Genomic DNA, 54,377 nt, shown 5'->3' on the forward strand with positions numbered 1-54,377 from the left:
CTGGAGATGGACATCGCCTGGGCCTTCGCCGCCCCCGAGCCGGTGGAGGCCCTGGTGGACGCCATCCTTATCGCCACCAACCGCAAGCCCGCCTTCGGCAACACCCTGCCCACCCTGCGCAAGCGGGTCATGCTGGGGATCGGCGGATAGCCTGCAAGGTAGCCAGAATCACCAAGGACGCGCCCAAAACCCCCGTGAAGCCCAGGCGCTCGCCCAGGAGAATCCAGGCGAAGAGGGTGGCCCAGACGGGCTCGAGGGTGTAAAGCACCGCCGCCTGGGGCGCGGGAACGTACTTCTGCCCCCAGGTCTGAAGCCAGGTGGTGAGGGCCGTGGCCACCGCCCCCAGGTAGAGCACCGCCCCCCAGGGAACCTCCCGGGAGAAGCCCCCTTCCCCAAGGGCCCAGGGCCAGGCCAGAAGGGCCGTCCCCACCACCTGGACCGCGGTGAGGGGCAGGGAGGGGAAGGCCTTGGCGTGGACCTCGAGGCGGACGATGTAAAGGGCGTAGGTCACCGCCGTGGCCAGGGTCCAAAGGTCCCCCGCGTTGAGGGGAGGCTGCTTGGGGTCATAGGAGAGAAGCCCCACCCCCAGGAAGGCCAAGAGGGCGGCCCTTCCCGCCCGCCCCACCCTCCTCCCCCCCAAGGAGAGGAGGAGGGGCACCAGGACCACGTTCAAGGCGGTGATGAAGGCGCTCCGACTGGCGGAGGTGTACTGGAGGCCGATGGCCTGGCTGGCGTAGCCCAGAAGCAGCCAAAAGGCCAGCTCCATCCCCGGCCCAAAGGCCCCCCTGGGCAGGCGCAGGAGCCAGGGAAGGAAGAAAAGGCTCGCCACCAGGAAGCGCAGGAAGACCAAGGTACTGGCGGGCATGGCCTCCACCGCCCCCTTCACCACCACGAAGGTGGTACCCCAGAGGAGGGTTAGGAGGTTGAGGGCGAAAAGGCCCAGGGCGTAACCGCGCATGGCCTAAAGTGTAAGGCATGGAGCCCGCGCCCGAAGCCATCCGGACGGCCATCCAGGAGAAGCTCCTCGCCCGCCTGGCCCACCCCGATCCCGTTTATCAGGAACTTCTCCAAGACTATCCCCGCCGAGGCGGCAAGATGCTCCGGGGCCTCCTCACCGTTTACAGCGCCCTGGCCCACGGAGCCTCCCTGGGGGCGGCCCTCGAGGCCGCAACCGCCATGGAGCTCTTCCAGAACTGGGTCCTGGTCCACGACGACATAGAGGACGGCTCGGAGGAACGCCGGGGCCGCCCCGCCCTCCACCGCCTCCACCCCATGCCCCTGGCCCTGAACGCGGGAGACGCCCTGCACGCCGAGATGTGGGGCCTCCTCACAGAAGGCCTTGCCCGGGGGCTTTACGGGCCGGAGGTGCTCTTGGAGTTCCACGAGGTGGTGCGCCGTACCGCCTACGGCCAGCACCTGGACCTCCTCTGGACCCTCACGGGGAGGCTGGACCTCCGCCCCGAGGACTACTTCCACATGGTGGCCCACAAGGCCGCCTACTACACCGCCGTGGCCCCCTTGCGCCTTGGGGCCCTCCTCGCCGGGCAGGAGCCCCCTGGGGCCTACGCGGAAGGGGGCTTGAGGCTAGGCACGGCCTTCCAAATCGTGGACGACCTCCTCAACCTGGAGGGGGACGAGGCCTACGGCAAAGAACGGGCCGGGGACCTGTACGAGGGCAAGCGCACCCTGATCCTCCTCCGTTTCCTGGAAGAAGCCTCCCCCGAGGAAAGGGCCCGGGCGGAGGCCCTCCTCCGCCTCCCCCGGGAGGAAAAGCCCGAGGAGGAGGTGCGCTGGCTTTGGGAAAGGCTTCTGGCCTCTCAGGCCCTCTCCTGGAGCAAGGCCACGGCCAAGAGGCTCAAGGAGGAGGGGTTCCAAGCCCTGCTTCCCGCCCTGGAGGGCCTTCCAGGGAAAGGGGCGGCGGGCCTTCTCCGGGAACTCCTCACCGCCCTGGTGGAGCGCCGGGCATAATGGGGCCATGCAGGGAGTGCGCTTCAAGGTCATCACCGGGAACGACCCGGACATATTCCAGGAGAGGCTGAATCGCTTTGTGGAAAGCCTGCCGGAAAACACCGTCCTGGTGGAGGTAAGGTTCGCCGTTTCCGAGGGCCCCTCTCCCCTCTTCGCCGCCCTGGTCCACTACAAGGAAGTGGAGGAATGGCGGGAGTAGAGGCCTTCCGCTTCTTCCTGGCCCTCCGGGGCGAGGCCAAGCGGGAGGAGGTGCGGGCCCGGTTTCCCCGGCTCGTCCCTCTCCTCCAGGCCCTGGGGGAGGAGGTGGAGGCCCGGGGGGAGACCTTCTACCTCAAAAGCCCCCTCCGTCTCTCCTGGTTCGCCCCCCTGTTCAGGACCCAGTACGCTCCCCTCCTCCTCGAGGCCGAAAGGGCCTTGGCCCTGGAAAGGCTCCTGGAGGCCGCCTTCCGCTCCGCCGAGGCGGGAGAAGCGCCGGTGGAGGGGGAGGGGCTTCTTGGGGTAGCCCGCCTCTTCCAAAGGGGAAGCGAGGCCCTCCTTAAGGGGGATTACCGGGAGGCCCTCCACCGCTTTGGGGAAGGCCTGGGCCTCCTGGAAAAGGCGGGGCTCCCCTTCCCCGCCACCGCCCTGGCCCTCCTGGCCTGGGCCCAGGAGGGCTTCCGCCCCGGAGGTAAGGGCCGGGAAACCGCCCGCAAGGCCCTGGAGCGGGCCCGGACCTCCTTCGCCCGGGAAGCGGCGGAAAGGGTTCTCGCCCAGGCCACAAAGGAGAGGAGGCCCGGGCCCTAGAATGGGGGGCATGGGGGGGCTTAGGCGGGTCTATCTGGCCCGGCCCCGGGGTTTTTGCGCCGGGGTGGTGATGGCCATAGAGGCGGTGGAGCGCTGGGCGGAGGCCCTGAAGGAAAAGGGCGAGCTCGTGGTCTACCACGAGATCGTTCACAACCGCGTGGTGGTGGAGCGCCTTAAGGCCAAGGGGGTCCACTTCGTGGAGGACCTCGCCGAGGTGGAGAGGCTGAGGCAAGAGCGGCGCCTTGCGGACACGGTGGTTTTCTCCGCCCACGGCCACCCGCCCGCCGTCCGCAGGCAGGCGGCGGAGATGGGCCTCACCGTCCTGGACGCCACCTGCCCCCTGGTCACCAAGGTGCACACCGAGGCGAGGCGCTACGCGGAGGAGGGGTACTGGATCCTCCTCATCGGGGACTCCGCCGACCACCAGGAGATCAAGGGCACCTACGGGGAGGCCCCGGAGAGGACCCTCCTGGTGGCGGTGCACACCCACGTGGGCAAGGACCCCCGCCTGGCCGACCCCCGCACCGTGGAGGTGCCGGACCCCGAAAAGGTGGTGGTCCTCACCCAGACCACCCTAAGTGTGGACGACACCCTGGCCACCATAGAGATCCTCAAAAAACGCTTTCCCAAGCTGGTGGTCCCCGCTCGCAAGGACCTCTGCTACGCCACCCAGAACCGGCAGGAGGCGGTGAAGCGCATCGCCCCCAAGGTGGAGGCCTTCCTGGTCCTCACGAGCCCCCACTCCTCCAACGGGATGCGCCTTTTGGAGCTGGCCCAGAGCCTGGTGGGCCGGGCCTACCGGCTGGAGCGGCCCGAGGAGCTGGAGGAGGCCTGGCTCGAGGGCGTGGAAAGCCTGGGAATCACCTCCGCTGCCAGCACCCCCGAGGACCTGGTGCAGGGGGTGGTGGCCCACCTTAAGGCCCGCCACCCGGGCCTCGAGGTGGTGGAGGAGGGGGAGTGGGAGGCCATCAGCTTCCGCGAGCCCAAGCCCCTCTCCCCCGAGGAGGTCCTGCAGGGTGCTTGACCTGAGGCTTTCCGTGGCCCCCATGGTGGACCGCACCGACCGGCACTTCCGCTTCCTGGTGCGGCAGGTGAGCCTGGGGGTTAGGCTCTATACGGAGATGACCGTGGACCAGGCGGTGCTCCGGGGAAACCGGGAGCGCCTCCTCGCCTTCCGCCCAGAGGAGCACCCCGTCGCCCTCCAGCTTGCGGGCAAGGACCCCAGGAGCCTGGCGGAGGTGGCCAGGATCGGGGAGGCCTTTGGCTACGACGAGGTGAACCTCAACCTGGGCTGCCCCTCGGAGAAGGCCCAGGAAGGGGGGTACGGGGCCTGCCTTCTCCTGGACCTCGCGCGGGTACAGGAGATCCTCCGGGCCATGGTGGAAGCCGTCCGCGTCCCCGTGACGGTGAAGATGCGCCTGGGCCTGGAAGGAAAGGAAACCTACGGGGGGCTCGTCCGGGCCGTGGAGGCCATGGCGGAGGCCGGGGTGAGGGTCTTCGTCGTCCACGCCAGAAGCGCCCTCCTCGCCCTCTCCACGAAGGGAAACCGCGAGATCCCCCCCCTGCGCCACGACTGGGTCCACCGGCTTAAGGAGGACTTCCCCCACCTCGCCTTCGTCACCAACGGGGGAATAAGGAGCCTGGAGGAGGCCCTCTTCCACCTCTTGCGGGTGGACGGGGTCATGCTGGGGCGGGCGGTCTACCAGGACCCCTTCCTCCTGGAGGAGGCGGACCGGAGGGTCTTTGGCCTTTCCCATCGGCCAAGCCGCCTCGAGGCGGCCCGGAGGATGCGGGCCTACCTGGAGGAGGAGGCCCTAAAGGGCACGCCCCCATGGGCGGTCCTGAGGCACATGCTCCACCTCTTCCGGGGAAGGCCGGGAGGTAAAACCTGGCGTAGGCTCCTCTCGGAGGGGCGCTCCCTTCAGGCCCTGGATCGGGCCCTACGGCTTATGGAGAAGGAGGTAGGCCAGGAGGGCGAGGAGGAAAACCCACACCCAAAGGGGCACCCGGAAGGAGCGCTGGGGCTTGCCCGTGAGGGGGTCTAGGGAGGGGGGCGGGGCCATCTTCAGGCGGGTCGCCCGCTTCATGTGGGCCACCATCCTGTCCAGGTCCCCCTTCCGCTTGTAGAGGGCGGCCAGGTTCTCGTGGAGGAGGGGGTCCTCGGGGGCGAGCTGGAGGGCCTTTTGGTAGAGGGCGAGGGCCTCCTCCAGCTCCCCCCGCTCCAGGTGGAGGGTCCCCAGGTTGGTGAGGGCCCGGTGGTGGAGGGGGTCAAGCTCCAGGGCCCTCCGGAAGCGCTCCAGCGCCTCCTCCCGCCTGCCCTCCCGCACCGCCTTCACCCCCAGGACCACCTCCCTCTCGGCGGCGAAGAGGGGGTCGTCCAGGGCCTCGGGGTCCTCCTCCAGAAGGGCAAGCCCCCTTAAAAGCCGCTCCCGCTCCCCCTCGGGGAAACCCTCGGCGTAGGCCCGGGCCCCGGCGTAGTCCCTGCGCCGGAGAAGGGCGAGGAAGCGCGCAAGGGCCTCGTCCGGCACCACCCCTCCATCCTAAGGGGTCAGCCCAAGGCCTCCCGGTACACCTCCCGGTAGGCCCGGGCCGGCCCCTCCCAGGAGAAGTCCTTCTCCATGGCCCTAAGGCCCATCGCCTCCGCCCCCAGGCGGAGGAGGCGGAGCACGCCGTAAAGAAGCCCCTCGGGGTGGTAGGTCTCAAAAAGGACCCCGGTCCTCCCGTCCTCCACGGTGTCCTTGAGCCCCCCCACCGCCCGGGCCACGGGGGGGGTGCCGTAGCGGCTCGCGATCATCTGCACCAGGCCGCAGGGCTCAAAGCGGCTGGGCACCAGAAGGGCCTCCGCCCCGGCGTAGGCCAGGCGGGCCATGGCCTCGTCGTAGGCGGGGAGGAAGCGTATGCCTTCGGGGTTTTCCTCCCCCGCCCGGAGGAACGCCTCCTGAAGCCCCCCGTCCCCCACGCCTTGAACGTAGAGGCGAAAGCCCATCTCCAGGAGGCGGGGGAGGGCCTCGAGGACGAGGTCCAGGCCCTTCTGGGGGTCCAGGCGGCCCACGTAGGCGAGGACGGGGGGCCTAAGCCCCGTCCTCTCCCGGAAGGCCTCCTTGGCCCGGGCCTTGCCCGAGGGGTCCTCCCGGGTGTAGGGGGCGGGGAGGTAGGGGTCACGGGCAGGGTCATAAACCTCCATATCCAAGCCGTTCAGGATGCCCCTAAGCTTCCCGGCGTGCTTCCTTAAGACCCCGTCCAGGCCCATGCCGAACTCGGGGGTCTGGATCTCCTCGGCGTAGGAGGGGCTCACCGTGGTGACCCGGCGGGCGAAGACGATCCCCCCCTTCATCAGGTTCACCCGGCCGTAGAACTCCAGGGCCTCCATGTGAAAGAGGCCCCAGGGAAGCCCGGTCCAGGAAAAGAAAAGCCCCGGGTCCACGAGGCCCTGGTGGGCCAGGTTGTGGATGGTGTAGACCGTGGGGGCAAAGAGGGCGAGGGGGGCCGCCGTCCAGTCGTGGGCGTGGACCAGGTCGTACCCCCTGGCCACCTCCTTGGCCGCCAGGGCGAAGCGGAGGTAGCGCTCGGCATCGTCGGGGTAGCCGTAGACCCGCTCCCGCCCAAACCCCTCCACCCCGAGGAGGAGAAACCGCACCCCGCCCTCTATCCGCTCCCCCAAGGGGGCCCTTTCCTCCCGCCCCAGGAAGGCGAAGGCCACCTTCCCCACCCGCCTGGCCTCTAGCCCCCCGTGCCAGGGGAGGAGGACCTCGGCCTCCACCCCCAAAGGCTTCAGGGCCTTGGGAAGGGCCCCCACCACGTCGGCAAGCCCCCCCACCTTCACCAGGGGGTAGGCCTCGGGGGCCACGTGGAGCACGCGCATCACTCCCCCCCCTTCCAGACCCCCTGGGGAAGGGGCAGGGCCCCCTCGAGGCCGCCCAGGTAGAGGTAAGCCCAAGCCTCCAGGGGCCCTTCCTCGGTCTCCACCCGCACCCGCACCCGCCGGTACTCCTCCCCCTCCTCCTCCAGGGCGTCCAAAAGGGGAAGGGCCTCGGAGGCCAGGCAAAGCACCTCCCCATAGACCCTCCCCTCCCCCGGCACCATGGCGGGGTAGGCGTAGGGGCGGTGGGGGCCCCGGGGAAGGTGATAAAGGTGGAATCCCTCCACAAAGCCGGGAAGGACCCGGCGGAGGTAGGGGGCCACCAGGGGGTGGTTCCTCTCCCCCCGCTTCAAGGTCCCGTAGGCGAAGACCCGCTCCACTACTCCCCCAGGAAGCGGTATCCCAAGCCCACCACCGTCTCGATAAAGCGGGGGGCCAGGGGGTCGTCCCGGAGCTTCTTACGGAGGAGGCGGATGTAGGCGTCCACCACCCGCTCGCTTCCCTCAAAGTCCGGGCCCCAGACCCTTTCCACAAGCTCCTCCCGGGTGAAGACCCGGCCCGGGGCCTGGGCCAGGGCCAAAAGCAGGTTCATCTCCGTGGGGGAAAGCCTTAGGGGCTCCCCTTCCAGGTAGGCCCGCCGCCCCTCCAGGTCCAGCTCCAAGGGCCCGAAGCGCCGCCTCCCCTCCTTCCCGGACCGGCGCAAGAGGGCCTTGAGGCGGGCGAGGAGCTCCTTGAGGGAGAAGGGCTTGCCCAGGTAGTCGTCCGCCCCCTCCAAAAGCCCCTCCACCCGGCTGTCCTCGTCCGCCCGCCCCGTGAGGAGCAGGACGGGAAGGAGAGGGTCCAGGGAACGGAGCTCCTTCAAGACCTCTAACCCCTCCACATCCGGTAGGCCCCGGTCCAGGACCACCAGGTCCGGCTTCGCCCCCTCCCACACCCGGTCCAGCGCCTCCCTCCCCGAGCGGACCCAGTGGACCTGGAACCCCTCCTTTTCCAAAAAGCGCTTCACCAACTCGCCCACCTGGGGGTCGTCCTCCACCAAGAGAATCCTTCCCATAATGTTTCCCCGAATACTCACCGCCCCAGAACCAGCACCACCCCGGGATACTCCCCCTCCGGCAATCCCAGAAGCCGCGCCACCTCCTCGTCGTAAAAGGTTTCCGCGGGGTAGGCGGCCAGACCTTGGCCCACCGCGGCAAGCAAGGCGAGGGACGCGGCGTAGCCTGCCTCTAAAAGAGCATACCGGTACCCCCTAAGGCCGTACAAGGCCTCGCTCCTCTCCGGTACCAGGGTGAAGGCAAGGAGGGCCGCCACCCTTTCCAAGGCCAGGCCCATAAGGGCCTCGGACCACGGGGCCGCCTCGGCCCGGGGGGAGATCTGGAAGAGCTGGTGCTCCTTGGGAAAGTAGTGGTAGACCCCGGGGAACACCCCCTCCACCCGGAAGGCCACCAGGTAGGCCTCGAGGGGGTAGGCCTCCCCCGCCGAGGGAAATCCCCGGCGCCCCTCCCGCTCCGCCAGGGGATAAAGCACCTGGGAAAGATCCTTCAAGGTGAGGGCCGAGCCCACCTCGGGAAGAAGGGGCTTCAGATGGGCCATGGCGCGAAACAAGGGGGGACCCCCTTCCCCCCGGAAGGGGGGCAGGGCCTGGGTCTCCAGGGGGTTGGCGTAGACCTTGGCCTTAGGCCTCCGCTTTAGGGGGAGCTCGTCTCCCGGGCTCAAGCGGGTAAGGCGGTAAAAGAGCTTGCCGGGGTGCTTCTCCATGGCTAGAAGCGGTAGCCCTTGGGCACCACCACCACGCCCTCGGGGGTGACGGTGAAGCCCCGGGCGCGGTCCAGCTCCAGGTCGTAGCCGATCTCGGTGTGGGGGGGGATTTTCACGTTCTTGTCCACAATGGCGTTTCGGATGCGGCAGTAGCGCCCCACCTCCACGTCGTCAAAGAGCACGGAGCGCTCCACGAGGCTGTAGGAGTTCACCCGCACCCGGCGAAAGAGGACCGACTCCCGCACCGTCCCCCCGCTCACGATGACCCCGCCGGCGAGAAGGCTATTTAAGGCCCGCCCCACCCGCTCCCCGGTCTCGTGGACGAACTTGGCGGGAGGGCTGAAGAGGTTGGCGGTGCGGAGGGGCCACTCGGGGTTGAAGAGGTCAAACTCGGGGACCACCTTCACCAGATCCATGCTGGCCTCGTAGTAGGCGTCCAGGGTGCCCACGTCCCGCCAGTAGAGGTTGGGGCCCTCCTGGCCGGGGATGGGGTTGCGGTGGAAGTCGTAGGCGTAGACCCTGTACCCCTCCTTCAGGGCCCGGGGGATCACGTCCTTGCCGAAGTCGTGGGCGCTGGTCTCGTCCCGAGCGTCGGCCTCCAGGAGCTCAAAGAGGGCCTCCGTGCGGAAGATGTAGTTCCCCATGGAGGCCAGGGCCAGGTGGGGCCTCTGGGGGATGGGCTTGGGGACCTTGGGCTTTTCCTGGAACTCGGTGATGCGCCACTCCTCGTCCACCTGCAAGACACCGAAGCGGCCCGCTTCCTCCACGGGCACGGGGTAGGCGGCGATGGTGATGTCCGCCCGCTTTTCCCGGTGGTACTCCACCATGTGGCGCACGTTCATCTTGAAGATGTGATCCCCCCCAAAGACGGCCACCTCCTCGGGGGCATGGTTCTGCACCAGGTGCAGGTTTTGGTAGATGGCGTCGGCGGTGCCCCGGTACCAGACGGGCCCAAGCTCCTCGTACCGGTACATCTGGGCGGGTACCAGGAGGATGAAGTGGTCCTCCAAGAAGGCCCCGAAGCGCCAGTAGCGTTGGATGTGCTCGGTGAGGGACTGGGCCTTGTACTGGGTTAGGACGTAGATGGCGTAGATCCCCGAGTTCACAAAGTTGTTCAGGACGAAGTCAATGATGCGGTACTTGGCCCCGAAGGGCACGGCGGGCTTGGCCCGCTTGGCGGTGAGGGGATAAAGGCGGCTTCCCTGCCCCCCGGCGAGAATCATCCCCAAGACCTCCACCTTGACCATGGAATCCCCCTTTGCCGGTAGTTTACCCTAGGACCCCCGGGACAAAGGCCCGGGTATAGTGGGCGCGATGAGGGTTTCTGCCCTGCGCTGGTTCACCCCCCCCACGAGGCCCAAACCCGCCCCGCCCTTTTTCGGCCAGGAGCGGGCCCTGAAGGCCCTCGAGGCCGCCTTCCGCCAGGGCGGGCACGGCTATTTGGTGGGCCCAAGCGGCCTTGGCAAGCGCAAGCGCCTCCTCGCCTACCTCAAGGGGCGCGCCTTCCCCAAGGAGGAGCTGGTCTACCTCCCCCTGGGGGAGGAGGCCTTCCCCCTCCTCCTTCCCCAGGGGGAAGGCCGGGCCCTCCTGGAGGAGGTGGAGGCCCTGCTCTCCGAGTTCACCCCGGCCCTCTTCCGGGAAAAGGGCTTTCTCTATGCCAAAAGCCTGGTGGAGGCCCGCTACCAAAGGGAGGCCGAGGCCCTTCTGGAGGCCCTGGGCGAAGAGGCCAAGTCCCACGGCTTCGTCCTGGAGGAAGGGGAGGAAAGCCTCAAGCTCTCCGGCCAAGGCCCCCTGCCCCCGGAGCTTTCCGCCAGGCTGGAGGAGACGGTCCTGGCCTACGTGGAGGCCCGGCAGAAGGCCCAGGCGGAGGTGGCCGCCTTGAGGCGGAGCTTCGCCGAGCGCTTCCTCTCGCCCAAGGCGGAGGGGCTCAAGAAACGCTTCCCCGAGGCCAGGGCCTACGTGGACTGGGTGCTGGAAACCCTCCTGCGGGCCGCGGCCTTGGAGGAAGAGCCCCTGGCCTTTAGCCTCCTCCCCCACCTCCTGGTGGCGGGGGGCGACCGGGTGGTCTACGAGCCCAACCCCATCCCGGAAAGGCTTTTCGGCCACCTGGAGTACGAGGCCCGGGAAGGGGTCCTCACCACCCACCTGGGGCTTCTCCGCCCCGGGGCCTTGCACCGGGCCACGGGGGGGGTGTTGGTCCTCGAGGCGCACCGGGTCCTGGAGCTCGGAAGCTACCCCCTTCTCAAGCGGACCCTGGCCACCGGGGAGGTGGAGCCCCTCACCCCCAGGCCCGAGGTCAAAGGCCCCCGGCTCAAGCCCGCCCCCCTCAAGGCCCAGGTCTTCCTGGTGGGCCCCCCGGAGGTCATGGCCTTCCTGGAGGAGGACGAGGAGTTTCTGGAGCTTTTCCCTTTCCGAGTGGAGTTTAGCCCGGAAATCCCCTACACCGAGGAGAACCTGGCCTACCTGGGAGGGTTCCTGGAGGCCGAGGGCGTCCCCCTCACCCCCGAAGGCCTGGCCGCCCTGGCGGACGAGGCAAGGCGCCTGGCCGGCCACCGGGAGCGCTTAGACGCCCGGCTTTACCGCCTTCTGGACCTGGCGCGGGAAGCCCAGAGCCTCAAGGCCCCCGTGGACAAGGAGGCGGTGCGGGAGGCGGTGAGGTCTAGGGAGGAGCGCTTCGGCCTGGAAGAGGAGCTCTACCTGGAGGAAATCCGGGAAGGGGTGGTGGCCCTGGAAGTCCAGGGAGAGCGGGTGGGGGAGGTGAAGGGCCTGGTGGTGGTGGAGGGCCCCCTCCCCACGGGCCGCCCCGTGCGCATCACCGCCCAGGCGGGGCCGGGGCGGGAGGGGGTGCTCTCCATTGACCGGGAGGTGGGCCTGGGGGGCCAGGTCTTCCACAAGGCCGTCCTCACCCTGGCGGGGTACCTGCGGGGCACCTATGCGCAGCTCGGGGCCCTCTCCGCCACGGTGAGCCTGGTCTTTGAGCAGAGCTACGGGGGCCTCGAGGGGGACTCGGCGGGCCTCGCCGAGCTACTGGCGGTGCTTTCCGCCATCTCCGGCCTTCCCCTGAGGCAGGACCTGGCGGTGACCGGGGCCATAGACCAGACGGGAAGGGTCCTCGCCGTGGGCCGGGTGGCGGAAAAGGTGGAGGGTTTTTTCCGCGTCTGCCAGACCCTGGGCCTCACCGGAACCCAGGGGGTGGTCCTGCCCAAGGCCAACCTCCCCCACCTCACCCTACGGGAGGAGGTGGTGGAGGCGGTGGAGGAGGGCGTCTTCCACCTCTTCGCCGTGGAGGAGGTGGACGAGGCGGTGGAGCTCCTCTTTGGCCGCAAGGTCTACTGGGTGCACGAGCGGGTGCGGGAGGTATTGGAGCACTTCCAGAAGCTGGAGAACGGGGAGGAGAAGTAGACTGGGGGTGATGGCCAAGAAAAACACCCCCTCTAAACGGCAGCTGGAACTCCGCATAAGCGGCCAGCTTTTTGAGATCCCGCCCCTATGGGACGTCCTCCTCATTGGCCGCCACGCCCCCGTCGGCCCAGAGGCGGCGCGTCGCATGGCGGAAAGCCTGGCCCCCGGGCAGTTCACCCTCCTCAGGGTGGAAAAAGGACCGGTGGAAGCCCTCCTCGTGCGGAAAAGCCTTCTCCAGGCCCTAGAACTCACGATCCTCGAGGAGGTGCTCCTGGAAGAACTCGCTCCCCTCCTCTCCGAAGAGCAAGTGGTGCGGGCCCAGGTGGAAGTGGTGCTTCACACGGGGAGGGTTATCCGCTTAGACTAGATGTAAATGCTCCGGGTAGCGGAGGCCATGGCCCCGGATCCCTTTCGGGTCGGCCCATGGACGAGCGTGCGGGAAGCCGCCCGTCTTATGGCCCAGCGGCGGGTAGGCAGCCTCGTAGTGGTGGAAGACGGCCAGGTCCTGGGGGTGGTGACCAGCCGCGACCTCCGGGGGGCCCACCCCAACCGCCTGGTGGTGGATGTGCTTAAAGGCCCCCCGGTGGCCATCTCCCCGGAGGCAAGCCTCCTGGAGGCCAAGAGCCTGATGGAGGCCAAGGGTCTGGAGCGGCTTTTGGTCATGCGGAACGGAGTGCTTCTCGGGATCCTCACCCAAGGAGCCCTGGCCTTCGCCCTGGGCCAGCACTTTGACCCCCTCACCGGCCTCCCGCGGGCCGACCTTTTGCGCCACCACCTGGAAAGCCTCCTGGCCCAGGGGAAGGACCCCACCCTCCTCTTCGTGGACCTGGACGACTTTGGCCGCCTCAACAAGGAAAACGGCCACCCCTTTGGGGACCGGGTCCTAAAGGCCTTGGGCCGGCGGCTGAAGGCTTTCGCCCAAGACCTGGGCGGGGAGGCCTACCGCTACGGGGGGGACGAGTTCGCCTTGGTCTTTCCTCGGCCCCGACAGGCCCTCCTCCCCGCCCTTCCCAGCCTCCTCAGGCCCCTGGAGGTGGAGGGGAAAAGGGTGGACTTCTCCGTGGGCGTGGCCGGAGGGAGGCGACGGCAAGGACGGGTGCCGGCCAACCCCTCGGCCACGGCCGACGACCTTCTAAAGCTCGCCAGCCTGGCCTCCACCCACGCCAAGCGCCAAGGCTCAGGCTGGGCCCCGGCGGAGGCCCTTAAGGCGGAGGAAGGGGCTCCAGAAGGAGCGTCCTCCCCAAAGGAGCCCCAAAGCGCATGGGGAGGTAGTCGCCGCGCCGCCAGAGGGCGAGGAGGTCGGCGTAATGGGCCGAGAGGAAGTGGCCCGACTGGCCCATAGGGTGGACGAAAAGGGAGTTCTCCATGTCCGAAAGGTCCACGATCTGGCGGTAGCTGGGCCCGTGGCTCATGATGAGGGTCTTGGGGTCCAAGGGGCCCACGTTCACCGTGTAGCGGTCGCCGCCAAAGGCCACCTCCCGGTCGGAAAGGCGCTTTAGGGGGGTGTGGGTGAGGACGGCGTGGGGGAAGCGGGCCCGGTGGACCTCCCCCCAGGCCCTGGCCTTTAGGGCCTCCTTCCGGTCCAAGGCCCGTTCCAGGGCGAGGGCGGCGTAGTCCAGGCAGGACTCCTTGTATTCGGTCTCCGGCTGGTCGCAGTTCTTATCCCCCTCTTTTAGAGCCTTCAGGAGGTAGCGGGGCTCGTCCCAGTAGGCCTCCCCCACCTCCCTCTCGGGAAGCCGGGTGAGCTCGGCGTACCAGAGGGCGAAAACCAAGGCCTCCTGGGAAGTGGGGGCCATGGTCCCGTCCCAGGCGAGAAGCCTCTCCCTCCAGGCCCGGCTCCTCTCCGAAAGGGGTGTGAGGAGCTCCAAGACGGGGCGGAAGTCGCGGTAGAGGAGGCTTTTTTGGTCCTGCTGGATGGCCTTCATGTCCTCCAGGGAAAGCTTCTCCTTGGCGAGGAGGAGCTCTTCGATGCGCTCCGCCCGGTAGGGCTCGGCCCAGTCGTAGGTGAGGGCGTAGGGGAAGCCCTTGGGGGTCACCTTGTGGTTGGCGGTGACGATATAGCCCCTTGGGGGGTTAAAGGCCTGGGGCCACTCCTCGGGCCTCCGGTAACCCAGCCAGTCCCACTCCCCGTTTCCCGGCACCGGGACCATCCCCGTGTGCCCCTCCTTGCGGATGGGGAACTTCCCCGGGGCGATGTAGCCGATGTTGCCCTCCACGTCGGCGTAGACGAAGTTCTGGCTGGGGGCGGAGTAGGGCTCCAAGGCCTTTTGAAACTCGTCCCAGTTCCTGGCCCGGTTCACCCCCAGGAAGGCCATGAGGATGTGGTCTTCCGGGTCCAGGCTCACCCAGCGGAGGGCCATGGGGGTCTTGGGGGGGTCTTGCAGGGCGTCGGTGATGACGGGCCCGTAGACCGTCTCCCGCACCTTCAGCACCTCTTCCCTTCCCCCCTTGACCCGGATCACCTCCTCCCGCACCCCGTAGGGGACGACCCTCCCCTTGTAGCGGTAGCCCCTCCCTTCCACCTCCTCCAGGAGGTAGAGGTCCTGCACGTCCGCCCCCACGTTGGTCACCCCCCAGGCGATGCGGTCGTTGCGGCCGATGACGACGCCGGGGAGGCCGGGCAGGGTGGCCCCGATGGCCTTGAACCCCGGGGCCTCGAGGGCCATGAGGAACCAGAGGCTCGGGGCCTGGAGGGCGAGGTGGGGGTCGTTGGCGAGGAAAGGCTTGCCCGTGTCGGTCCGGCTTCCCGCCACCACCCAGTTGTTGCTGGCCTCGAGGAAGCGGGGCGGGGCCATCCGGAGGAGGGCGCTTGGGGCCTCCTCCCGCTTGAGGGGAAGCCTCAGGTCCTCCGCCCTAAGGACGGTGGGGGCGTCCTCGGGGTAGGGGGGCAGGAGCTCAAGAAGCCTTTCCGGGCTTATCCCCCGGACGAGGAGGCGGTGGCGCAAAAGCTCCTCCTCCCAGTTCCCCGAGAGGTCGTAACTCATCATCTTGGCCCAGACCAAAACGTCGGGGCCCGTCCAGGGCTCGGGGCGGAAGCCGAGGAGCCTGAACTCCGGCGGCAAGGGGGCCCCAGAGGCCAAGAAGGCGTTCACCCCGGCGGCGTAGGCGTCCACCGCTTCCTTCTCCTCGGGGTAGAGCCTCTCGTAAGCCGCCTTGGCCGCCCGGTAAAACCCCCAGGTGCGGAGGAACCGGTCCTGGGGAAGCGTGGCCTCCCCCAGGACCTCGCTCAAGCGCCCCTGGCCCACCCGGCGCTGGAACTCCATCTGCCAAAGCCTCTCTTGGGCGTGGACGAAGCCCTGGGCGAAGAAGAGGTCCTCAAGCGTCGCCGCCCGGATCCGCACCACCCCCCTTTCGTCCCGCACCACCTCCACCGGGGCGGAAAGCCCCTTCAGGGCGATGCGGCCCTCCCCTTGGGGCAGGGAGGACCTCAGGTAGAGGTACCCCGAAAGGGCCAGGAGAAGGACGAGGAGAAGCCCTAAGCCCAAAAGCCAGACCAGCCCCCGCAAGAAGCGCTTCATGGTTGGAAAGAAGCATACCATACCTCCCATGGACCTCCTGCGCGCCTCCCTAAGCGGGGTTTTCCTCGGACTCCTCTTCCACCGCCTGGGCCTTCCGGGCGGGGCCGTGGCGGGGGCCATGCTGGGCACAGGGCTTGTCCAGCTCCTCGCCTCCCCCGCCCCCATCCCCAAGGGCCTGGACCTCGCCGTGCAGCTCGCCGCCGGGGTCTTGGTGGGGCTTTCCTTCCGGAAGGAGCTCCTATCCCCCAAGCTCCTCCCCTATGCCCTCCTCAGCGGCCTCGCCTTCCTCGCCCTCGCCCTCCTCCTCGCCTTCCTCCTGGCCAAGCCTCTGGGCCGGCCCCCCCAGGCCCTCCTCCTCGCCCTGGCCCCCGGGGGGATCACGGGCATGGGGCCCCTGAGCCAGGCCGAGGGGGGAAGCCCCGCCCTGGTGGGCGTCTTCCACACGGTGCGCGTCCTCGCCCTCTTCCTCCTCGTCCCCTTCCTCGCCCGGCTTCTCAGGTAGAGTGAGGGCATGCGGCTGGAGTTCTTGGAAAACGGCCCCATCCGGGTGGAGGGCAGGCGCTTCGTGGTGCGCGTGGGGGAGAAGGAGGAGGTCCTGGAGCGGCCCCGGGTCTTCCTCTGCCGCTGCGGGGGCTCAGGGAACAGGCCCTTCTGCGACGGCACCCACAAGCGGATCGGCTTCCAGGCCCCGGGCGGGACCTTGGAGGCGGAAGGCGACTGACCCGCTGGTCAATCCCGGCCGGAAGGGGTAAACTCCGGGGGCTATGGGCGCGATGCGCTACCGCAAGCTCGGCAAGTGGGGCCTTAGGGTCTCCGAGATCTCCTTGGGCGCCTGGGTCACCTTCGGGGATGCGGTGAAGGACAAGGAAACGGTCCGGGAGATCGTTAAAATCGCCTACGAAGGGGGCGTGAACTTCTTTGACAACGCCGACGTCTACGCCAAGGGCCTGGCCGAGGAGATCATGGGGGAGGTCCTCAAGGAGTTCCCCCGGCACACCCTGGTCCTCTCCACCAAGGCCTACTGGCCCATGTCCGAGGACCCGAACGACCGGGGCCTGAGCCGCAAGCACCTCCTGGAGAGCCTCACGAAAAGCCTCAAGCGGCTCAAGACCGACTACGTGGACATTTTCTTCGCCCACCGCTACGACCCCGAGGTCCCCATGGAGGAGATCGTCTACGCCATGCACACCCTCGTGGAGAAGGGGTACGCCCTCTACTGGGGCACCTCGGAGTGGCCCGCCGCCCGCATCGCCGAGGCCGTGGCCTTCGCCAAGGAAAACGGCCTCCACCCCCCCATCGTGGAGCAGCCCCAGTACTCCATGCTCTACCGGGAGCGGGTGGAAGGGGAGATCCTCCCGGAGGCGGAGCGCTTCGGGATGGGCCTTGTGGTCTGGAGTCCCCTGGCCCAGGGGATGCTCACGGGCAAATACGACGAGGGCATTCCCGAGGGAAGCCGCTTCGCCCGCTACGACCAGTTCAGGGAGCGCTACCTCACCGAGGAAAACCGGAGGAAGGTGCTCAAGCTCAAGGCGGTGGCGGACGAGCTCGGCCTCACCCGCACCCAGCTGGCCCTGGCCTGGGTGCTGAGGCTTCCCGGGATCAGTAGCGCCATCACCGGGGCCACCCGCCCCGAGCAGATCCGGGAGAGCCTGGGAGCGGCGGGGGTGGACCTGCCGAAGGAGGCCCTGGAAAAGATAGAGGCCATCCTCAAGGGCGAAGCCTAAGGCGCAGGGGCCAGGCCCAGGTGGATGAGGTAACGGGCCTGGCCCTCTTCCTGGCGAACCGGGGAGAGGGCGGCGTAGCGGTGGTAGAGCCCAAGAAGCTCCCGCTGTAAGGCTTTGGCCTCCTCCCGGCGCAGGTAGAGCCCGGCGCTCCAGAGGTTCAAAAGGGGCGGGAAGTCCTCGGCCAGGATGTCGGGCTCTTCCTCGGCGCCGAACTCCAAAAGCCCCTCCGGGTTGAGGAAGACCCGCAAGACCGGCCCGTAGCCGGGGTCGTGGGTTTCCAAGGCCTTTTGCCACTCCTCTTGCCAGCTTTGGGCGGCCTCCAGGGTCCGCAATACCCTCTCCGGCACCAGCTCCCGGGGGATGCGGAAGTCGGTGTCCACCGCCCGGTAAAGCCGGGTGGGCCTGCCCCGGCGCCTCCTGACCCCCACGGGCTCCAGGAGACCCGCCTTCAGGAAAAGCCCCACCCGGTAGTGGGCCCTTTGCAGGCTGATACCCCGGGCCTGGGCCAGGTCCTTCACCGTGGCCGGGCCCTTCATGAAGGGCTTCAGGCAGACCGCCAGGTCCGGATCGGCGAGCAGACGGGCCGCCAAGGGGTGCTCCACCAGGTAGGCCATGGCTCTACTCTATATCCCCGCTTGCTCCTGGAGTAAAGGAGGGGCAAGAGTGGGAGGGTGCGGGGTTTTGCCGCCTTCCGCCTCCTCTGGCTGGGCCAGGCCCTGGCCCTTCTAGGCCGGGAGATGACCTGGTTCGCCCTCACCCTCTACGCCTACCAGAAGACGGGGCAGGCCACCACCCTTTCCCTCCTGGGCTTCTTCCACTTCCTCCCCCTGATCCTCCTCTCCCCACTGGCCGGGGCCTTGGTGGACCGCTACCCCAGGAAGTGGGCCATGCTGGCCGCGGACCTCGGCGGGGGGCTGGCCACGGGCTTCCTCCTTTTGCTCTACCTCCTGGGCCGCCTTGAGGTCGGGCCCCTCTACCTGGTCTCCGCCCTCACGGGGGCCCTCTCCAGCCTCCACTGGCCCGCCTTCTCCGCCGCCCTTTCGGCCATGCTGGAGAAGAGGGACTACGCCCGGGCGAGCGGCATGATGAGCCTGGCGGAGTCCCTGGCCGGGGTAGGGGCCCCCATCCTGGCCGCGGCCCTCTTGAAGCCCCTGGGCCTCGGGGGGATCTTCGCCCTGGACCTCCTGGGGGCAGGGGCCGCCGTCTTAAGCCTCCTCCTGGTGCCCATCCCCAACCCGAGGCTCGAGGCCCGGGAGAAGACCTCCTGGATAGGGGAAGCCCTCTTCGGGTTCCGCTTCATCCTGGAAAGGCCTCCCCTCCTCGGCCTCCAGCTCATGTTCTTCGGGATCAACCTCCTCACCACCATGGCCGCCACGGTCCTCCCGGCCATGGTCCTGGCCAAGACGGGGATGTCGGAAGCGGCCCTTGCCTTGGTGCGTTCCGCCGCGGGGCTTGGCGGGGTGGCGGGGGGGCTTCTCCTCTCCCTGTGGGGCGGACCCAGAAAACGGGTTCACGGGGTCTTCCTGGGCATGGCCCTCTCCAGCCTGGCCCTGGCCCTCATGGGGGCGGTGGAAGGGCCTTCCGCGTGGGCGGTCCTAGCTTTCCTGGAAAGCCTCTTTATCCCGGTGCTCAACGGGTCCAACCAGGCCATCTGGCAGGCCAAGGTGCCCCTTGCCGTGCAGGGCAAGGTCTTCGCCGCAAGGCGCATGATCGCCTGGTGCGCCAATCCCCTGGCCCTGCTCCTCGCGGGACCCCTGGCCGACCGGGTCTTCGGCCCCCGGTACGGGCAGGGGGAAGGCGTCGCCCTCATGCTCCTCCTCTTCGGGAGCCTGGGGGCGCTTTGGGGGCTTTCCGGCTACCTCCTCCCCCGGGTGCGGGAAGTGGAACGCCTCCTCCCCGACGCCAAGGAGGACCGGGCAGCCGCGCCGTGATCGGGCCCGGACGCAAGTGGCCCTCCAATGTGGCTCCCTTCCCTCCCAAGGAAAGAGGGGGCCTGTAGGCTTCCCCTATGGGCGAGCCTCTCCTCGCCCCGGCCCTCCGCCTCCTGGAGGAGGGGAAGGACGGGGAGGCCCTGGCCCTCCTCCAAAGCCCCCAAGAAGACCTCCCGGAGGCCGAGCGCCTGGCCCTCTTGGGCTTCGTGGAGGCCCGCAAGGGGAACCTTCGGGCCTACCGCGCCCTGGCCCTAAAGGCCGCCCGAAGGGCCCAGACCCCCCTCACCCTCTACCACCTGGGCCTCGCCCTCCCCCCAAGGGCGGGCGTCCTGGCCCTGGAGGAGGCCCTGCGCCGCTTCGAGGGGGACGCCCAGGGGGAGGCCCGGCTCCACCTGGCCCTGGCCATCGCCCTGGAGCGCCTGGGCCGGCCCGAGGCCCTGGCCCACGCCGCCCTCGCCCGCCTCAAGGACCCCTCCCCCTGGACCATCCTCCACCACCTGCGCCTGGAGCTCCTCTTCGGCGCCAAGCCCCTCCCCGAGGTCCTGGAGGAGGCGGAGCCCTTCCTGCCCCACCCCTTCCCCGGGGTGCGCCTCCTCGCGGGGCACACCCTGGCCCTTACTCACCTCCTCCGGGGAAGCCCGAGGCGGGCCCAAAACCTCCTCCGGGGCCTCCTCCCTCTCCTGGCCCCCCAAAACCTCGCGAGCTTCCTCGTCCTCGGGGCCTTGGCCCTGGACCCCCCCGAGGTCCGGCTCCTCCTGGAAGGGGCCCAGGCCTTCCTCCCCCGGGAGGGCTGGCCCTGGGGGTTTTACCTCCTGGCCCGGGGGCTTGGAGAGGGGGATGAGGCCCACCTCCTCGCCGCCCACGGCCTCTTGCGGGAGGACGGGGTCCCCTACGCCCTCCTCTCCGAGGCCCGCCTAAAGGCGCTCGGGGTGGAGGTGGAAGCCCCCCTGGCCCCGGGGCTTGCCCCCGGCCTCCGCCCGGAGGCTCGGGCCTTCTTCCTGGGCCCGGCCGAGGCGCCCCTCCTTCGCCTCCTCGGGGGAGGCCCCCTTCCCTCCCTGGGCCCCAGGGGCACCGAGGCCCTGGCCCTCCTCCTCGCCCGCGAGGCAGGCCTACCGGGGGAGGCCCTGGCGGAGGCCCTCTACGGGGAGCCCAACCTGGGGGCCCTGAAGGCCCTCCTCCACCGCCTGCGGGAAAAGGGCCTCCGGATCTCCTGCCCTCCTTACCGCCTGGAAACCCCTCCCCCCTCGGACCTTTCGGCCTTCCTCCGGGCCCTCTCCCGGGGAGACCTGGAGGAGGCCCTGGCCCTCTACCGGGGCCCCCTCCTTCCCTGGAGCCAGGCCCCCGGGGTGGAGGAACTCCGCCTGGAGCTGGAGGAGGCCCTGAAGCAGGCGGTGCTGGCCCAGGGCGAGGTGGAAAGCCTCTTCCTCCTGGCCGAGCGCCTGGGGGAGGACCTGGAGGTCTGGGAGGCCCTCCTGGAGAGGCTACCCCCGGAAGACCCCCGCCTTCCCATCGCCCGGGCCCGGGTGGCGAGGCTCCGCCGGGAGTACGGCGTGTGAGGCCGGGGGGACGCAGTTGGGGTCCCAGCAGGCCAAAGCGGGCCCGGAAGGCCGGACCAGGAGGAGAAGCCAGGCCAAGAGGAAAAGCCCAAGAACCTTGCCCCTCATGCCCCCAGGGTGCCACGAGGAGGGTTACGCGGGGGGCCTGAGGTTACGCGAGGTTACGCGGGAGGCCAGTTGTGGAACCCCTTCCACGTAACCGCGCGTAACCTCCCCCCTGCTACCTTGGGAACAACTCGGAGGAAGAGCTTCCTTCGGGTTATGAGGAAAGGAGGGATGTGGCATGAAAAGGCTGGTGATGCTCAGCGGAGGTGTAGATTCCAGCGTCCTCCTGTACAAGCTCAAGAAGCAGGACAGGCTGGAAGGCCTCGTGGCAGTTTACCTGGACCTGGGTACCCCTCCCGCCGAAAGGGAGTGGAGGGCGGCGGAAAAGGTGGCTTCCCGCCTTGGCGTCGCCGTTTACCGGAACCGCGTGCCTCACTTTGAACTTGGCGATCGTCTTTTTAGCCCACCGGAGCTGGCCTTCCCCGGGAGGGAGCAGATACGGGCCGGCTGGACAGACCCTTGTACGATGACCCCCATTACGGGATCCCTGGCGGCCAAAATGGGCCTGGAGGAAGTCTACCTGGGGGTCATCAAGGACGATTTCGCCTCTCACCCCAAGCTGGAGGCGTACCTTGCCCTCGTGAGGGAATTCTTGGAGTTTAACCAAGTTCAACTCAAGATGCCCTTGACGGGACTTACCAAGCAACAAGTGGTGGCCCTGGGCCACGAGCTCGGAGTACCCCTTGAGGAGACGTGGAGCTGCGTTGCCTCGGGGGAAGCCCCGTGTGGAGTATGCGCTCCTTGCATTGCCCGCGAAGAAGCCTTCGCTCTTGTAGACGCTAAAGCCCTAGTCCGGTGATCCACGACGAGATCAAGTCCGTCGTAGAAGCTCGCGGCTTAGCGGTGATCTTCCGGAGGGCAAAGGAGGAAGTGCGGGCCCTCAGGGGGGTCACGTTTAGCCTTGGCCCTGGAGAGGGCCTGGCCCTTCTTGGGGGAAACGGGGCCGGCAAGTCCACCCTGATCAAGGTTCTGGCCGGAATCCTCCTGCCCCAGGAAGGCGAAGTTCGGCTTTGGGGGCTGGACCCCTGGCGTTTCCGCACCCGGCTGGCCCAACGCTATGGGCTTGTCCTAGGTGGGCGGTCTCGTCTTTCCCCTCTGCTTTCCGTGGAGGAAAACCTCAAACTTTGGGGAGCGCTCTACGGGCTTTCCGGGGCACACGCCAAGCGCAGGATCCAGGAGGTGGCAGAGGCCCTGGACCTCACCCCTATCCTCGGGGTTGCCGCCTCCCGCCTTTCCCTGGGACAACGCAACCGTGCGGAACTAGCCCTGGCCCTCCTGCCCGAACCGGAACTCCTCCTTTTGGACGAGCCCTTTATCGGCCTAGACGCACTAGGGCGCAAATCCATTTTAAATCTTCTAGAGACCCTCAAAGCCCATCGGGGTGTCGCCCTCATCCTGGCATCCCACGAGCTCTCGGGAGTGGAAGGGGTCCTAGAGCGAGCCCTGCTCTTGCGGCGGGGAGAGGTAGCCTTCTTGGGAGATCTTACTGCCCTCCGAACGGGTCTGGACTTCCGCCGCATGAAGGTGCTCTTCCACGAGCCTTTCCAGGGAAATCCCCCTCCAGGAGCCACCGTTTCCGAAGGTGGGTACGTTCTGGAGGCCAAGGTTTCCCCGGAGGAAATTCCGGGCTTCCTGTCCCGGATGCTGGCCCTCAGGAGCGTGCGGGAAGTCTCCGTCCAGGAACCCAGCCTAGAGGAGGTGATGGAGGTTTGGCTCCGCACCTAGCCGTCCTGGGACTTCGCCTCAGGGAGGCCTGGAGAGGCTGGCCGGGGATGGCGCTGTATCTCGGCTACACCCTCGTCGTCTACGCGGTGCTCTTTTCCCTTTGGGGAAGCCTGGAAGCGCCACCCTGGGTCCTGGGGTACCTCTGGGCGGCAGAGGCCCTCTACATGGGGGTGCCCAGGTTTTGGAACCAGCTTCACCAGGAAGCCAGGATGGGAGAGTTAGCCCTACGCTTGGCCCTTCCCTATCCTTTTGTCCTCCTCAGCTTTCAGCGTTACCTAGCCACCGCCCTCCTGCAGGTCCCCTGGGTGGCGGCCGTGGGCGGCGGGGTCATCTGGGCTTTGGCCCTACCCGCCTCCTTAAGCCTTTGGAGCCTTCCCGCCCTGGCTCTGGGCCTCATCCTGAACTTCCTACTGGAGCTCAGCTTCGCCTTGCTGACCTTTAGGTCCACCTCCCCCATGGCCCTTGGGGTTCTCCTGGAGATGTTACGGCTCTTAGGGGGGGCCGTAGTGTTGCCCCTGGAATTTTGGCCGCAGGGCGGAACGCTCCTTCTACTCCAGCCCCTCGCCGCAACCTTTTACCTGCCGGCCCGGGTAGCCGCCGGAGGCGAACCGGTTTGGCTTCTGGTTAGCCTGGGTTGGACCCTCGTCTTCTTGGGTCTCCTGGCTCGCCTTTTCCCTCGAGCCCTGGCCACTTTGTCGGAAAGGGGGGAGGTGTAGATGGGGGCTTGGTCCCGATGGTTTAGAGCTTGGCCACTTTTGCTACGGAGCCGTTTTCTAGAAACATGGCAGGACCCCCCGGGCTTCTGGGCAAGCGTTTTGGCCAGGGTGATCAACAACAGCCTCTGGCTTTTTGTCTTTTACCTCTTCTTCCTGCGCTTCCCGGAGGTCCGGGGATTCCGCTTTGGGGACCTGGTGCTCACCTGGGCAATGGCCTTTGGTGCTTTGGGGCTTCTACAGGTGCTTTGGGGCGGGGTGTTGGGCCTGGCTCGTTTGGCAGAAACGGGAGAGCTGGAGGTCCACCTTCCGCTTCCCGTTCCTCTCTTGCCCTACCTCCTTTCCCTTCGCCTGCAGCCGACAGGCCTAGGCGACCTCCTTTGGTCCCTGAGCGTTCTGGCGTTACTCGGTGTGAACTGGTTCTACGCCCTATGTGCCTTGGTGGGCGCTTCGCTTGTGGCTCTGGGCTTCTTCCTCGCCCTGGCCTCCACGTCCCTTTGGGGCCTCAGGGTCCAAAACCTGCTCCCGGTGGCCTACGCTGGGCTTGTCCAGTTTGCCACCTGGCCGCCTAGTGTGTACAAACCCGCCATCAAGGTGCTCCTTCTCAGCCTGATCCCGGCTTTCTGGTTGGGACCGCTACCGGCAAGGGCCGCTGTTGAAGGTTCTGGCCTCGCCACGCTTTGGGGATTTGGTCTGGGATTCCTCACCCTGGGAAGCCTAACCTTTTGGCTAGGCCTGCGCCGCTACATCCCTCCGGGAGGGTAGGAATGTTCGTGGGGGAAAGAGTTCGTTTAGATCCGGTACAGCGGGCCCATCTACAAAAAATCATCGCGTGGATGTACGAGGAAGAGGTTATCGCACGCGCCTTCTTCGGTGACCCCTTACCCAGATCGCTAGAAGAGATGGAGACTTGGCTCCAGCAATTGCGAAGCAACCCCCACGCCAGGGTCCTTGCCGTGGTCTACCGCGAAACAGAGGAGATTATAGGCGAGGTCGCCCTTCAACCGATAGACTGGCGAAACCGCTCCACCTTCTTTGCCATCGTTCTAGGCAAAGAGTCTAGGCGAGGCGAAGGCTTGGGAACCGAGGCCGCGCGCTTGGCGCTTCGGTACGCCTTTGAGGGGCTTAATTTAAACCGGGTGGAAGCCAACGTGCTGAGTTCCAATCAAGCCTCTATCCGCCTGCTAAAGCGGGTCGGGTTTACGTGGGAGGGGAAGCGGAGGGCCGCCGTTTGGAAATCCGGACGATGGGAAGACATGGAAATCTACGGGATAACGGCGAGAGAATGGTACGAAAGCTAGGAAAGGGTAGTGTCCCGAATTTTGTGTACGCCCCCACCTAAGCCTGGGGGTATCTGAGATTGAAGATAGCACGGATCTCATCCTCTGCCTGCTGGAAGCCCCGGAGCTTTCTCGTCTGAAACTGCGCCTCGTATCGCTCGGCCACGAAGTAGATCAGCTTGAGTACGGCGTCGGGCGTGGGAAAGGTGTTGTCCCGGGTCTTGGTGGTCCGCTTAACCTCCTTGATCATTCGCTCAAGCAGGTTGGTGCTCTTGATCACCGGCTGCAGAGCCTTAGGGTAGTCGAAGAAGCGCAGCAAAGCCGCAGAGTGCTGAATCCAACTTGCCACCACCTGAGGGTACTTATCGGCCCAGCGACCCCTGAAGCTATTCAGCGCCTTTAAGGCTTCGTTCCGATCGGACGCCCGGACGATGGACGAGAGGTCCCGAAGCACCGCATCCTGATCCTTCCTGCGCACCCGCCGCAGGGTGGAACGCAGCTTGTGCACGGTGCAGAGCTGCCAGTGGGCTCTGGGGTAGACGCGCTTGATCGCAGTCTCGACTCCCGGCAGTTCATCGGTGATGAAAAGCAGCACCTCTTCGAGCCCTCGCTCCTTGAGCTCAAGGAGCAGGTCGCCCCAGCCCGTGCTTGACTCCGTGGGCAAAAGCCAAAATCCAAGAACTTCCCGGTAACCTTCCTCGGTGATGCCCAGGGCCAGGTAGGCGGCCTCGGTGGCTACACCTTCGTTTTCCTGGAACACCTTGACGAATAAAGCGTCCAGGTAGACGAAGGCGTAGCGCGGCTTAAGAGGGCGCTTCCTGAAAGCCTCCAGCCTGGGTAGCACTCCCTCTGCAATGCGACTGATGGTGCTGGCGCTGTAGGTCCCACCCAGCAGATACCCAAGGACCTCGCCCACCTTTCGCGTGGAGATGCCGGCGGCGTACATGGCCAGGGCAAAAGCCTCAAGGTCTTCCATCCGGCGTCGGTAGGGAGCGAACAGAGCGGTGTGGAAGCGGCCATCCCGCTCCCTGGGCACCCGCAGGCGCACCGGACCGTGTTTGGTGACCAAGCCACGCTCGTAGTACCCGTTCTTCTTTCCGCCCCACTCCGCTAGGAAAACCTCGCGTTCCAACTCCATCACCGTTTCCAGCGCTTGCTTGACGGCTTCCCTGACGACTTCATCCAGCCAGCTCCGGTCAATGCTAAAGTCGTGCATGGGGTACCTCCTGTCTCCCTCACAGGTACCCCCTTTCGCTTAGGCGGGCTTACACAAGATTCGCAACGCTACCTAGGAAAGTGGCTCTGAAGGGCCTAAATTAAGGGCCAACCACGAGGGAGTAACGTAGATGCAAGGAAGCGCAGGAGGTCAAGGTCGGCGGCCGGACGCGGCGGGTTTACGTGAGGCCTTTCGCCTGGAACCTGCACGCGCCCACCCACATGGAGTGGACCCCGGACGGCAGGCTCCTTGTGGTGGAGCGCACCACGGGCAAGGTGAAGGACATCACCAAGGGTGGGGACATGGAGGAGGCCAAGCCCTTCGCCTGGGGGCTCCAGGGGCCCTCCAGCATGTGCCCGTTGTCCGACGGTAGGGTGCTCATTTCCGAATTCTGGGGCAACCGCATACGAGAGATTTCCGCAGGAGGTGAGGCCGAAAAGGCCCCTGTCTTTTTGGATGGTCTAATTCGGCCCTACAGCCTAGCGGCTCTAGGGAAGGCGCACGTAAGAATTTTTGCCGTGGCTTCCAAGGAACCCACGGCCTTTCGTGATGTTGCAGGGGCTGTGTACGAAATTACAACCGGTATTCCAGAAATCTTCATTGATCAAATACCAACTCATCGCTCACCTGGTCTAGAGGGTCTAGCCCCCAGTTGGTCTTGGAAAAGCGAGGACTGGTCGGCGTATGCCAGCGGGTGTAGCAAAACTTCTTGGATAGACGATGGAGGGGGAGGTGGAGGCGGCGGAGGAAAGCTTCTAGCTATAGCTGCAAGCAGCTTAGGCAGGGTTTTGCTCTACCCTGTTAGCGAAGGAAAGAAGGACCTTCTTTCTGTAGCTCTTAATTACACGCTAGCCTTGGATGTTGGCGAAATGGGGGGCATCAAAACCCATCCCCAAAATGGTAAAGTTTACGTAACCAAACCCCGGGAAGGGGAAATTCTTGCTCTAGACAAGGAAACTCCAGAGGGCTACGCTTTCCATCCTCCCGTAGTCAAAGGCTTGCCAACCCCAACCTGCGTTAGGTTTACGCCAGACCTGGAAAGCCTCCTCGTCTGCTCACCCACGAACGGCGTAATCTGGGAAGTTCGCGGTGCCATTGTGTAGAAGCTTTACGCCTTTTTCCATCCTGCTTGCCGCGGAAGGCATGCGCCTTTTCGCGGCGGGCTTCTTTTACCTCCCTGTGTACCTCTTGGCCGCGGAGAAGGCCAGGACCCCCTTAGAAGCCACGCTTCCCCAGATCCTCCTCTACGCCCTGGGGTTCGCGAGCCTGTGGGTGGGTGCCCTTCTGGACCGATTAGACAGAAGACGGGTTTTGGCCCTTTCCACCCTCGGCCAGGCTGCCCTGGCCCTCGCCCTTCTACCCGCCCCAGGCTTGCCTCTTCCCTACCTCCTCGTCCTCCTCCTGGTCTTTGAGCTTCTAGACCGCTTCCGCGCCCTGGGCGCGGGGCTTTACCTGAGAAGCCTTGTGCCGAAGGAAAGCTACGAGCCCAGGTTAGGGCAGCTCTCCGCCTTGCACTTCGCTGCCGACAGCCTAGCCGATCCCCTCGCCGGAGCCGCCTATGGCAAAAGCGCCGCCCTGCCTCCGCTTCTCAGGGGGCCCTTGCTCCTCCTCTCCGGCCTCCTCTACGCCCGCCTGCCCCCGGCCCCTCCGCCTAGGCCAGAGGCCCCTTTTCGGTTGGGAGAAGCCTTTGCCGGACTTCGCTTTCTCCTCGGCCACCCCTTGCTCCGGCGGGTTTTTCTCGTCGCGCGCCTGCACGGTTTGGTCCACGGGCTCCTCTTTGGCCTCCTGCCCCTCTACGTTCTTAGGGCCCTGGAAGCCCCGCCCTGGGTCTATGGCCTCCTTTCAGGAGCCTGGGGTGTGGGTTCGGCCCTGGGAGCCCTCCTCCTGGGCAAGCTCCTACCCTTAGGGCGTGGCGCTCTGGCCACGGGAAGCCTGCTCCTCATGGGCGGGGTCTTGTGCGGCTTGGCGCTTTTCCCCCCTTGGCCCTTGGCGGTGGGTCTGGTGTTCCTCTTCGGGATAGGGCAGCAGTTCTGGAGCCTGTTGGTCACCGGCTTCACCTACCGGGAGTTGCCCGAGGAACTTGTGGGCCGGGGTATGGGAGGGGTGGCCTTCGTCTCAAGCCTGCTTGCTCCCCTGGGCCCCCTCCTGGGCGGGGCCCTGGCGGGGGTGGCCCTCCCCCTCCCCTTCCTCCTGGCCGGAGGGCTCCTCCTCGCCCTCGCCCCCTGGGTGGGAAGGGGGTGGCGGTGAGGGGCAAGCCTCCCTCGGCAGGGACCTCGCCAGCAAAGGCGGCTTTGTGGTGCCGGAATGGGGGCCGTGGTAAAGTGAAAAGGGATATGGTAAAGTCCAGGATAAGCAGTAAAGGGCAAATCACCCTCCCCAAGGCGGTCCGGGAGGCCCTTGGGCTCCGCCCGGGAGAAGAGGTGGTCTTTGAGCTCCGGGAAGGAGGGGCCTTCCTCCGCCCCCGGCGCCGCGTACCCCTGGAAGCCCTGCTCGGGCGCCTGAAGGGCAAGCGGGGGTTCCCCGGGGAAGAGGCGGAGAGGCGGGCGCGGGAGGAAGCGTGGGGGGAAGGGGCCTAAAGCCCTACTACCTGGACACCTCCCTGATGCTCCGCCTCCTGACCGGGGACCCGCCGGAGCTCGCCGCCCAAGCCCTGGAGGTGTTTCGCGGGGCCGAGGAGGGGCGCTACACCCTGGCCGTCCACCCCTTGGCGGTGGCCGAGGCCTTCTACACCCTGGTCTCCTTCTACGGGGTGGGGCGGGCCGAGGCCGCAGGGGCCCTCTTGGACCTGCTGGACCGGGAGGGGGTCCTTCTGGAAGACGAGGAGGACCTGCGCTCCGCCCTGGAGGAGGCCGGGAAGGGAGGGCTCAGCCTGGTGGACGCCTTCCTGGCCCACCGGGCCCGCAGGCAAGGGGCCGGGCTGGCCACTTTGGACCGCAAGCTGCGAAGGCGGGCCGGGGTAGAGCTGCTTCCCTAGGATTCGGCCTGTTCCTCGCCAGGGCCTACCCCCCGAAGACCCCCGCTTTCCCATCGCCCGGGCCCGAGTGGCGAGGCTCCGCCGGGAGTACGGCGTGTGAGGCCGGAGGGACGCAGTTGGGGTCCCAGCAGGCCAAAGCGGGCCCGGAAGGCCGGGCCAGGAGGAGAAGCCAGGCCAAGAGGAAAAGCCCAAGAACCTTGCCCCTCATGCCCCCAGGGTGCCACGAGGAAGGTTACGCGGGAGGCCTAAGGTTACGCGAGGTTACGCGGGGGGCCAGGCGTGGAACCCCTTCCACGTAACCTCGCGTAACCTCCCCCCTGCTCCCCTGGGGCTGACCCGTGAGGGGGTGAAGCGAATGACGGTTTACACGGTCACTCGGGTCCTTCGGCAAGCTGGGGAAGGAGGCGAACAACCCGCGCTTTTCCATGGTGGAAGGGACTTCCCGATCGCAGAGGGCATGACACTGGAGGTCGGCGATACCCTTAAGACGCGGGACGGCTTCCTGGAAGTTAGGGATAACTACGGCTTGGTTCTTCGCTTGGGCCTGTCCTCAGAGCTTGAGTACGTTTATGATCCTCAAGGAGGTGTCATTGCTCAGCCTGCTGAGCGGCCTACTCTGGTCTTCTTCGGCGAGGTCTTTAAGTTCCGGCACTATGTGCGGCCACTGGAAGTGGTGGCTTGCGGGAAATACCGCACCTCGTGCTGGTACTACCCGGCAAATGTGTACGCCCGCAACCTAACCCAGCCTATGCGGAACCGCTATGCTGTGGAGGACATGCTCCCGATCTCGGAAAAGGAGTGGGAATACCTAGCTTCTAACTACATCAACCCCACGCGTTGGATTTCTCGTCCGCAGGAGGTGGTTGGGGCTGAGTAAAAGATCCCTTTGGCGCCTGCTGCTCCCTGCGCTGCGGCACATCTTCCGCGCAAGCCCCAGGGATAGCGCCCTTTTGCTTGCGCTCCTGGTCCTGGGAGGGCTCGTTCCGGTGGCGGTGCTGGGCCTCACCCGTGCCTTGGTGGACCAGCTGGCGACCACACTGGGGGGTAGTCCCTTTACCCCAACCCTCCTTTGGCCGCTGGTGGGGTTAGCGCTGGCTTTTGGCCTGGACTTCCTCCTCACCCCTTGGGTGGCCTACCTGCAAGGTTCGGTGAACGAAAAGCTCACCGCTCGGGTTCACCTGCTCCTCATGGAGAAGGTGGCCGGTACGCCGGACCTGACCCCCTTTGAGGATCCCAGCTTTCACGATGAGCTTCAGGTGCTACGCGACCAGGCCCCTTACCAGCCCCTCAACCTGCTGGTTTTCCTGGGCAACGCTTTCCGGGAGGTCCTCGCCGCTCTCGGGGTTCTTCTCCTGCTATTTGGGCTGGCGCCTTTCTTCCCCTTACTCCTGCTTTTGGCCACCCTGCCCCAGGCCTGGCTCACCTTTCGGCTCCAGAAGGGGGTGTGGGAAGCCCTACTCTTCGGGGCCCCCGAGGCCCGGCGAATGCGCTACTTCGCCGAGGTGCTCCTGAGCCCCGAGGCTGCCAAAGAGGTGCGGTTATTCGGTCTTTTGCCCTTCTTCCGCAGACGCTACCTCGAGGCCTTCCGTAGCCTCTACCAAAGCCTGCGCCATGCTCGAGGCCGCCAGGCCCTAGGGACCAGCCTGCTGGTGCTACTGAGCGCCCTTTTCACGGCTCTTGCCCTCTTCTTGGGGCTGCGCCAGACCCTTTTGGGAGGGAGCCTGGGCAGTCTGGTGCTCCTCTTGCAGTCGGTGGGAAGCCTTCAGCAAAACCTCTACGCCCTAGTCCAGGACGGGGGCATGCTGTACGAAAGCCTATTGTACTTTGAAAGGCTGGAAAGCTTCCTAGCCAGGCCCGCTTCCATGGCGGAGACTGGCCCGGGCAGGAAGGTCCAGGGTTTTGAGGAGATCCGGTTTGAAGGGGTGGGGTTCTGCTACCCCAACGGAAAGCAGGCGCTTGCGGGGGTCTCCTTTGCCCTCCGACGGGGGGAGCGCCTGGCTTTGGTGGGGGAAAACGGGGCGGGCAAGACCACCCTGGTGAAGCTCCTCCTCCGCTTCTACGACCCCACGGAGGGCCGCATCCTGGTGGACGGGATTGACCTCCGGGAAATAGACTTGAAGGCCTGGCGCTCCCTCATCGCCGCGGTCTTCCAGGACTTTGGCCGCTACACCCTAACCCTCCAGGAAAACGTCGCCCTTTCCGACCCGGACGCGAAGCCCGACCCTAACCGTGTCGCAGAGGCCTTACGCTTAGGCGGGGCCTGGGAGCTCTTCCAGCGGCTTGGCCCCCGGGCCCTCCTGTCCAAGGCCTTTGGGGGCACGGAGCTTTCCCTGGGGGAGTGGCAACGAGTTGCCCTCTCGCGGGCCTTCTTCCGCAAGGCCAAGCTTTTGGTCTTGGACGAGCCTACGGCCTCGCTGGATCCCAAAGAGGAGGCCCACCTCTACAGGCGCTTCGCCGAGATGGCCGGGGGTAAGACGGTCATCCTCATCACCCACCGCCTGGGTTCCGTACGCATGGCGGACCGGATCCTCGTCCTCCAGGAAGGCCGGTTGTTGGAGGAAGGGACCCATGGGGAGTTGTTGCGAAAGAATGGCGCCTACGCCGAGCTTTGGCGGCTCCAGGCCCAACTTTACGAAACCTGAGGGGCTCTTGGCCGGGGTGGGGCTTCCCCTTCCCGGGCAAGGCGTAAACTCAGGGGCATGGACAAGCTGGAAGCCCTGAAGCGCCTCTTCCCGGGGAAGGTGGACCTCTCGGAGAGCGAGCGCCTGCGCCACGGCAAAGACGAGGGCTACCCCGAGGCGAGGCCCGTGTTGGCCGTGGTCTACCCGGAAAGCGTGGAGGACGTGCAGAAGGCCCTCCAGTGGGCGCGGGCGTGGGGCGTGGCGGTGATCCCCTTCGGGGCGGGGACGAGCCTCGAGGGCCACCTCTACCCCGTTAGGGAAGCCATCAGCCTGGACCTGAGCCGGATGAACCGGGTCCTGGAGGTGAGGCCCCAGGACTTCCTTTGCGTGGTGGAGCCCGGCCTCACCCGCAAGGCCCTGAACGAGGCCCTCAAGGGCACGGGCCTCTTCTTCCCCGTGGACCCGGGGGCGGACGCCTCCTTGGGCGGGATGGCGGCCACGGGCGCCAGCGGCACCACCACGGTGCGCTACGGGGGGATGCGGCAAAACGTCCTCGCCCTCCAGGTGGTCCTGGCAAGCGGCGAGGTCTTAGAGCTTGGCCGCGGCGTGCGTAAGACCTCCGCGGGCTACGACCTCAAGGACCTCTTCATCGGAAGCGAGGGCACCCTGGGGGTCATCACCCGCCTCACCCTTAGGCTCCACCCCCTCCCCGAGCACGTCCACACCCTAAGGGTCTTCTTCCCCGGGGTGGAGGAGGCGGCGGAGGCGAGCTACCGGGTCTTGGCCTCCGGGCTTCCCGTGGCGAGGCTTGAGCTTCTGGACGAGCTCGCCATGCGGGCGCTGAACCGGTACCTAAAGGCGGGCTTCCCCGAGCGCCCCGCCCTCTTCCTGGAGTTCCACGCCTCCACCAAGGAGGCCCTGGAGGCGGAGATGGCCCTCGCCCTGGAGCTCGTGCGGGAGGCCGGGGCCCTGGAGGTGGAGGCGGCCAAGACCGAGGAGGAGCGCAAAAGGCAGTGGGAGGCCCGGCACCAGGCCTACTGGGCCTTGGTCCACCTCTTCCCCGGCCACCGCTTCGTGATCACCGACACCGCCGTCCCCCTCTCCCGGCTTCCCGAGATGGTGCGCTTCGCCCAACGGCTCCTGGGGGAGATGGGCCTCACCGGGAACATCCTGGGCCACGTGGGGGACGGGAACTTCCACACCCTGGTCCCCGTCCTCCCCGAGGACTACCCCAAGGCCGAGGCCTACGCCGAGAGGCTCGTGGAGAAGGCCCTGGAGCTTGGGGGCACTTGCACCGCCGAGCACGGGGTGGGCCTCCGCAAGAAGAAGTTTCTCCCCAAAGAGCACGGGGCTTCTTTGGAGTGGATGCGAAGGATAAAGGCCCTCCTAGACCCGGAGGGGCTCCTGAACCCGGGCAAGGTGCTTGACATAAACCCTCCCCCCGGCTATAGTTAAGGATGGCGACGCGGGGTGGAGCAGCCTGGTAGCTCGTCGGGCTCATAACCCGAAGGTCGCGGGTTCAAATCCCGCCCCCGCAACCAAACCTGCCCCCGGGCACCCTGGGCCCGGGGGTCTTGCCGTAGCCTGAGGGTATGGACTGGGAAACCCTGGAAAACCCCAAGCGCCTCGCCAAGACCTTCCGCTTCCGGGACTTCCGGGAGGCCCTGGCCTTCGCCCACCGGGTGGGGGAGCTGGCGGAAAGGGAAAACCACCACCCCCGCCTCACCGTGGAGTGGGGAAAGGTCACCGTGGAGTGGTGGACCCACTCCGCCGGAGGGGTCACGGAGAAGGACCGGGAGATGGCCCGCCTCACCGACGCCCTTCTGGGGTAGCCTGGAAGGGTATGGAGGCGCGCACCCTCGAGCTGGTCTTTCCCGAGCACACCAACCCCTTAGGGGCGGCCTTCGGCGGCTTCGTCTTGGGGCTTATGGACAAGGTGGGGTCCTACGCCGCCGCCCGCCGGGCCCGAAAGCCCGTGGTGACCGTGGCGGTGAGCAGCGTGGAGTTCAAGGTGCCCATCCGCACCGGGGACCTTCTGGAGGTGGTGGCCAGGGTGGTGCGGGTGGGGAGGACCTCCCTCACCGTGGAGGTGGAGGTCTACAAGGAGCGCTTCGGGGAGGAGAACGGCCGGGTGCTGGCCACCAAGGGGACGCTCACCTACGTGGCGGTGAACGAGCGGGGGGAGCCCGTGCCGGTGGAGGAGCATGCGGGTGCTGATTGACGGGGAGTGCCCCTACTGCCGGGCCCTGGGGCTTGCCCTTAAGGCCCTGGACCTGGGGAAGACCCTCCGGGTGGAGCCTCTCCAGGAGGCCCAGGACCTCCCCCAGGCGGAACTCCGGCAAGCCCTTCACGTCCTGGAAGGGGGAAGGACCCACCGGGGCTACGCCGCCCTCCTGGCCCTAAGCCGGAGGCTCCCTCTCCTCTGGCCCCTTCACCCCCTCCTTCTCCTCCTCGTCCCCTTCGGGATCGGCGAGGGGCTCTACCGCTTCCTGGCAAGGAGGAGGCCCCGTGCCTGAGCTCCCCGAGGTGGAGACCACCCGTAGGCGGCTTCGGCCCCTGGTCCTGGGCCGAATCCTTTTCCAGGTGGCCCACCAGGACCCTGTCCGCTACCGCCACACGGAACGGGCGGAAGGACGAAGGGTGGAAGAGGTCCAAAGGCGGGGGAAGTTTCTCCTCTTAAGCCTTTCCGGGGGGCTGGAAATGGTCCTCCACCTGGGGATGACCGGAGGCTTCCGCCTGGAGGAAACCCCCCACACCCGGGCCCGCTTCCTCCTGGAAGGAGGCGCCCTCTACTTCCACGACCCCCGGCGCTTCGGCCGCATCTGGGTGGTGGAACGGGGCGACTACCGGGAAATCCCCCTGCTTTCCCGCCTTGGCCCCGAGCCCCTCTCGCCGGAGTTTTCCTTTGTCCCCTTCTCCCAGGCCCTAAGGGAAAGCCGCAAACCCCTCAAGGCCCTCCTCCTGGAGCAACGCCTGGCGGCGGGCGTGGGCAACATCTACGCCGACGAGGCCCTCTTCCGGGCCGGGCTTTCCCCCTTCCGCCGGGGGAAGGAGGTGGGGGAGGAGGAGGCCCGGAGGCTCTTCCGGGCCCTCCGGGAGGTCCTCTCCGAGGCGGTGGCCCTCGGGGGAAGCACCCTTTCCGACCGCACCTACCAGCAGCCGGATGGCCTCCCGGGAGGCTACCAGGAGCGGCACGCCGTCTACGGCCGGGCGGGCCTTCCCTGCCCTAGGTGCGGCCACCCCGTGGAAAGGCGGGTGGTAGCGGGCCGGGGCACCCACTTCTGCCCCCGGTGCCAGGGTTAAGTGCCCTAATACCCCTTTGGCGTGAATCCTTCGCCCAAGCCCAGGTACGGAAGCCCTGCGGGCCTTTTGGGCCGGGGCCCCCATGCTGGCTTGGGCCAGCATGGGGTGGTATAAGTTTCCCTCCAGCCTAGTCCGGGCCGAGACCAAAGTGCGGGTACTTAAGTACCCCCACTTTGGTTTCGCAACATGAGGTGCCCAAACTAAGGCTGGGGAAAAGCTTTTTGGGGCCCCCGCCGCGGCGAAAGCCGCGGTGGGGTTTAGCGGAACCCCCCTCGGCCGCGGTCCAGAAGGTAGAAGAGGAGGGCGGAAAGGAGGGCCAGGAGAGCGGAAAGGGCCAGGGCTTCCCGGTAGGGCCCTTCCCCGGGCCTTCCCAGGCGCTCGTAGATGGCCAAGGTCAGGGTGGTCCACTCGGGCCGCCAGAGGACGAGGCTTGCCCCGAACTCCCCCAGGAGGGCGGAGAGGGAAAGGGCCGTCCCCGAGGCCAGGGCGGGGAGGAGAAGGGGAAGCTCCACCCGGAGGAAGGCCCGAAAGGGGGTGGCCCCAAGGACCCTGGCCGCCTCCAGGAGGCTTGGGGGAAGGCCCTTGAGGGCCGGAAGGAGGACCCGGGCCAGAAGGGGGTAGGCGAGGAGGGCGTAGGCGGCCACCAAGAGGAGGAGGGAGCCCCGGAGCCCGGGGTAGGCCAGAAGGTAGCCCAGGCCCACGGCCACCGGGCTCACCATGAGGGGGAGAAGGCCCAAGAGATCCCATCCCAGGCTCCTCCTGGCCGCCACCCCGTAGGCCACCCCCAGGGGCAATGCCAGGGAAAGGGCCAGGAGGGTGAAGCGGAGGCTGTTGCCCAGGGCCTGGGGGAGGGGGGTGAAGTCCTCAGAGCGCCAGGCCTGGGCCAGGGCCTCGAGGCGCACCTCCCCCAAGAGGGCGAAGAGCGGGGCGTAAAGGAGAAGGAAAAAGGCCCCCAAGCCTAGGGCCAGGGCCCAGGGGCGCCTCGAGGGGAGAAGCCCGGAAGGCCCCAAGGGGTAAGCGGGAAGCCTCAGGTAGAGCCAGGCCACCAGGCCCAGGGTCAGCAGCTCCAGGAGCATGAGGCCGCTGGCCTCGGCGAAGGCCAGGCGCTGGGCCAGGAGGGTGTAGACCTCCACCTCGAGGGTGGCGTACCGCCCCCCGAGGAGAAGGGGCACCCCGAAGGCGGAAAAGGCGTAGAGGAAAACAAGGAGCCCTGCCGAACCCAAGGCGGGAAGGAGCATGGGAAACCCCACCCGGAGGAAGGCCCGGAAGGGGGTGGCCCCGTGCACCCTGGCCGCCTCCAGAGGACCCCCTAGGCCCAGGGCCACGGGGAGGAGGACGCGCAGGGCAAGCCCCAGGTTGTAAAAGACCGCCGCCAGGAGGAGGAGGAGCAGGGTGCCGTAGAGGTCCACCCCCAGCGCCCCTCGAGGGCCCAAAAGGGCCAAAAACCCCAGGGCCACCACCGGGGTGGGGAGGACGAAGGGCAGGGTGGCCAGGGCGAGGAAGACCTCCCTAAAGGGGAACCGCCACCGGAAGAGAAGGGCCAGGGGCAAGGCCAGGACCAGGGTGAGAAGGGCCGAAAGGAACCCGTACTCCAGGCTGAAGAGGTACCGTTCCCAGTAAAAGGGGTTTCCCCAAACCCGGAGAAACCCCTCCCCCACCCCCAGGAAGAGGATGCGGAGAAGAGGGTAGAAGAGGGCGAAGCCCAGGAAAAGGAGGAGGACCCCCCCCGCCAGCCGGACCACCCTACCGCCTCGCCCGCCGCACCGCCTCGGGGCTCTGCCCCTGCAGGACCACCTTGGTCCACTCCTCTATCCAGCGCTCCCGGTTCTCCGCCATGGCCTTGGGGTCCATGCGCACGCTCCCCAAGGGCTCGGGGGCGAAGCGGAAGACCTCGGGAAGCCGGGCGTCCCTCCTCGCCGGGTACATCCACATCTCCGTGGGGAGGTTCTCCTGCACGGGCTTAGAGAGGAGCCAGTCCACCACCTTCTTGGCCCCCTCCAGGTTCTTGGTGCCCTTCAAGATGCCCACGAACTCCACCTGGAAGAAGGCCAGCTCCGGGAGGAGGTTGCCCGTGGGGGGTTCCTTGTACTTGCCCTCGGAGTAGTACACCTCGGCCGCCGGGGAGGTGGTGTAGGAGACCACCAGGGACCGGTCTCCCTTGTAGAGGCTGAAGTGGGTGTAGTAGGCCTCGCTCCAGCCCTTGGCCACCCGCACCCCCCCGTCCCTGAGGGCCGCCCAGAAGTCCAGGTACCCGTCCTCCCCGAAGCGGGCCACCGTGGCCATGAGGAAGGCCAGGCCCGGGGAGCTGGTGGCGGGGTTTTCCACCACCAGAAGCCCGGTGTACTCGGGCCGGGCCAGGTCCTGGGGCGTCTTGGGAAGGGGCCTGTCCTTGAAAAAGGCCTTGTCGTAGTTCAGGCTCACCCAGCCGTAGTCCACGGGAAGGGCCCGGAAGGTGGGGTCCAGGAGGAGGGTGGCCCGGAGGTTGCGGATCTCCGGGCTCCGGTAGGGAAGGAGGATGTCCGCCTGGAGGGCCCGGGAGAGGAAGGTGTTGTCCACCCCGTAGATCACGTCGGCGATGGGAGCTCCCTTGGTGAGGATGGCTCGGTTCAGGGTCTCCCCGGCATCCCCGGCCTTGAGGATGCGGAGCTTGAGGCCCGTTTCCCGCTCAAACTGGGCCATCAGGTTCTTGTCCAGGGAAAAGCTGCTGTGGGTGAGGACGGCGATCTCCTGGGCAAAGCCAAAGGCCAACAACACCCCAAGAGCCAGCGAGCGCAACATAAAAACCCCCTGCCACCGGGGTTTACGGAAAGTTCCGCTTTCCGTCACCTTCCCTACGCCGGCATTACCCGGATCAGGTTCCAAGGGTATCTCTCAGCCCCTTAGGGGCACCCCCGGTGACGCCCCTAGCTTAAGTGCCCGCACCTTGGTTTCGCAACATGGGTTGCCCGAAATAAGGCTCGGCAGGGCTCTTTTGGGGCCCCCGCTCTGGCGCAAGCCAGAGCGGGGTACTTAGCACCCCTACCCCGACCTCGCCAGGGGCAGAAGGGCCAGGGCTTCTCTAAAGGCCCTTTGGAAAGCCTCCGGCTGGTCTATCCAGGGAAAGTGGCCAGCCCCGGGAACCACGTGGATGGGGGCCCGGAGGCGCTCGGCCACCTCCTCGGCGTAAGGGTAGCTGGTGCCGTCCTTCTCCCCCACCACCACGGCCAAGGGTTTGCGGCTCGGGGAGAGGTAAGGGGTGTAGTCCAGGCGCCAAAGGCCGTTTTGCAAGAAGGCCCACGCCGGGGTATCGGAACCAAGGATCCCCGAGCCCTCCGCCACCCACTCGTACTCCAGGCGCCCCCGGGGGCTTGGGAACATGAGGCGGTCAAAGAGGGCCTTGGGCTCGGCCTTCTCCAGGGCCGCCCTCAGGTTCTCCTCGGGATCGGGAAGGGGGCCCAGCCCCGCGGCCTCCGCCAGGCGGGCCGCAAGCCAGGGAAAGCTCACCCAAGGCCCAAGGAGGAGGGCCCCCTCCACCTGGGGAAAGCGGCGGAGGAGCTCCAGGGCCACCAGGGCGCCGAACCCGTGGGCCAAAAGGGCGAAGCGCTCCACCCCCAGGGCCTCGGCCAGGAGGAGGGTGTCCTCCACCAGGGCGTCCACGGTGAAGAGCCTGGGGTCTGGGGGAAGCTCCAGGCTCCGCCCTGAGCCCCGCTGGTCAAAGTAGACCACCCGGAAACCCTCCAGGTAGTCCTGGAGGCCCTCCCGTAGGGCGTAGGCGTTGCCCCCAGGACCCCCGTGGAGGACGAAGAGGACCGGCGCCCCCTGGTCCCCCACGTCCTCCACGTAAAGCTCCGCCTCCCCTACGGGGATGTACCCGATTTCCTCCCGCATCCCCTATACACTACCCCATCCCGCAAGCGGAAGGCCCAGACCTTAACCCCGGGGACCTTTTGGGCCCGCCCCTCCGCCTCCTCCGTGGCCCCGAAGACCTGAAGGAGAAAGCGGCCCTCCCCCTCCAGAAGCCAGAAGGGATGGGGAAGTTCTTGGGCCAAGGCTAAAAGGGGGGCCGGGTCCTTTCCCTCCACGAAAAGCACCCTCATCCTCGCCTCCACAGCCGGTGGTAGAAGAGGATCTCGGCGCTCTCCTCCAAGGTGGTGAGAAGGCTGTGGGCCTGAAGGAGGGCCTCCTCGGGCTTCTCCTTGACCCCCAGGGCGAAGGCCCCATGCCCCCTTAGGAGGCAGACCGGGTGGTGCGCCAAGGCCTCGGCCACGGCCAGGGCGGCCTCCTCCGTGGCGGACACCGTTTCGGGGGCGAGAACCGGGACCTCCTTCAGGTAGTACCGGCCCTCGAGGTCCAGGGGAACGATCTGGTCTAGATCTAAGGAAAGGGCCACGGCCACCCTGGGGTGGGCGTGGACCAGGGCCTTGGCCTCGGTCTTGAGGTAGACCTCCCGGTGGATGAGGCTTTCCACGCTGGCCCCTTGAGGGATGGGCCCAAAGAGGGGGACCTCCAGGAGGTCCTCCGGGGTGAGGTGGGCCTTCTGGACCCCGCTTCGGGTGATGAGGAAGCCCTCCTTGGTGCGTACGGAGAAGTTCCCCGCCGTGGCGGAGATGAGGCGCTGCCGGAAGAGGTCCTCCCCCACCTGGCGGAAGGCGGTGTAGATGCGGGCCCGCATGGGGTGGCCTCAGGCCTGCTTGCCCGGCTGCTCCCGGCGGGGGGCCCTGCGGGCCGGAGCCTCCTTCGTGGCCTCCACCGCCTCCTTGCGGGCCTCCTCGATGGCCCTCAGGGTCTTCTGGTCCACCACCTGGGTGAAGCGGACGAAGTCCGAGCCGGTGCCCGCCGGGATCAGGCGGCCCAGGATGACGTTCTCCTTGAGGCCGATGAGCTCGTCCTTCTTCCCGGCGATGGCCGCCTCGGTGAGGACGTGGGTGGTGTTCTGGAAGCTGGCGGCGGAGAGCCAGCTCTTGGTGGAGAGGGCGCTCTTGGTGACCCCCATGAGGAGGGGCTTCCAGGCCACGGGCACCTTGCCCTCGGCGATGAGCCTTTCGTTCAGGGCCTCCACGTCCCAGCGCTCCAGGACCTGGCCTTCCAGGAGGCGGCTGTCCCCGGGGTCGGTGACCTCCACGTACTTGAGCATCTGCCGCACCACGATCTCGATGTGCTTGTCGTGGAGCTTCACCCCCTGGGCCCGGTAGACCTTCTGGATCTCGTCCACCAGGTAGCGCTCCACCGCCTCGGGACCCCGGGCCTCCAGGAGCTGGTGGGGGTCTATGGCCCCACGGGTGAGGGGCTGGCCCGCCTCCACGTAGTCCCCGTCCTTCACCACCAGGCGGGCGTCCTTGGGGAGCTTGTACTCCTTGGAGAAGCCTTCCGACTCCACGAAAACGGAGAGCTTGTCCTCCCCCTCCTCGATGCGCACCACCCCGTCAATCTCGGAGATCACCGCCTTGGCCTTGGGCCTGCGGGCCTCAAAGAGCTCGATCACCCGGGGCAAACCCTGGGTGATGTCCGTGCCCGTGGCCACGCCCCCGGTGTGGAAGGTGCGCATGGTGAGCTGGGTGCCGGGCTCCCCGATGGACTCGGCGGCCACCACCCCCACGGCCTCCCCGATGGACACGGGCCGGGCCATGGAGAGGTCGTAGCCGTAGCACTTCTGGCAGACCCCGTAGCGGGTCTGGCAGGTGAGGGGGCTACGCACGGGCACCTCCTTGATCTCCCCGGCCTCCGCCGCCTTGATGAGGAGACCCACGTCCTCCAGGGAGAGGTAGCGGCCCTCCTCGAGGCGCTGGCCCAGGACCTCCACCTCCCGGGCCAGGACCCGGCCGTAAAGCCCGGCCTCGATGTCCGAGCGCTTCCTCAGGCGCATGGTGCGGGTCACCTCGTCGGGCTGGAAGAGGGGCACGGAGATGTAGTTGGTGGTGCCGCAGTCCGCCTCCCGCACCACGATCTCGTGGGCCACGTCCACCAGCTTCCGGGTGAGGTAGCCGGAGTCGGCGGTGCGGAGGGCGGTGTCCGCCCCGCCCTTCCTCGCCCCGTGGCTAGAGATGAAGTACTCCAAGACGGTGAGGCCCTCGCGGAAGGAGGAGCGCACCGGCACCTCGAAGGTTTCGCCGGAGGGCTTCTGCATGAGGCCCCGCATGCCGCAGAGCTGGCGGATCTGCTGGGGGTTACCCCGGGCCCCGGACTGGGCCATGACGTAGAGGGGGTTGAAGGGGTAGTTCTCCTCAAAGTTCTTGAAGACCGCCTGGGTGACCTTCTCCGTGGTCTCCGTCCAGAGCTGGATCACCTGGTCGTACCGCTCCCGGTCGGTGAGGAAGCCCATCTCGTAGGCCTGCTCAATCTGGCGGAGCTTGCGATCGGCCTCCTCCAGGTACTTCTGCTTCTCCTGCGGGATCACGGCGTCGTCTATGCCGATGGTGATGCCGCTGGTGGTGGAGAGGGTGAAGCCGTAGTACTTGAGGGCGTCCAGGAGGCGGGCGGTCTTCTCTATCCCCAGGCGCAGGAAGGCCTGGTAGACCAGGTCCTTGAGGGAGTTCTTCTCCTGGGGCACGTCCATCTGGATGAGCTCCTGGGCCACCCTCTCGTCCCCCACGGCCTCGCCCACGATGCGGGCGAAGAGGATCCGGCCGGGGCTCGTCTCCAGGCGCTTGCCCAGGTACCGCACCGTGACCACGTCCTGGAGGTCCAAAAGCCCGTGGGCCACGGCCAAGAGGGCCTCGTCGGGGTTGGCGAAGACGAACTTCAGCCGGCCCACGCTGGTCTCCCGGCCCGCCACCCGGATGGGGGCGTTCAGGGCCACCTCCCCCCGCTCATAAGCGGCCAGGGCCTCCTCGGGGGTGGCGAACTCCAGGCCCGCCCCCTTCTTCTCCCGCCGCACCTGGGTGATGTAGTAAAGGCCCAGGATGATGTCCCGGCTGGGCTTGGCCAGGGGCTCGCCCGAGGCCGGGGAGAGGAGGTTGTGGGCGGAGAGCATCTGGATGCGGGCCTCCGCCTGGGCGAAGGAGGAGAGGGGCACGTGGACCGCCATCTGGTCCCCGTCAAAGTCGGCGTTGAAGGCCTCGCAGACCAGGGGGTGGAGCTGGATGGACTGCCCCTCCACCAGTACGGGCTGGAAGGCCTGGATCCCCAGGCGGTGCAGGGTGGGGGCGCGGTTTAGGAGAACCACCTTGCCGTGGATCACCTCCTCCAGGGCGTCCCAGACCTCGTCCTTGATGTCCCGCTGGCGCTCCAGCATGCGCCTCGCCGCCTTGACGTTGGGGGCGATGCCCTTCTCCTCCATCTTCTTGAGGAGGAAGGGCTTGAAGAGCTCCAGGGCCATGCGCTTGGGCAGGCCGCACTGGTGGAGCTTGAGCTGGGGCCCCACCACGATGACCGAGCGCCCGGAGTAGTCCACCCGCTTGCCCAGGAGGTTCTGGCGGAAACGGCCCTGCTTGCCGGAGAGGACGTCGGTGAGGCTACGGAGGGGGCGCTCGGAGCCCGGGTTGGTCACGGGGCTGCCGCGGCGGCCGTTGTCGATCACGGCGTCCACCGCCTCTTGGAGCATGCGCTTCTCGTTGCGGATGATGATCTCCGGGGCGCCCTGGGCCAAAAGCTTCTTCAGCCGGTTGTTGCGGTTGATGAGGCGGCGGTAGAGGTCGTTGAGGTCGCTCGTGGCGAAGCGCCCCCCGTCCACCTGCACCATGGGGCGAAGGTCCGGCGGGAGGACGGGGACGGCCTCCAGGACCATCCACTCCGGGCGGTTGCCGGAGTCCAGGAAGGCCCGCACCACCTCCAGGCGCTTCCTGGCCTTGGCCCGCCGGGCCCGGGAGGGGTGCTTCATCTCCTCCAGGAGCTCCTTCTCCAGGGCCTCGAGGTCCAGCTCCTTAAGCAGCTGCTGGATGGCCTCCGCCCCCATGCGGGCGTCGATGTCGTAGGACTCCACCACCCGCACCACGCTCCGGACCAGGTCCACCTCCACCCGGCCGTAGATCTCGCTCTTGACCTTGCCCCCGTCGGCCAGGACGTCCCCCGGGGCCACCCGGTCCCCGGTGGAGACCTCCACGTCGTCCTCAAAGGAGTAGACCCGGGCCTTGACCACCAGGAGGCTGGCGGGCTCGTGCAGGTGGACCACCCCCTCGGCCTCGGCGATGACCTCCTCCTCGGGGTCAATGGCGGCCACGATCTTCTCCCCGGGCTGGACCCGGGCCCCTTCGGGCACCACCACGTTCATGTGGGGGGCCACCCGGTAGTCCTTGGGCTCGGTCCACTCCAGGAAGAAGGTGAGGTAGACGGTCTCCCCCTCCTCCTCGGCCTCCACCTCCTTGGCGGCCATGTGCCGGGGAAGGCGCAGAAGCCCCCTGCCCTCCGCCAGGGGCTGGCCCTTCTCCACGATCTCCCCGTGGACCACGAGGAGCGTCATGCCCACGGGAAGGAGGTAGCGGGCCACCACCTCCTCCTCCTGGCGCAGGTAGAGGAGGGCTCCCTCGGGGAACTCCCGCAGCTCCACCACCCCGTCCTCCTCCGCCCGGAAGAGGTAAGGCTCGGAAAGCTCGGCCAGGACCTCGCCGGGCTTGTAGGCCTCCCTCTCCACCCAGGAGGCGAGGGGAAGGCGCAAAGCGGCCCGCTCCCTGTAGAGGTAGTCCACCCGCACCCGGCGGGGGAAGCGGTAAAGGGCCACCCCGTCCATGCGGCTCACCACCCCGGGGGCGAGCTCCTGGCCCTTCACCACCTCCTCCCCGTCCTTCACCAGGGCGTCCACCCCGGAAGGCAGGGGGTAGGTCTCCTGCTTGCCGTAGCGGAGCTCCCGGTACTCCTCGTCGGTGAGGAGCTGGCGCTTCTCCACGGGAACCCCGTTCAGAACGGCCCCCCTCGGGTCCAAGACGATGTACTTGTTGAAGTAAAGCACCTGCTCCAGCTCCGTGGCGGAGAGGTCCAGGAGGGTGCCGATCTTGGAGGGCACGTCCTTGACGAACCAGATGTGGGCGGCGGGGGTGGCGAGCTCAATGTGGCCCATGCGGTAGCGGCGGACGATGCTCTTGGTCACCTCCACGCCGCAGCGCTCGCACACCTTGCCCTCAAAGCGCTGGCGCTTGTACTTGCCGCAGGCGCACTCGTAGTCCTTGATGGGGCCGAAGATGCGCTCGTCAAAGAGGCCGTCCCGCTCGGGCTTAAGGGTGCGGTAGTTGATGGTCTCGGGCTTCTCCACCTCCCCGTAGCTCCAGGAGCGGATCTTCTCCGGGGAGGCCAGGGCGATGCGGACCTTGCGGACTTCCTTTTTCATCTTTCCTCCAGGGCTTCTACCTCTTGGACGCCAAGCCTTCAAAGATGTCCACGGGGTTGTCCTTCTCGTCCAGGGTCTGGACGTCTAGGGCCAGGGCCTGAAGCTCCTTCACCAGCACGCGGAAGGACTCGGGCACGCTGGGCTCGGGCACGTCCTCGCCCTTGATGATGGCCTCGTAGGCGGCGTTTCTGCCCTCGATGTCGTCGGACTTGAGGGTGAGCATCTCCTGCAGGGTGTGGGCGGCCCCGTAGGCCTCGAGGGCCCAGACCTCCATCTCCCCGAAGCGCTGGCCGCCGAACTGGGCCTTACCGCCCAGGGGCTGCTGGGTGATGAGGGAGTAGGGGCCGGTGGAACGGGCGTGCATCTTGTCCTCCACCATGTGGTAGAGCTTCATGATGAACATCTGCCCCACCACGATGGGCCCCTCTATAGGCTCCCCGCTACGGCCATCGTAGAGGACCACCTTGCCCTGGAGGAAGAGCTCCCGAAGCTGCTCCTCAGGGGGCTTGCCGGGGCTCACCAGGCCGAGCTTCTCCGCCCGGGCCAGGACCTCCTTCTCCCGCTTGTCCACGCCGAAGCCCTCTTCCTTCCGCTTACCGAAGTAGAGGTCAAAGGCCTCGGCCAGAAGGGCCTTGATCTCGGGCTCGGTGGCCCCGTCAAACACCGGGGAAATGTAGCGCTGGCCCAGGAAGTAGCCCGCCAAGCCCAGGTGGGTTTCCAGGATCTGGCCCAGGTTCATGCGGCTGGGGACGCCCAGGGGGTTGAGGAGGATGTCCACCGGGGTGCCGTCGGGCAGGTGGGGCATGTCCTCCACGGGGAGGATCTTGGCCACCACCCCCTTGTTCCCGTGGCGGTTGGCGAGCTTGTCGCCCACCTGGAGCTTGCGCTTCTGGGCCACGTAGACCCGCACCACCTCCCGCACCCCGGGCTTGAGCTCCACCCCGGGGTCGCCCCGGCGGAGGCGCAGGCGGCCCACCACGATCCCCCCCTCCCCGGGAGGCACCCGGAGGGAGGTGTCCTTCACGTCCCGGGCCTTCTCCCCGAAGATGGAGCGGAGAAGCCGTTCCTCCGGGGAAGGCTCCTGCTCGCCCTTGAAGCTGGTGCGGCCCACCAGGATATCCCCGGGCTTGACCTCGGCCCCGATGCGCACGATCCCCTCCTCGTCCAGGTCCCTTAGGGCGGCCTCGGAGAGGTGGGGGATGTCCCGGGTGATGCGCTCGGGGCCCAGCTTGGTGTCCCGGGCCTCGATCTCGTAGCGCTCAATGTGGATGGAGGTGTAGAAGTCCCGCTTGAGGAGCTCCTCGCTGATGACGATGGCGTCCTCAAAGTTGTACCCGTCAAAGGGCATGATGGCCACCAGGACGTTCTGCCCCAGGGCCAAGAAGCCCTCCTCGGAGGCGGGGCCGTCGGCCAGGAGGTCGCCCTTTTTCACCCGCTGGCCCACCACCACGCGGGGGCGCTGGTCCAGGACGGTCCCCTGGTTGGAGCGGGCGTAGCGGCGCAAGGGGTACTCCACCAAGCGGCCGTCCCCGTAGCGCACGGCGATGCGGGTGCCGTCCACCTTGACCACCTCCCCCTCCTCCTCGGCGTAGAGGGCGGCCAAGGAGTCCCGCACCACCCGCTCCTCGAGGCCGGTCATCACCACCGGGGCCTGGGCCCGGATGAGGGGCACCGCCTGGGTCTGCATGTTGGAGCCCATGAGGGCCCGGTTGGCGTCGTCGTGCTCCAGGAAGGGGATGAGGTTGGTGTTCACAGAGAAGACCTGCTTGGGGGAGACGTCCATGAACTCCACCTCCTCCGGGGTCACGATCACGGGCTCCCCCTTCTTCCGGGCCACCACCCGGTCGGTGGCGATGCGGTCCCCTTCCAAGGGGGTGTTGGCCTGGGCGATGGTGTAGCGGTCCTCCTCGGTGGCGGTCATGTAAACCACCTCCTCGGTGACCACCCCGCCCCTTACCCGGCGGTAGGGGGTGCGGATGAAGCCCAGCTCGTCCACCCGGGCGTAGGCCGCCAGGGAGGTGATGAGGCCGATGTTGGCCCCTTCCGGGGTCTCCACCGGGCAGATGCGGCCGTAGTGGGTGCGGTGCACGTCGCGCACGTCAAAGCCCGCCCGCTCCCGGGTGAGGCCGCCGGGGCCCAGGGCGGAGATGCGCCGCTTGTGGCGCAGGGAGGAGAGGGGGTTGGTCTCGTCCTTGAACTGGGAGAGCTGGCTCCGGCCGAAGAACTCCCGGAGGGCGGCCTCTAAGGGGCGGCTGTTCACCAGCTTGGCCGGGGTCAGGGTGTCGGGAGAGCCCATGAGCATGCGCTCCCGCACCCCCCGGGCGAGGCGGCTTAGCCCCACCCGGAACTGGTCGGCCATGAGCTCCCCCACGGTGCGGATGCGGCGGTTGCCCAGGTGGTCGATGTCGTCCACCTCGTGGCCCGCAACCCCGGCGGTGAGGGCGAAGAGGTAGCGCAGGGTGGGCAGGAAGACCTCGTCCTTGAACTCCCCGTCCTCAAAGCGGACCAGGGTGCGCCCGGAAAGCCGCACCCCCAGCTTCTCCTCGGCCTTGTACCGGCCCGCTTCCCCCAGGTCGTAGCGCTTGGGATCGGCCAGGAGGCCGAAGAGGTAGGCCAGGGCCTTGTCCTTCTTGGGGGGGTCGCCGGGGCGGAGAAGGGTGAAGAGGCGCACCAAGGCCTCCTCCGGACGCATGGAGAGCACGGCCTCGTCCAGAAGGCCCTGCACCAGCTCCCCATAAGCCCCAAGCTCCCGGGAAAGGACCTCCTGGTCGTAGCCCAGGACTCTAAGGAGGAGGATCAGGGGGAACTTGCGCTTGTTGACCTTCATGGAGACGGTGCCGTTCGGCTCCACCTCGAGGTCAATCCAGGGCCCCCGCTTGGGCAGGGGGATGATGCTGGCGATGTAGCGCCCGGGGCGGGCGGGGTCGGGGGTGAAGTAGACGCCCGGGGAGCGGTGGATCTGGGAGACGATGACCCGGTCGGCCCCGTTGATGATGAAGGAGCCGTCCTCGGTCATGAGGGGGATGTGCCCCAGGAAGACCTCGTCCTCCTTGATGAGGCCCGTGTCCTTGTGGATGAGCTGGAGCTTGGCGTAGAGGGGCGCCTGGTAGGTGAGGTCCTTCTCCCGGCACTCCTCCTGGGAGAAGGGGGGGTCGCCGATACGGTACTCCAGGAAGTCCAGCACCAGGCCGCCCTTCCCCTTGTCCCCTTCCTCCACGGGGAAGGTCTCCTTGAAGGCCGCCTGGATGCCGATGTTCTCCCGCCTTTCGGGGGGCACATCCGCCTGCAGGGCTTTCTTGTAGGAGGCTACCTGGATCTCCGTAAGGGGAGGTAGGGGAATAACCTCTCGGATGCGACCGAACCGCTTAATCTCCATGCGTCACCTCTTCGGGGAAAGCGGGCCGCCCGAGGTAAGCTAACAGGGTTCTTCCGCAAGGGGGGCCTTCCCCTTGCGGCGGCTGGCTCTTACCGTGCTCCCTTGGCCCGACCAAAGAGCACAAACCTTAGCCTATACGGCACACCCTTATCCCGTCAAGCCCGGCGCCGAAAGCTCCTCCTAGCGCTCCACCTCCACCTTGATTTTATAGTTGCCCCGCACCGTTTGTCCAAGCACCTCCAAGAGGGTGAGGCTCCCCAGGCCCTCCGCCAGGAGGACGTCCCCGGGGGCCATCTCCTCCTTGGGAGAGGCCACCTTCCCCCGGAGGCGCACCTTCCCCGCCTTCACCCCTTGGGCGAAGCAGGTGCGGGACACGCCAAACCCCTTGGCCCCCACGGCGTCCACCCGCAGGGAGGGCACCACCAGGGTGCGCACCCGCTCCCTGGCCGCCCGCACGGCGCCTTGCGGCGGGGGGTGGAGGCGGTAGCCCCCCTCCTCCAGGGCCTTTCGCCCCTGGGGGAGGAGGGCCACCAGGTACCCCTCCTCCCAAGGCTCCACGTCCCCCATGGCCTCCCCCAGGTCCGAGGGCTCCCTCTCCAGGAGGAAGACGGCCACCGGGTCGTGGACGGAGGGCACCTCGGGGGGGTGGAGGACCGCCACCTTGCGCTCGGCCAAGGGGAAGCCCCCGAAAAAGGCCACCTTGAGGCCCTCCTTCCCCGCTAAGGCGGCAAGGGCCGCCTGCTCCTCGGGGGTGAGAAAGCCCGTCTGCACCACCCGTCCTCCCCTCGCCCGCTTGAGGTAGGCCGCAAGGTCCGCCACTATCCCTCCTTCAGGGCAAAGCTCAGGGTGGCCCGGGCCCTCTCCTCCCCCTCCACCAAGGCCCGGACCGCCACCTTGCCCAATCCCCGGCGGAAGAAAAGGAGCTCCCCCTCCAGGAGGAGGGTGTCCCCGGGCACCACGGGCTTCTTAAAGCGGGCCTCCTCCACCCCCACCAAAAAGACCCATCCCCCCGGGGCGAAGCCCGGCTGCCGCACCAGGGTTCCCACGGCCGCCTGGGCCATGGCCTCGAGGATCAAGACCCCCGGCATGACGGGGTAGCCGGGGAAGTGGCCCTGGAAGTGGGGCTCGTTGAAGGTGACGTTCTTGAGGGCGCGGAAGCGCTTCTCGTCCGCCTCCAGGACCCGGTCTATGAGGAGAAAGGGGTAGCGGTGGGGAAGGAACTTGAGGATCTCCCCGATCTCCACGGGTTCACCTCTTCAGGACGTCGTCCGAGGAGAGGATGGTGTCCTCGAGGACGTGGAGCATCTCCAGGGCCTTCCCGGTCCCCAGGGCCACGGCCTCAATGGGGTTCTCCGCCACCACCACGGGGACGCCGGTGGCCTCCTGCAGGGCGAGGTCCAGGTTCTTGAGAAGCGCCCCGCCCCCGGTGAGGAGGATGCCCCGCTCGTAGATGTCGGAGGCGAGCTCGGGAGGGGTGGTCTCCAAGACCCCCTTCACCCCTTGGAAGATCTTCTCCAAGGGCTCCTTCAAGGCCTCGGCCACGTCAAGGGCAGGGATCTCCGCCGTGCGGGGAAGGCCGGTGATCAGGTCCCGGCCCCGCACCTCGGCCACCTCCTTCTCCTCCCCGGGAAGGACCTGGGCCCGGCCCAGCTGGATCTTGAGTTCCTCGGCGGTGCGCTCCCCGATGAGGAGGTTGTACTTTTGCCGCACGTAGCGGATGATGGCCTGGTCCATCTCGTTGCCGGCGATGCGGAGGCTCTCCGAGCGCACGATGCCGCCCAGGGAGATGACGGCGATGTCCGTGGAGCCCCCCCCGATGTCCACCACCATGCTCCCCGTGGGCTCGGCCACGTTGATGCCCGCCCCGATGGCGGCCGCCAAGGGCTCTTCTATGAGGTAGACCTTCTGGGCCAAGGAGGAAACCGCCTGCACCACCGCCCGGCGCTCCACGTCCGTGACCCCCGAGGGCACCCCCACCATGACCCGGGGCTTGAAGAAGCGGCTCATGGGGGAAAGGACCTTCTGCAGGAAGAGGAGGAGCATGCGCTCCGTGAGGGCGTAGTCGGCGATGACCCCGTCCTTCAGGGGCCGCACGGCCACGATGTTCCCCGGGGTGCGGCCCAGCATGCGGTAGGCCTCCGCCCCCACCGCCTTGACCTCCCGCTTGCCCTGCACCACGGCGATCACGGAGGGCTCCCTTAAGACGATCCCCTTCCCCCGCACGTAGATGAGGACGCTGGCCGTCCCCAGGTCAATCCCGATGTCCTCGCCCTTCAGCATATCGCCTCACTCTACCTAGCGTACTCCACCGCCCGGGTCTCCCGCACCACGGTGACCTGGACCTGGCCCGGGTAGTTCATCTCCCGCTCGATGCGGCCCGCGATCTCCCGGGCGAGCAGGGTGGCCTTGGCGTCGGTGATCTTGTCGGGTTTGACGATGACCCGGACCTCCCGGCCCGCCTGTACGGCGAAGGCCGTCTCCACACCGGGGAAGGAGAGGGCGATGCGCTCCAGGGCCTCGAGGCGCTGGAGGTACTCCTCCAGGCTCTCCCTCCTCGCCCCCGGCCTCGCCGCCGAAAGGGCGTCGGCCGCAGCCACCAAAACGGCGTAGAGGGTCTCGGCGTTTTCGGGATCGTGGTGGTGGGCGATGGCGTCCACCACCTCGGGGGGTTCCCCGAAGCGCCGGGCCAGGGCGATGCCGATCTCCACGTGGCTTCCCTCCACCTCCCGGTCCACGCTCTTGCCGATATCGTGGAGAAGCCCCGCCCTCCGGGCCATGGCGGCATCCAGGCCCAGCTCCGCCGCCATGATCCCGGCGAGGTGGGCCACCTGGACCGAGTGCTTGAGGACGTTTTGGCCGTAGCTGGAGCGGAAGTGGAGCCGGCCCAAAAGCTGGATGAGGCCAGGCTTCAGGCCCACCACCCCGGCCTCCAGGGCCCCCTCCTCTCCCCTTTCGTAGATGAAGGTCTTCATCTCCTGCTTGGCCTTCTCCACCACCTCCTCGATGCGGCTCGGGTGGATGCGCCCGTCCTTTAAGAGCTCCTCCAGGGCCATGCGGGCGATCTCCCGGCGGATGGGGTTGAAGGAGGAAAGGAGGACGGCCTCCGGGGTGTCGTCGATGATGAGGTCCACTCCCGTCAAGGCCTCAAAGGTGCGGATGTTGCGGCCTTCCCGGCCGATGATGCGCCCCTTCATGGCGTCGGAAGGGATGGGCACCACGGAAACCGCCAGCTGGGCGGCGGTCTCCGAGGCCTGGCGCTGCATGGCCTGAGCCAGGATCTTCTGGGCCTCCCTTTTGGCCTCGAGGCGGGCCCGCTCCAAGGCGGCCCTGACCCTCTGGGCCTTCTCCTCCTCCAGCTCCCGGTCCAACTTTTCCAGGATGAGGCGTCTGGCCTCCTCCGGGGAGAGGCCCGCCACCTGGTGGAGCCGCTCCGCAATCTCCCGCTCCTTCTCCTCCAGAAGGGCCTCCCTGGCCCGCAGGGCCTCCTCCCGCCCGGCCAAGGCCTCCTCCAGGGCGTCCAGCTTGAGGGCCCGGGCGTCCAAGGCCTCGCCCCGCTTGGAAAGCCTCTCGGCCTCCCGGCGGAGCTCCTCCCGCTCCTCCTTGAGGCGCTCCCTCTCCGCTCTAAGCTCCTCCCCCAGGGCCTTGAGCCGCTCCCTTTCCGCTCTAAGCTCCTCCCGCTCGGCCCTCAGGCGTTCCTCCGCCTCCTGAAGCCGCCTCCTGCCCTCGGCCTCCAGGGCCTCGGCGCGGGAGCGCACCTCCTTTTCCAGCTCCTGGCGGAGGGCCTGGGCGCGGGCCTCCGCCTCCTCCCGGAGGGCCTTGGCCTCCTGGCGGGCGGCCTCGAGGATCTCCTTGGCCTCCTTGCGGGCGGCCTCGAGGATCTCCCTGGCTTCCCCCTCCCCCTTGCGCCTCAAGAAGAGGACCCCCAGGACCAGGAGAAGGAGGGCGAGGACCAAGAGAAGCACCAGCTCCAGCGGGCCCATCTACTCCCCCTCTTCCTCGCTGGCGGCCAGGACCACCTGGTCCGAGCGCTCCAAGACCTTGGCGCGGATCTCCTCCAAAAGCTCGGGGCGCTCCCGCAAGGCCTCGGCCGCCTTCTCCTTCCCCTGACCCAGGCGGAGCTCCCCGTAGGAGAACCAGCTCCCGGCCTTCTCGATGACCCCGGCGGCCACGGCCACGTTCACCAGGTCCATCACCGGGTCCAGGCCCCGGCCGAAGTAGATCTCCAGCTCGGCCTCCCGGAAGGGCGGGGCCAGCTTGTTCTTCACCACCTTCACCTTGACCTTGATGCCCACGGCCTCGTTGCCTACCTTGATGGGCTGGCCGCTCTTGCGCACGTCCAGGCGCACGCTGGAGTAGAACTTGAGGGCCCTCCCCCCCGGGGTGGTCTCGGGGTTGCCGTACATGACCCCCACCTTCTCCCGCACCTGGTTGATGAAGATGGCGGCGGTGTTGCTCTTGGAAAGCACGGCGGTGAGCTTGCGGAGAGCCTGGCTCATGAGCCGGGCCTGGAGGCCCACGTGCTGGTCCCCCATCTCCCCCTCGATCTCCGCCTTGGGCACCAGGGCGGCCACCGAGTCCACCACGATGACGTCCACCGCCCCGGAGCGGGCCAGGAGCTCCACGATCTCCAGGGCTTGCTCCCCGGTGTCGGGCTGGGAGACCAGGAGGTCTTCCACCTTGACCCCGAGTTTCTGGGCGTAAAGGGGGTCCAGGGCGTGCTCCGCGTCCACGAAGGCCGCCACCCCTCCCTGCTTCTGGGCCTGGGCGATGATGGTGAGGGCCAGGGTGGTCTTGCCCCCGGACTCGGGGCCGTAGATCTCGATGACCCGCCCCCGGGGGATGCCCCCGATCCCCAAGGCCAGGTCCAGGCCCAAGGAGCCCGTGGGGATCACGTCCACCTGCTGCCTGGGCATCTCCCCCAGGCGCATCACCGCCCCCTTGCCGAACTCCTTCTCAATGGTCTTCAGGGCGTTCTCCAGGGCTTTCCTCTTGTTCTCGTCCATGGTCACCTCGCAAGGGAAACTTTTCCAGAATGGTGTAGACGGGCCCCTTGGGCTTCAGCTCCGAACGCACCAAGGCGAACTCCCGCACCGGCCAGGAAAGGCCGAAGACCAAGGGGGGCACCCGGGGGGCCGGGGCCTTGCGCCGGGCCAGGGTGATGTGGGGCTTGAAGTCCTTATCTCCCCCCGCCAGGAGGGCCTCCCCCCCCAGAAGCTCCTTCACCCCGGCCTTCAAGCCCTCGGCCAGGAGGGCAAACCCCTCCCCCTCGGCCTTGGCGAACCAGACCCGGGGGGTGCCCTCGTTGGGGAAGTAGCCCGTGCCCTTGAGAAGGGCGGTGAAGGGAGGGACCTTCCTGCCCAGGCGGTGGCCCAAGGCGATGAGGTCCTCCAGATCCTCCTCCGGCCGCTCCCCCAGGAAAAGCAGGGTCAGGTGAAGCTGGTGGGGGGGCACCTCCTTCCAGCCCTTGTAGCGGGAAACCCTCCCTTGAGCCTCCGCCAGGGCCCGCCGCACGTCCTCCGGAAGAAAAACCGCGTAGAAGAGCCTCATGTCACGAGAAGGGCCAAGGCGGCGTACACGCTCCGAAGCCTCACCGCCTCCCGGTCTCCGGGAAAGCGGTAGCGCCTGGCTTCCACCCCGGTGGGCCCCGCCAAGGCCACGTAGACCGTGCCCACGGGCTCGCCCTCCAAGGGGTCCGGGCCCGCCACCCCGGTGGTGGCCAGGGCGTAGGTGGACCCAAAAAGAGAACGGGCAGCCTCCGCCATGGCCTTGGCCGTCTCGGCGGAAACCGTCTTGGCAAGGAGTTCCTCCGGCACCCCGAAGCGGGCCTTGGCCCCTCGGGAATAGGATACCACGCCCCCCAGGTAGAAGCGGCTCGCCCCCGGCACGCGGGTGATCTCCGCCCCCAGAAGCCCCCCGGTGAGGCTCTCCATGGTGGAAAGGGTAGCCCCCTCCCGCTCCATGCGCCTTTTCACCGCCTCGGCCAGGGTCATCTCCCCCTCGCCCCAGATCTCCTTGAGGAGTTTTTTCTTGATCTTCTCGGAAACCTCCACCACCCGGTCCTCCCGCCCCCGGACCACCACCTCCACCCCGTGGACCTTGGGGTAGGTGCCCACCTCCACCTCCCCTTCCCGGAGGAAAAGCTCCCCCAGGCGTTCCACGATCTCCGACTCCCCGATGCCCCAGGTCTTGAAGACCCTCTCGGCGTAGGGCCTTCCGGGGAGGCCGAGCCGGGGCAGGACCTCCCGCCACATGGGCCGCCACTCGGGCGGGGGCCCCGGGAGGAGGACCAGGTCCTTGCCGTCCTTCCGCACCCACCAGCCCGGAGCGGTGCCATGGGGGTTAGGGAGCCAGGCGGCGGAGGGAACCTTCATGGCCTGCTTGCGGTTGGCCTCGGGCATGGCCCGCCCCCGGGCGCGGAAGAAGGCTTCAATCTCCCCAAGCACGGCCTCGTCCAGCTCCAAAGGCTCCCCCAGGGCCAGGGCCACCGCCTCCCGGGTCACGTCGTCCGGGGTGGGGCCGAGGCCGCCGGAAAGGACCACGAGCCTGGCCCGTGCCAAGGCCTCCTCCACCTCCCGGGCCAAGGGGGCCACCTCGTCCGCCACCCGCACGGTCCTCTCCACCTTGAGGGCGTAGGGCTTGAGGCTTCTCGCGATCTCCGCCGTGTTGGTGTCCAGGGTCTCCCCGTAGAGGAGTTCGGTGCCTACTCCAAGGATCTCTGCCCGCTCCATGCCGCCTCCTTAAAGGGGAGGACCTCCACCAGGTACCGCCCCCCGCCTCCTTCCACCTCCGCCCCCACGGGCACCTCCTTCCGCACCACGGCGAGGCCCAGGAGGCCGAAGGGGGTTTTTAGGAGGCGCTTCGCCTCGCCCACGCGCTTTCCCTCCAGGAAAAGGGCCGCCGGGGCCTCGCCCCCCTCCAAAGCCCTCAGGCCCACGAGGCGGTAGGGCACCTCCTTCCCCTCGGTCCTGGCCATGATCTCCTGGCCCACGTAGCACCCCTTGCCGTGGTCCACCAGGTGGAGAAGGCCCACGCTCTGGGGGAGTTCCCCTTGGATGTCGGAGAGGAGGGGGAGGCCCTTGAGGAGGGTGTAGAGGGGGTAGAGCTCGGCGGGAAGCGCCCCTTCGGCCCTCTCCCCCACCTCCTCGCGGCCCTCCGCGTAGAGGAGGCGGAAGAGGGGAAGCACCACAAGCTCCACCTGGTCAAAGACGATGTAGCGCTGGAGGCGTTTTCTTAGGCCCTCGAGGCTCCCCCAGGGGGCGAGGAGGAAGCCCTCGGGGTGGGGGAAGAGGGTGGCCGCCTCCTCGATCTGGCCCTTGTGGTTGAGGAAGAG

At 67.4% G+C, this 54,377-nt stretch carries 54 protein-coding genes, 1 tRNA gene, 1 pseudogene and 1 riboswitch (2 of these 57 running past the window's edge); of the genes and pseudogenes, 31 read left to right on the plus strand and 25 right to left on the minus strand.

The features are described from left to right. Positions 1-150: the end of a GTP 3',8-cyclase MoaA gene (gene moaA, locus ACY5J6_RS09980; protein WP_462844840.1), read on the plus strand. The gene continues 828 nt to the left of window position 1, outside the view; 150 of the gene's 978 nt are visible here — the last part of the coding sequence; its start codon lies off the left edge, out of view; its stop codon occupies positions 148-150. Here the strand turns inward: moaA and ACY5J6_RS09985 are convergent. Continuing rightward, positions 128-958, minus strand: coding sequence for a DMT family transporter (locus tag ACY5J6_RS09985; RefSeq protein WP_462844842.1), 831 nt, complete (start codon positions 956-958; stop codon positions 128-130). The genes moaA and ACY5J6_RS09985 overlap by 23 nt on opposite strands. Before the next feature lie 17 nt (positions 959-975). Here ACY5J6_RS09985 and ACY5J6_RS09990 point away from each other — a divergent pair, with 17 nt between their 5' ends. The 5 genes from ACY5J6_RS09990 to dusA are packed head-to-tail and all read left to right on the plus strand — an operon-like array spanning position 976 to position 4,796. Next, positions 976-1,968: a polyprenyl synthetase family protein gene (locus ACY5J6_RS09990; protein WP_462844843.1), complete on the plus strand. Its 993-nt coding sequence runs from the start codon at positions 976-978 to the stop codon at positions 1,966-1,968. 7 nt (positions 1,969-1,975) lie between these two features. Beyond that, positions 1,976-2,167: a hypothetical protein gene (locus ACY5J6_RS09995; protein ID WP_054638377.1), complete on the plus strand. Its 192-nt coding sequence runs from the start codon at positions 1,976-1,978 to the stop codon at positions 2,165-2,167. Further along, complete coding sequence (locus tag ACY5J6_RS10000; RefSeq protein WP_462844844.1) at positions 2,155-2,751, plus strand: hypothetical protein; 597 nt, start codon at positions 2,155-2,157, stop codon at positions 2,749-2,751. Before ACY5J6_RS09995 ends, ACY5J6_RS10000 begins: the two co-directional genes overlap by 13 nt. Before the next feature lies 1 nt (position 2,752). Continuing rightward, positions 2,753-3,775: a 4-hydroxy-3-methylbut-2-enyl diphosphate reductase gene (gene ispH / locus ACY5J6_RS10005; protein ID WP_462844846.1), complete on the plus strand. Its 1,023-nt coding sequence runs from the start codon at positions 2,753-2,755 to the stop codon at positions 3,773-3,775. Next, positions 3,768-4,796 carry a tRNA dihydrouridine(20/20a) synthase DusA gene (gene dusA / locus ACY5J6_RS10010; RefSeq protein WP_462844848.1) on the plus strand — a complete coding sequence of 343 codons (1,029 nt, stop codon included), beginning with the start codon at positions 3,768-3,770 and terminating at the stop codon, positions 4,794-4,796. Before ispH ends, dusA begins: the two co-directional genes overlap by 8 nt. On the opposite strand, the gene ACY5J6_RS10015 is transcribed toward dusA, so the two are convergent. Genes ACY5J6_RS10015 through glgC form a run of 6 tightly spaced genes read right to left on the minus strand, consistent with a single transcriptional unit; the run spans position 4,692 to position 9,615 of the window. Beyond that, complete coding sequence (locus ACY5J6_RS10015) at positions 4,692-5,282, minus strand: tetratricopeptide repeat protein (protein ID WP_462844850.1); 591 nt, start codon at positions 5,280-5,282, stop codon at positions 4,692-4,694. The genes dusA and ACY5J6_RS10015 overlap by 105 nt on opposite strands. Positions 5,283-5,299: 17 nt before the next feature. Beyond that, the gene (locus tag ACY5J6_RS10020) at positions 5,300-6,613 is read right to left on the minus strand and encodes a glycogen synthase (protein ID WP_462844851.1); all 1,314 of its coding nucleotides are present in this window, start codon (positions 6,611-6,613) and stop codon (positions 5,300-5,302) included. Then, positions 6,613-6,990 (minus strand): gamma-glutamylcyclotransferase family protein, encoded by a 378-nt coding sequence (locus ACY5J6_RS10025; protein WP_462844853.1) that lies wholly within the window; start codon positions 6,988-6,990, stop codon positions 6,613-6,615. Before ACY5J6_RS10025 ends, ACY5J6_RS10020 begins: the two co-directional genes overlap by 1 nt. After that, the gene (locus tag ACY5J6_RS10030) at positions 6,990-7,664 is read right to left on the minus strand and encodes a response regulator transcription factor (protein ID WP_462844855.1); all 675 of its coding nucleotides are present in this window, start codon (positions 7,662-7,664) and stop codon (positions 6,990-6,992) included. Before ACY5J6_RS10030 ends, ACY5J6_RS10025 begins: the two co-directional genes overlap by 1 nt. A 17-nt stretch (positions 7,665-7,681) precedes the next feature. Then, entirely contained in the window at positions 7,682-8,368 is a 687-nt protein-coding gene (locus ACY5J6_RS10035) for a SagB/ThcOx family dehydrogenase (protein WP_462844856.1), read from the minus strand. A gap of 2 nt (positions 8,369-8,370) precedes the next feature. Then, positions 8,371-9,615, minus strand: coding sequence for a glucose-1-phosphate adenylyltransferase (gene glgC / locus ACY5J6_RS10040; protein ID WP_462844857.1), 1,245 nt, complete (start codon positions 9,613-9,615; stop codon positions 8,371-8,373). Positions 9,616-9,682: 67 nt separating this feature from the next. On the opposite strand from glgC, the gene ACY5J6_RS10045 reads away from it, so the two are divergent. From ACY5J6_RS10045 to ACY5J6_RS10055, 3 genes and pseudogenes are all read left to right on the plus strand, one after another. Continuing rightward, entirely contained in the window at positions 9,683-11,770 is a 2,088-nt protein-coding gene (locus ACY5J6_RS10045; protein ID WP_462844859.1) for an AAA family ATPase, read from the plus strand. Positions 11,771-11,780: 10 nt separating this feature from the next. After that, positions 11,781-12,137, plus strand: coding sequence for a hypothetical protein (locus tag ACY5J6_RS10050; protein ID WP_462844861.1), 357 nt, complete (start codon positions 11,781-11,783; stop codon positions 12,135-12,137). A gap of 27 nt (positions 12,138-12,164) precedes the next feature. Then, positions 12,165-12,935: pseudogene (locus ACY5J6_RS10055) on the plus strand (GGDEF domain-containing protein); the annotation flags it as partial. Positions 12,936-12,972: 37 nt separating this feature from the next. Here ACY5J6_RS10055 and ACY5J6_RS10060 read toward each other — a convergent pair. Beyond that, positions 12,973-15,288 (minus strand): penicillin acylase family protein, encoded by a 2,316-nt coding sequence (locus ACY5J6_RS10060; protein ID WP_462844863.1) that lies wholly within the window; start codon positions 15,286-15,288, stop codon positions 12,973-12,975. Between the two features lie 28 nt (positions 15,289-15,316). Here ACY5J6_RS10060 and ACY5J6_RS10065 point away from each other — a divergent pair, with 28 nt between their 5' ends. From ACY5J6_RS10065 to ACY5J6_RS10075, 3 genes are read left to right on the plus strand one after another with little or no spacing between them, the layout of a single operon-like run. Then, positions 15,317-15,790 (plus strand): AbrB family transcriptional regulator, encoded by a 474-nt coding sequence (locus ACY5J6_RS10065; RefSeq protein WP_462844865.1) that lies wholly within the window; start codon positions 15,317-15,319, stop codon positions 15,788-15,790. A 9-nt stretch (positions 15,791-15,799) separates the two neighbouring features. Further along, the gene (locus tag ACY5J6_RS10070) at positions 15,800-16,009 is read left to right on the plus strand and encodes a CDGSH iron-sulfur domain-containing protein (RefSeq protein WP_462844867.1); all 210 of its coding nucleotides are present in this window, start codon (positions 15,800-15,802) and stop codon (positions 16,007-16,009) included. 43 nt (positions 16,010-16,052) lie between these two features. Next, positions 16,053-17,012, plus strand: coding sequence for an aldo/keto reductase family protein (locus tag ACY5J6_RS10075; protein ID WP_462844869.1), 960 nt, complete (start codon positions 16,053-16,055; stop codon positions 17,010-17,012). Here the strand turns inward: ACY5J6_RS10075 and ACY5J6_RS10080 are convergent. After that, complete coding sequence (locus ACY5J6_RS10080; protein WP_462844871.1) at positions 17,009-17,626, minus strand: hypothetical protein; 618 nt, start codon at positions 17,624-17,626, stop codon at positions 17,009-17,011. The genes ACY5J6_RS10075 and ACY5J6_RS10080 overlap by 4 nt on opposite strands. Before the next feature lie 57 nt (positions 17,627-17,683). On the opposite strand from ACY5J6_RS10080, the gene ACY5J6_RS10085 reads away from it, so the two are divergent. The 7 genes from ACY5J6_RS10085 (at position 17,684) to ACY5J6_RS10115 (ending at position 24,343) form a co-directional block, all read left to right on the plus strand. Then, complete coding sequence (locus ACY5J6_RS10085; RefSeq protein ID WP_462844873.1) at positions 17,684-18,943, plus strand: MFS transporter; 1,260 nt, start codon at positions 17,684-17,686, stop codon at positions 18,941-18,943. Positions 18,944-19,020: 77 nt separating this feature from the next. Further along, positions 19,021-20,499: a hypothetical protein gene (locus tag ACY5J6_RS10090; protein ID WP_462844874.1), complete on the plus strand. Its 1,479-nt coding sequence runs from the start codon at positions 19,021-19,023 to the stop codon at positions 20,497-20,499. 283 nt (positions 20,500-20,782) lie between these two features. Then, the gene (locus tag ACY5J6_RS10095) at positions 20,783-21,403 is read left to right on the plus strand and encodes a 7-cyano-7-deazaguanine synthase (protein WP_462844875.1); all 621 of its coding nucleotides are present in this window, start codon (positions 20,783-20,785) and stop codon (positions 21,401-21,403) included. 71 nt (positions 21,404-21,474) lie between these two features. Continuing rightward, positions 21,475-22,329, plus strand: coding sequence for an ATP-binding cassette domain-containing protein (locus tag ACY5J6_RS10100; RefSeq protein ID WP_462844876.1), 855 nt, complete (start codon positions 21,475-21,477; stop codon positions 22,327-22,329). Positions 22,330-22,376: 47 nt separating this feature from the next. Then, entirely contained in the window at positions 22,377-23,045 is a 669-nt protein-coding gene (locus tag ACY5J6_RS10105; protein ID WP_462844878.1) for an ABC transporter permease, read from the plus strand. Positions 23,046-23,153: 108 nt separating this feature from the next. Beyond that, positions 23,154-23,807: an ABC-2 family transporter protein gene (locus ACY5J6_RS10110; RefSeq protein ID WP_462846524.1), complete on the plus strand. Its 654-nt coding sequence runs from the start codon at positions 23,154-23,156 to the stop codon at positions 23,805-23,807. Positions 23,808-23,809: 2 nt separating this feature from the next. Then, positions 23,810-24,343 carry a GNAT family N-acetyltransferase gene (locus tag ACY5J6_RS10115; protein ID WP_462844880.1) on the plus strand — a complete coding sequence of 178 codons (534 nt, stop codon included), beginning with the start codon at positions 23,810-23,812 and terminating at the stop codon, positions 24,341-24,343. 37 nt (positions 24,344-24,380) lie between these two features. Here ACY5J6_RS10115 and ACY5J6_RS10120 read toward each other — a convergent pair whose 3' ends face one another. Further along, positions 24,381-25,538: an IS256-like element ISTth5 family transposase gene (locus tag ACY5J6_RS10120; RefSeq protein ID WP_462844881.1), complete on the minus strand. Its 1,158-nt coding sequence runs from the start codon at positions 25,536-25,538 to the stop codon at positions 24,381-24,383. 275 nt (positions 25,539-25,813) lie between these two features. Between ACY5J6_RS10120 and ACY5J6_RS10125 the strand changes: the two genes are divergently transcribed. From ACY5J6_RS10125 to ACY5J6_RS10180, 12 genes are all read left to right on the plus strand, one after another. After that, positions 25,814-26,641 carry a hypothetical protein gene (locus tag ACY5J6_RS10125; protein WP_462844883.1) on the plus strand — a complete coding sequence of 276 codons (828 nt, stop codon included), beginning with the start codon at positions 25,814-25,816 and terminating at the stop codon, positions 26,639-26,641. Positions 26,642-26,681: 40 nt separating this feature from the next. Further along, complete coding sequence (locus ACY5J6_RS10130; RefSeq protein ID WP_462844885.1) at positions 26,682-27,785, plus strand: MFS transporter; 1,104 nt, start codon at positions 26,682-26,684, stop codon at positions 27,783-27,785. A gap of 86 nt (positions 27,786-27,871) precedes the next feature. Further along, the gene (locus ACY5J6_RS10135) at positions 27,872-28,114 is read left to right on the plus strand and encodes an AbrB/MazE/SpoVT family DNA-binding domain-containing protein (RefSeq protein ID WP_462844887.1); all 243 of its coding nucleotides are present in this window, start codon (positions 27,872-27,874) and stop codon (positions 28,112-28,114) included. Continuing rightward, positions 28,096-28,512: a PIN domain-containing protein gene (locus ACY5J6_RS10140; RefSeq protein ID WP_462844889.1), complete on the plus strand. Its 417-nt coding sequence runs from the start codon at positions 28,096-28,098 to the stop codon at positions 28,510-28,512. The genes ACY5J6_RS10135 and ACY5J6_RS10140 overlap by 19 nt, the downstream gene beginning before the upstream one ends. A gap of 355 nt (positions 28,513-28,867) precedes the next feature. Next, entirely contained in the window at positions 28,868-29,389 is a 522-nt protein-coding gene (locus ACY5J6_RS10145) for a hypothetical protein (RefSeq protein WP_462844890.1), read from the plus strand. Further along, a complete protein-coding gene (locus ACY5J6_RS10150; protein ID WP_462844892.1) occupies positions 29,376-31,154 on the plus strand; it encodes an ABC transporter ATP-binding protein in 1,779 nt (592 codons plus the stop codon). The genes ACY5J6_RS10145 and ACY5J6_RS10150 overlap by 14 nt, the downstream gene beginning before the upstream one ends. 57 nt (positions 31,155-31,211) lie before the next feature. After that, complete coding sequence (locus ACY5J6_RS10155) at positions 31,212-32,588, plus strand: FAD-binding oxidoreductase (RefSeq protein WP_462844894.1); 1,377 nt, start codon at positions 31,212-31,214, stop codon at positions 32,586-32,588. Between the two features lie 9 nt (positions 32,589-32,597). Next, a tRNA-Met gene (locus ACY5J6_RS10160) sits at positions 32,598-32,674 on the plus strand. A 51-nt stretch (positions 32,675-32,725) separates the two neighbouring features. After that, a complete protein-coding gene (locus ACY5J6_RS10165) occupies positions 32,726-32,965 on the plus strand; it encodes a 4a-hydroxytetrahydrobiopterin dehydratase (RefSeq protein ID WP_462844896.1) in 240 nt (79 codons plus the stop codon). 11 nt (positions 32,966-32,976) lie between these two features. Next, complete coding sequence (locus ACY5J6_RS10170; RefSeq protein ID WP_462844898.1) at positions 32,977-33,354, plus strand: acyl-CoA thioesterase; 378 nt, start codon at positions 32,977-32,979, stop codon at positions 33,352-33,354. Further along, positions 33,338-33,649, plus strand: a complete 312-nt coding sequence (locus tag ACY5J6_RS10175) for a DCC1-like thiol-disulfide oxidoreductase family protein (protein WP_462844900.1) — start codon at positions 33,338-33,340, stop codon at positions 33,647-33,649. Before ACY5J6_RS10170 ends, ACY5J6_RS10175 begins: the two co-directional genes overlap by 17 nt. Then, positions 33,642-34,436 (plus strand): DNA-formamidopyrimidine glycosylase, encoded by a 795-nt coding sequence (locus ACY5J6_RS10180; RefSeq protein ID WP_462844902.1) that lies wholly within the window; start codon positions 33,642-33,644, stop codon positions 34,434-34,436. The genes ACY5J6_RS10175 and ACY5J6_RS10180 overlap by 8 nt, the downstream gene beginning before the upstream one ends. A 257-nt stretch (positions 34,437-34,693) precedes the next feature. Here the strand turns inward: ACY5J6_RS10180 and ACY5J6_RS10185 are convergent, their stop codons facing one another. The 15 genes from ACY5J6_RS10185 to ACY5J6_RS10255 all read right to left on the minus strand — a co-directional run. Further along, positions 34,694-36,169, minus strand: coding sequence for an ABC transporter permease (locus ACY5J6_RS10185; RefSeq protein ID WP_462846525.1), 1,476 nt, complete (start codon positions 36,167-36,169; stop codon positions 34,694-34,696). Between the two features lie 10 nt (positions 36,170-36,179). Then, a complete protein-coding gene (locus ACY5J6_RS10190) occupies positions 36,180-37,214 on the minus strand; it encodes a thiamine ABC transporter substrate-binding protein (protein ID WP_462844904.1) in 1,035 nt (344 codons plus the stop codon). 32 nt (positions 37,215-37,246) lie between these two features. Then, a riboswitch (TPP riboswitch) is annotated at positions 37,247-37,339 on the minus strand. 115 nt (positions 37,340-37,454) lie between these two features. Continuing rightward, complete coding sequence (locus ACY5J6_RS10195; protein WP_462844906.1) at positions 37,455-38,303, minus strand: alpha/beta fold hydrolase; 849 nt, start codon at positions 38,301-38,303, stop codon at positions 37,455-37,457. Beyond that, positions 38,273-38,512, minus strand: a complete 240-nt coding sequence (locus tag ACY5J6_RS10200) for a hypothetical protein (RefSeq protein ID WP_462844908.1) — start codon at positions 38,510-38,512, stop codon at positions 38,273-38,275. Before ACY5J6_RS10200 ends, ACY5J6_RS10195 begins: the two co-directional genes overlap by 31 nt. Further along, positions 38,509-39,087, minus strand: a complete 579-nt coding sequence (locus tag ACY5J6_RS10205) for a class II aldolase/adducin family protein (protein ID WP_462844910.1) — start codon at positions 39,085-39,087, stop codon at positions 38,509-38,511. Before ACY5J6_RS10205 ends, ACY5J6_RS10200 begins: the two co-directional genes overlap by 4 nt. Positions 39,088-39,096: 9 nt before the next feature. After that, complete coding sequence (gene rpoC / locus ACY5J6_RS10210) at positions 39,097-43,671, minus strand: DNA-directed RNA polymerase subunit beta' (RefSeq protein ID WP_462844912.1); 4,575 nt, start codon at positions 43,669-43,671, stop codon at positions 39,097-39,099. A gap of 16 nt (positions 43,672-43,687) precedes the next feature. Continuing rightward, the gene (rpoB, locus tag ACY5J6_RS10215; RefSeq protein ID WP_462844915.1) at positions 43,688-47,047 is read right to left on the minus strand and encodes a DNA-directed RNA polymerase subunit beta; all 3,360 of its coding nucleotides are present in this window, start codon (positions 47,045-47,047) and stop codon (positions 43,688-43,690) included. A 180-nt stretch (positions 47,048-47,227) separates the two neighbouring features. Next, positions 47,228-47,866 (minus strand): RNA-binding protein, encoded by a 639-nt coding sequence (locus ACY5J6_RS10220; RefSeq protein WP_462844917.1) that lies wholly within the window; start codon positions 47,864-47,866, stop codon positions 47,228-47,230. Continuing rightward, positions 47,866-48,291: a 3-hydroxyacyl-ACP dehydratase FabZ gene (gene fabZ / locus ACY5J6_RS10225; protein ID WP_462844919.1), complete on the minus strand. Its 426-nt coding sequence runs from the start codon at positions 48,289-48,291 to the stop codon at positions 47,866-47,868. The genes ACY5J6_RS10220 and fabZ overlap by 1 nt, the downstream gene beginning before the upstream one ends. Before the next feature lie 4 nt (positions 48,292-48,295). Beyond that, the gene (mreB, locus tag ACY5J6_RS10230; protein ID WP_462844921.1) at positions 48,296-49,327 is read right to left on the minus strand and encodes a rod shape-determining protein MreB; all 1,032 of its coding nucleotides are present in this window, start codon (positions 49,325-49,327) and stop codon (positions 48,296-48,298) included. Between the two features lie 11 nt (positions 49,328-49,338). Beyond that, positions 49,339-51,027 (minus strand): ribonuclease Y, encoded by a 1,689-nt coding sequence (gene rny / locus ACY5J6_RS10235; RefSeq protein ID WP_462844923.1) that lies wholly within the window; start codon positions 51,025-51,027, stop codon positions 49,339-49,341. Continuing rightward, positions 51,028-52,050 carry a recombinase RecA gene (recA, locus tag ACY5J6_RS10240; RefSeq protein WP_462844925.1) on the minus strand — a complete coding sequence of 341 codons (1,023 nt, stop codon included), beginning with the start codon at positions 52,048-52,050 and terminating at the stop codon, positions 51,028-51,030. Further along, on the minus strand, positions 52,001-52,594 hold the full coding sequence (gene thpR / locus ACY5J6_RS10245; protein ID WP_462844927.1) for an RNA 2',3'-cyclic phosphodiesterase: 594 nt from the start codon (positions 52,592-52,594) through the stop codon (positions 52,001-52,003). Before thpR ends, recA begins: the two co-directional genes overlap by 50 nt. Then, a complete protein-coding gene (locus tag ACY5J6_RS10250; RefSeq protein ID WP_462844929.1) occupies positions 52,591-53,775 on the minus strand; it encodes a CinA family nicotinamide mononucleotide deamidase-related protein in 1,185 nt (394 codons plus the stop codon). Before ACY5J6_RS10250 ends, thpR begins: the two co-directional genes overlap by 4 nt. Continuing rightward, positions 53,748-54,377, minus strand: partial view of a YgfZ family protein gene (locus ACY5J6_RS10255; protein ID WP_462844931.1) — the 3' portion only. 147 nt of this gene lie beyond the right edge of the window; the window shows 630 of its 777 coding nt (coding positions 148-777); the start codon falls outside the window, past its right edge — the gene reads right to left on this strand; the stop codon is at positions 53,748-53,750. Before ACY5J6_RS10255 ends, ACY5J6_RS10250 begins: the two co-directional genes overlap by 28 nt.

It is taken from the genome of Thermus sp. H19.2 (assembly GCF_054979525.1).

What these genes read in the sequence shown, in the direction of transcription:
- ACY5J6_RS09985 (WP_462844842.1), bottom strand. Translation starts at nt 958, where the DNA reads ATGCGCGGTTACGCCCTGGGCCTTTTCGCCCTCAACCTCCTAACCCTC.
- ACY5J6_RS09990 (WP_462844843.1), top strand. Translation starts at nt 976, where the DNA reads ATGGAGCCCGCGCCCGAAGCCATCCGGACGGCCATCCAGGAGAAGCTC.
- ACY5J6_RS09995 (WP_054638377.1), top strand. Translation starts at nt 1,976, where the DNA reads ATGCAGGGAGTGCGCTTCAAGGTCATCACCGGGAACGACCCGGACATA.
- ACY5J6_RS10000 (WP_462844844.1), top strand. Translation starts at nt 2,155, where the DNA reads ATGGCGGGAGTAGAGGCCTTCCGCTTCTTCCTGGCCCTCCGGGGCGAG.
- ispH (WP_462844846.1), top strand. Translation starts at nt 2,753, where the DNA reads ATGGGGGGCATGGGGGGGCTTAGGCGGGTCTATCTGGCCCGGCCCCGG.
- ACY5J6_RS10020 (WP_462844851.1), bottom strand. Translation starts at nt 6,613, where the DNA reads ATGCGCGTGCTCCACGTGGCCCCCGAGGCCTACCCCCTGGTGAAGGTG.
- ACY5J6_RS10030 (WP_462844855.1), bottom strand. Translation starts at nt 7,664, where the DNA reads ATGGGAAGGATTCTCTTGGTGGAGGACGACCCCCAGGTGGGCGAGTTG.
- ACY5J6_RS10035 (WP_462844856.1), bottom strand. Translation starts at nt 8,368, where the DNA reads ATGGAGAAGCACCCCGGCAAGCTCTTTTACCGCCTTACCCGCTTGAGC.
- glgC (WP_462844857.1), bottom strand. Translation starts at nt 9,615, where the DNA reads ATGGTCAAGGTGGAGGTCTTGGGGATGATTCTCGCCGGGGGGCAGGGA.
- ACY5J6_RS10045 (WP_462844859.1), top strand. Translation starts at nt 9,683, where the DNA reads ATGAGGGTTTCTGCCCTGCGCTGGTTCACCCCCCCCACGAGGCCCAAA.
- ACY5J6_RS10050 (WP_462844861.1), top strand. Translation starts at nt 11,781, where the DNA reads ATGGCCAAGAAAAACACCCCCTCTAAACGGCAGCTGGAACTCCGCATA.
- ACY5J6_RS10060 (WP_462844863.1), bottom strand. Translation starts at nt 15,288, where the DNA reads ATGAAGCGCTTCTTGCGGGGGCTGGTCTGGCTTTTGGGCTTAGGGCTT.
- ACY5J6_RS10065 (WP_462844865.1), top strand. Translation starts at nt 15,317, where the DNA reads ATGGACCTCCTGCGCGCCTCCCTAAGCGGGGTTTTCCTCGGACTCCTC.
- ACY5J6_RS10070 (WP_462844867.1), top strand. Translation starts at nt 15,800, where the DNA reads ATGCGGCTGGAGTTCTTGGAAAACGGCCCCATCCGGGTGGAGGGCAGG.
- ACY5J6_RS10075 (WP_462844869.1), top strand. Translation starts at nt 16,053, where the DNA reads ATGGGCGCGATGCGCTACCGCAAGCTCGGCAAGTGGGGCCTTAGGGTC.
- ACY5J6_RS10080 (WP_462844871.1), bottom strand. Translation starts at nt 17,626, where the DNA reads ATGGCCTACCTGGTGGAGCACCCCTTGGCGGCCCGTCTGCTCGCCGAT.
- ACY5J6_RS10090 (WP_462844874.1), top strand. Translation starts at nt 19,021, where the DNA reads ATGGGCGAGCCTCTCCTCGCCCCGGCCCTCCGCCTCCTGGAGGAGGGG.
- ACY5J6_RS10095 (WP_462844875.1), top strand. Translation starts at nt 20,783, where the DNA reads ATGAAAAGGCTGGTGATGCTCAGCGGAGGTGTAGATTCCAGCGTCCTC.
- ACY5J6_RS10105 (WP_462844878.1), top strand. Translation starts at nt 22,377, where the DNA reads ATGGCGCTGTATCTCGGCTACACCCTCGTCGTCTACGCGGTGCTCTTT.
- ACY5J6_RS10115 (WP_462844880.1), top strand. Translation starts at nt 23,810, where the DNA reads ATGTTCGTGGGGGAAAGAGTTCGTTTAGATCCGGTACAGCGGGCCCAT.
- ACY5J6_RS10120 (WP_462844881.1), bottom strand. Translation starts at nt 25,538, where the DNA reads ATGCACGACTTTAGCATTGACCGGAGCTGGCTGGATGAAGTCGTCAGG.
- ACY5J6_RS10130 (WP_462844885.1), top strand. Translation starts at nt 26,682, where the DNA reads ATGCGCCTTTTCGCGGCGGGCTTCTTTTACCTCCCTGTGTACCTCTTG.
- ACY5J6_RS10135 (WP_462844887.1), top strand. Translation starts at nt 27,872, where the DNA reads ATGGTAAAGTCCAGGATAAGCAGTAAAGGGCAAATCACCCTCCCCAAG.
- ACY5J6_RS10145 (WP_462844890.1), top strand. Translation starts at nt 28,868, where the DNA reads ATGACGGTTTACACGGTCACTCGGGTCCTTCGGCAAGCTGGGGAAGGA.
- ACY5J6_RS10155 (WP_462844894.1), top strand. Translation starts at nt 31,212, where the DNA reads ATGGACAAGCTGGAAGCCCTGAAGCGCCTCTTCCCGGGGAAGGTGGAC.
- ACY5J6_RS10165 (WP_462844896.1), top strand. Translation starts at nt 32,726, where the DNA reads ATGGACTGGGAAACCCTGGAAAACCCCAAGCGCCTCGCCAAGACCTTC.
- ACY5J6_RS10170 (WP_462844898.1), top strand. Translation starts at nt 32,977, where the DNA reads ATGGAGGCGCGCACCCTCGAGCTGGTCTTTCCCGAGCACACCAACCCC.
- ACY5J6_RS10175 (WP_462844900.1), top strand. Translation starts at nt 33,338, where the DNA reads ATGCGGGTGCTGATTGACGGGGAGTGCCCCTACTGCCGGGCCCTGGGG.
- ACY5J6_RS10190 (WP_462844904.1), bottom strand. Translation starts at nt 37,214, where the DNA reads ATGTTGCGCTCGCTGGCTCTTGGGGTGTTGTTGGCCTTTGGCTTTGCC.
- ACY5J6_RS10195 (WP_462844906.1), bottom strand. Translation starts at nt 38,303, where the DNA reads ATGCGGGAGGAAATCGGGTACATCCCCGTAGGGGAGGCGGAGCTTTAC.
- ACY5J6_RS10200 (WP_462844908.1), bottom strand. Translation starts at nt 38,512, where the DNA reads ATGAGGGTGCTTTTCGTGGAGGGAAAGGACCCGGCCCCCCTTTTAGCC.
- ACY5J6_RS10205 (WP_462844910.1), bottom strand. Translation starts at nt 39,087, where the DNA reads ATGCGGGCCCGCATCTACACCGCCTTCCGCCAGGTGGGGGAGGACCTC.
- rpoC (WP_462844912.1), bottom strand. Translation starts at nt 43,671, where the DNA reads ATGAAAAAGGAAGTCCGCAAGGTCCGCATCGCCCTGGCCTCCCCGGAG.
- rpoB (WP_462844915.1), bottom strand. Translation starts at nt 47,047, where the DNA reads ATGGAGATTAAGCGGTTCGGTCGCATCCGAGAGGTTATTCCCCTACCT.
- mreB (WP_462844921.1), bottom strand. Translation starts at nt 49,327, where the DNA reads ATGCTGAAGGGCGAGGACATCGGGATTGACCTGGGGACGGCCAGCGTC.
- rny (WP_462844923.1), bottom strand. Translation starts at nt 51,027, where the DNA reads ATGGGCCCGCTGGAGCTGGTGCTTCTCTTGGTCCTCGCCCTCCTTCTC.
- recA (WP_462844925.1), bottom strand. Translation starts at nt 52,050, where the DNA reads ATGGACGAGAACAAGAGGAAAGCCCTGGAGAACGCCCTGAAGACCATT.
- thpR (WP_462844927.1), bottom strand. Translation starts at nt 52,594, where the DNA reads ATGAGGCTCTTCTACGCGGTTTTTCTTCCGGAGGACGTGCGGCGGGCC.
- ACY5J6_RS10250 (WP_462844929.1), bottom strand. Translation starts at nt 53,775, where the DNA reads ATGGAGCGGGCAGAGATCCTTGGAGTAGGCACCGAACTCCTCTACGGG.